Raw genomic sequence first — 54,962 nt, forward strand, 5'->3', positions numbered from 1 at the left:
ATAGTATTGATCATTGTAAGAATGTCTCATTCAAAGAATAAAAAGAAGAATTTCTCATTCATACCAAACAGGAAGCGTATAAAAAGCACTCAGCAACAGCCAGATAGAAGACACTATCAAGACAATATAAGAAAGAGCATTCAGAAGATTCTGGCCACATTAAAGTAAATGAAAATACGTTGATCAGGCAGGGTAGAGAGCACCGCTCACAGACATCCCATGAACCCAGCATTTTCCGGTGCTTTCTGCATAAGCCTTCAGTGAGGCCAGCTTGCCGACTGCGCGGTGAAAACGATTATGCCAGCGCATAGTCTCCAGCCATTCTTTTGGGTCAATACCCAAGCGCTCCAGGATAGGTGGTACATCGTCAGTTATACGACCAAGTTTGCCTTTTCGGACAATTCGGCCAGACCAGTCAACCAGTTCAAAGTAGCTAATGAGTGGGTATGGAATCGCCTGTTCCGGGTTTTGACCCTGAGCTTTTAACGGTTTCAAGTGTGTCTTTTGTTTTTTTCCGTTTGCGCTGTCGTATGACTCAATGCGCTCTTTAATAGAAGTATGTTCTGAGGTTTCCAGCGTTGCGGCAATTTTTGCCCGGATGGGGTTCAAGTCGACATAGGCCATGCAAGTCAGCAATGCTGCCTCATCTAACAAAGCCTGACTTTTGTAACGACCTTCCCAAAAGCGCCCTTTGCACTCATCCTCTTTATTGGCCAGCCGGGCTAAATATTCGTTGAGACAGCGCATGAACCAGCTGATATCCATTAACCGACCTCGGTACTTCTGGGCATATGCTTCGACACGCAGCAGCTCTGCTTTGCCCAGCTGATCGCCGACAAGAAAACGCTGAACCAGGTGCGGGCCTGAAAAAAGCTGCGTCCAGCGTTGTAAGACTGCTTTGGTGTCCCATTTTTTGGCTTGCTGACTATTGATATGGAGCACCACATGATAATGATTCGACATCACCGCATAAGCACAGACTTCCAAGGCAAAAATACCGGAAAGTGCTTTCAACCGATCAACCACCCATTGCCTGCGATGCTCATAGTTTTTGCCTGAGAAATTATCTTTGCCGCATAGGAAGGCCCTGCGAACGCAGCGTGCCATACAGTGGTAGTAGGGCGTACTGGCTGGATCTATGAGGTTTTTTCGGGCGGTCGTCATGTCATTTTTTTTGGTTACTGGGTAGATTTCCTTAATACCCTTAAGAGGTTCCAGAAGAAAAACAGACGGTGTGGCCGATTAATCAAATTTTTGGGTGTCTTTTATTTCACCCCAAGTCGTCGGTAACAGCGTGATGGCGCAGTCTGTCAGCACTGTCACCGGGGGCAGCATGCCACTCATCTTCAGCAGCTGCTCTTCAGTCAGTTCAGATTTGCCCGTCACCTGACAGTGTCGCCAGCATCATATTTACCTCTTTCAGGCATTCGTGAAGTTCTATTGCAGCACATGCTGGGCTCGACGGCCAACGTTCCTTTGTCAGCCTTAAAGTTGACTCTGCTCTCATGTTCTGTAGCAGTGTTAAGGCAAGCTTAGGTTTTTTCATAAGCTGCCATTGCCGAACCATAGCAATATCAGCATGATAATTATCTGAAGGCTCACACATTGCCTTCTCATCGGCATGGAGGCTTTTTCTTCTCAGAGTCAGGAGCCGAGCCTCAGCCTGAATGGGCAATCCAAGTTCTTGTTCGCATCGGCTCAGGGTTATATCCAGGTCAGGAATGATCGAAGCCCCGGATGTAGTGCACCATTCAGAACCCCTGAGAACTTGCAGATGATGCTGGGCTTCCGTCAGTTTCTTGTAGGTGTTTTGCTCTACTAGTGACCTTGCAAGCCCTACCAGTGACCTATGGTATTCCAATTCGTCCAGATCCTCTTCCAAGTAGACGCCCCGGAATAACCTTTCCGCATTGCTGAAATTTTGTTTATCCAGTTCTTCGAAGGCGTAATTGATTCTGCCTACGAAGGTATTTAGACCTGGTTTGCGGTTAACCGCATCACTGGTATCTTCATCGGAAGCAACTGCTCTGGAAGAAACCCCAATCTCTTTTTGCCCTGTTGCGGAATCTGCTGTGAAATCTAAATTTACGTGATTAACTGCAGATGGTTCACCGCTGACAGGACTGACGATCCTTCCGAAGACAGTGTTATGCTCCGCTTTAGCCATTTCTGAAGCTTCAGCATAGGGGGCAAAATAATTTCCCCCCTGATTGCATGAGGTTTTAAATAATGGGTCCATGTTTTTTCTCCTATCTTTAATTGTACTTGAGCATGTTGAAAGTCAGTCCTCAAAGGTTATTCATATTCATCAGAGTCTTAAATTAAAAGAAAGTTCCAAAACAGAAGCGAGGGTCAGGTCTTGATTCTTGAATAAAGTCAAGGAAAACGAAAAGCCAGGGTCAGGCCTTTGCATTTGAACACATTCAAGATTCAAGACACTGTTTCTCCCCTAACACCCATGTCAGTGAATCAAACCACAGATATTAATAAACTAAAGCTCATCAAAAACCGTTATCCGTTTTCATATACCAACAAGGAGGTTGAATTATGAACAATCCGATACTGCCCTCAAGCGCTTCCTGGCAGGATTTTTCCAGCTTGCCTGCTCCGGCCATGGAGGAAAACAGCAAGCGTTCCTTATTGTCAAAAGTCGGCAGGGCTGCTGGCAAGGCTGTTGTCATACCATCCCGACTTGCCTCAACGGTGCTTAATGGCGGTATTTTTGCTGCCTATTATGTGACCGCCCTGGCTGCTACCGGGCTTGCGCCGGAGGCACTGTCTTTGGCATGGCCAAAATTGCTGTAGATGTTGCCAGTGGAAAACCACATAAAAGCCTTCATGAATATACCATCACCGCTGGCAGAGAGACCTTCAACTATCTCTCCCGTCCTTACTACACACTGCCAAAACGTGGATCTGAAGCCATATTCGTCGGTGTTGCCATCGTTGCGGTAACTATCCTGGTATTCCTCGCAGGAGGAGGAGGAGCTAATATTGGTGTTGTGCACTTAGATGACAATTCTGACAGCACTGACTATAACCCTTCAGGCATCAAAGCAGCACTGCATCCATACAGACCTTCTATTCTCCTTGGGCGTAAAATCATGGAGAAAACTACCGGGGTCTTGAATCGTGGCAAGGTTATTGACTAACAAAAACCGGGGGCAAAAAACCTGTGTCATCTATGCCCCCGGTTCTCCGTGAGATTCGTTAAAACACCGCAACCGCCGCTACCAAAGCACTCAGGCAGTGCCTGTAACCCAGTCATCACCGGTTGCCCGCCAGTGAGGACAAGCAGTCTTAAAGCACACCATCACCTCAACATTCAGTGTTTGTCCTGTTTTTGAATAGCAATCCATTGAAGGATTTTGAAGACGCACTGAATGAACGCTCACACTGCTAATGACATTGATCAATGATCTGATAATGCAAATGTGCCCACCACGGTCGATATAGTCCGTCATGCACTAAAAGAGAAAAAGAAAAATCATGGAAAAAAACAACCTGATTGGCAGCATTTTTTTGGTCACGGGAACCACTGTTGGAGCCGGGATGATCGCGCTGCCGGTAACCACAGGCACTTACGGGTTTGCAGCGACCCTCTTTATGTTTATCACCGTCTGGCTTGCTTCACTGGTCATCGCCTTCGCTATGCTGGAAGCTAACCTCCAGCACAAAGAGGGTGCCAACCTGATCACGATGATCTCGGTCACTCTGGGGCGACCCGGAGAGATAATAGGGTGGGGAAGCTGCCTATTATTTCTATATTGCATTCTTGCTGCTTATTTGTCTGGCCTGGGGGAGTTAACAGGCTACTCCTTGTCATATATTCTTCCTCTTGACGTCAACAAGACTACATCCGTTGTCGTGATTACGGCTATTGCCTCTGGCTTAATATATTCAGGCATAAGAATGTCAGAAAACATCAATCGCGTTTTTGTGATGGGTATTTTGCTGATATTTATCTCTCTTGCCTTCATTTCCATGCCCTATGTGGAGGCTGACAGGCTGGAAATAACAACATTCAACCCACCATTCTTAGCATTGCCGGTTATTTTTGCCTCTTTTGGCTATCTGGTCATAGTGCCCACTTTGCGAAGCTATCTACACAGTGACGTGAGAAAAATAAAGATTGCCTGTGTGGTTGGTAGCCTTATACCACTGATCATGTACATTTTATGGGCAACGATTGTCATTGGTGTAATACCTGTTAATGGTGACAACGGTATAGAAAGCATTCTGCACTCTGGTGACCCATCAACAGGCATTTTACGGGCCATGGCAGAGTTCACAGACAATAACAATGTTGTATTGATATTCAAGGCATTCTTTTTTTTAGCCATTGCCACGTCATTAATTGGTGTATCCCTGGGAACATTTGATCTTATTTCGGATGGTTTGCAGGCCAACAATATCAAACCCGGCAAGTTTACCCTGACTTTACTGACTTTTGTGCCACCTGCTCTGATAGTCATATTGCTGGATACTGTATTTTTAACGGCACTTGGTTATGCCGCAATATTTTCTGCTGTTGTCTTTGGCATCATTCCGGCCGTACTGCCCTGGGCCGGAAGAAACAAGGGTATCAAAAGCAGTTATCAGTTACCTGGCGGAAAAATAGCTTTCACTTTAATTATTCTCTTTTCCATTGCGGTGATAGTCGCTGAGCTATAAGTAGTTAACCAAATGAAATCATATATTTCTGACTAAGTTGTCAGTCACTCTGCGGCGTTGCAACTGCCCACTTAGCCAGAAATATACGATTCCATTTGGCCAACTACTTACAGCATGAATGATGCATAATTTCAAAAGGATATGAATATGAAAAATAATGTTATTAAAGACCTGGTAAAAATTTGCAAGTACGCCGGTGGCCGCTTCGACCTTGTTCAGGCTGGCGGGGGGAATGCCGGGGCTAAAGTGGATACAGGCAAACTGCTGGTCTCTCAGGGAGTGGGTTGCGTCCTTTCAGAAACGGAATTGAATCATGGTTATGTAACCGTTGACAGTAAAAAAATACTGGACGTTTTAGATAACGAAGACCTGTTGAAAAAATACAGCCTGAAAGAGAGTGTTAAAATAGCCAATCAAGCGATCAGGGAAGCTAATGAATTGCCGGATATAAAACCCACCGCCGAAGTCTTTCTTCATGCCCTCCTCCCTTTTAAATACACCCTGCATTTGCATCCTGTCCTTATCAATGCCCTGTTGATAAACCGTGATGCCCAAAAAATCATATCAAACCTATACCCGGATGCCGGTTTTGTCGGGTATGCCGCCCCCGGGCTGGAAGTGTCCATTCTTTTCGCCCAGTACATGCAAAGCCTCACAGAGAAGCCGCATCTCTACTTTATGAAAAATCATGGCATTATGGTTGGTTATGATACTGTCGAAGGCTTAATGGCCATTGTTGAAAACATGATGGCTATTGCTGAAAAATACTTTGCAGTTGATTACAGCCACATGAAAAATGCGACAAAAATTGCTGAACTCTATAGCGCAATAACTGGCATTCAGTGCATAGTTCACTGTTGCAACGACCAAACCATCAACCAGGTATACCGTGATGACAAAGAGGCCTTTTTCTTTACTCCCTGTTATCCTGATCAATATGTGTATAATGCGGTTCTGCCGGTGGAGTTGAACGAGTTATCGGCTCAGGAGATTGTGGATTTTAAAATCCATAATAATAATTTTCTGCCAGGTGTCGTGGTGTACCAGGATAACATCTACTTTGTATCTACCAATTTAAAAATCACCCATGAGATGGAAGAAGTTTTCAGATCTCACCTGTTAATTGTTACCCTGAACAAACAAAACAGAAAAAAAATAGATACATTAGACAACAGCTTACACAATATTCTATTTTCGGTTAATCCGTTAAACCGATATCATTAGTGCAACTGATTCTCGATGAACCAGTAAGAGACTGTTGCAATGTTTCTTCCCAAGGAAGATATTAAGGAATTCATCACAGAAAACCGGTAACTATACTCCGCTGTCATTCCGTACAGGCGACTGCATGGATGCAGAGTAAGCCGGTGGATTTTTCGCTGCTAATGCCCTTGACGTCTACCGTAAGAGGCTGCCCTACTGCGGCGGTACCGAAAAAAAGAACGGTAACCGCCTTGGGGCTACCTGGCCCGGAATAATTTTTACAAGATACCCGGAAGCACTGGATTTAATGGGTCCACTTTCTGCTTATCTACCCATTGTCTCAGGCCTTCGCTGGTTTCGATGCCCGGCAAACTGGTGACGGTCTGCACCCAGATAAGGCCACCAACCCATGCAAAAGCTTCCGTTGGTGCCCCATCATTTACAAACGTATATTCTCTTTCCGTTGTGCATGCCAGGGGATTAATACCACTGGTAATCGGTTCGTTGGCCTCAGGCTCAACTCCATCAGTCTGCGTGGAGAACCCCCTGGTGGTTCTTCCAGTTGCCGGAGGGTAGTCGAATTCGTCGTAGGCAGGCACGTCAGCTGATTCGCCTCCACGGAAGTTGCCGCCACGAAAGGTGCCTCCACGAAAGGTGCCTCCACGAGAGTTGGCCCCACCAAACAAGCTTCCGAAATCAAACATTTCTCTGGACCCCAACATATTTTTTGACACCTTTGCTTCTCGCACCAAAGCATCCTCTGACTGTTTCAACAAGGTAAATCCGAAGGGAATGGCCAGTCCGGCCTCCCTGGACATGGCCGTTTTGCGGTCAACCCCCATGGCTTCCAGTATGGGTGCCACTTGTTGAATGCCAATGTTGTGCCTTTCTGAATCATTGCGCCCTTGTCCATGGGAAAAAAGCGCTCTCGAAGACGATGGCCGTTCCCCTCCAAACCGCGATACCTCGTGAAGGGCAAAGCCGACATGATGAAAGTCAGCACCTTGATGCAGCCCTTTGGGCATACGCAGCGCCACACTGAGGGGAATCAGTTTATCCATGCCCCGGGGCGAGAACTTCGACAGATACCTCGCTCTGATTGTGCTGTGCAGATCCACAGTGAATTCAGAACCTTCCAGTGCCTTTTCACTACTGGCGCACAGATACACCTGAACGATGGGTATATTCGTATCATCTTTTTTGCCATGATCCCCGATACCCGCAAGCTGCAAACGTTCCTGAACTTCAACAGGAAATTTATCCAGCGTTAGCCATGAAACGTTGACAACAGGCTGAATGTCCTGATTGTTACCGACAACACTCACGCCAATATCGGCCGTTGATACGGAATCGTTGCGAAATACGTTTACTGAAGTCATCCGGACCTGCTCAGCGAGGGAAGTTAACCGCTCCCCACTGGCCACTGTAGTCGTCTTCGGCTGTGTGCACTGGCCACTCATACGCGTCAGGATTTGAGCCATGTTGTTCATGGCAGTCCCGGTTCCGGAAGGGTCCAGGGAGTAATGCTCAAGCTGACGGGTAAACAAATCAAGGCCTTTATTACATCGCTGCTGTTCAGGGAGTTCACTTGCCCGGCTCCCCGCCATCGCATCGTCATAGGCAGGGGGCGCTGATGGGGCTGGATTTTCCGGTGGATAATGAAGGGCTTGTTGTTCCCTGGGGAGCTGCTGAAAAACATCAGGATTCATTGCCTGGCCGGTGGTACCACCATCACCAGAAGGAAATCCCTCACTTGAAGGAAGACCAGCGGACATGCCGGGTAAACCATGCTCACCGGCTTCCTGCTCCCGCTTATGCACATTGATTTCATCGATCAGGCAATCAATTCCCATGCTCAAGCAGCTGTTAGGTTCCCGGATAAGCTTACAAAATTTTGTCGCTTCAGGCCCTTCAACGCCCTCCCCAAGATTCAGGAATTCCTTTTGGAGGTGCTGGAGCAGCCCGGTAATAAGCTGGCGCTTTTCGCCGCCAGGACAACTGGACTTATCAATATTGGCAAACCCTGAAACCCTGAGCTGCTCTCTCAGTGCTTTAATTTTGAAGCCAGGATCCGGATCCGCTGCCGTGCAGAGTTTTCTAGCGATCTCTTGGACCTCCATTACTTTCCTGTTTTGCAGGAATTTAGCAAGATCCATGTGCGTTATGTTACTGCGCTCAATTCGCCTGACTGCCTGGCTGCCAACGGGTTGTGGTAGCAATGGATTTTGGGGAATGAATTGAAGGTTTGATTTGGTAATATTCATAATCGATCAGCTCTAAATACAAATTTTCCTTATTAGATTGCCTGGTTGGCTAAAAGTTCAATTGATAATGATTGGCTATTGAAACATTTGGGGAAATGCGGAACTTTTATCAGAAAAAAGTGATTAGTCAGTTATAGTTTCACAATTCAACAAACCAACAGGTTAATTTTCAAATGGACAGAGTTCTTGCAGACTCAAAAGCAGCACTCTGCGCTAATCAACCTTGCCAACAGGTTCTTTCAGAAAATTCCATACCTACTGAAGATTCGAGTCTGCAGCCACGACTGCTGGCTATTTTGCACAAATACCCACTTCAGCCCGTGAAAACTACCTGAAGCAGGAAGTAACTAACCAGAAGACACCATCTCCCCCCCTTTCAATCGATGATTTTTCAATATCCAATTCACCAGCTACTACTAAAGAGTTACGACTTCCTCAGGCAACTGATCTTCTGTCTCTGGTGAGTCTGAAAACGTTACGCTTGAAAAGGTGCGCGTTAAGTTTAAAAAAGATTTGCGCATTTCCCCAACACTCAGGGAGATCGAAGCCAGATTCCACCAAACCGAAAAAGGCAAGGCATGGGAAGCCGACAAAAAAGCATTTAAAAAGTCCTTTATAATCGATGTATAAGGAAATGAAGGAGAAGAAGAGTCGGCAGCTAACCCAGACAAAATCGAATCATCTCCCCCCGGACATGCCTTGAATGGAACCTGATAATCCCGATAAGGTCAAACGTCGGCATTTACAGTCCATAGTTCTATTGTGACAAGGTCTCTGATCCAGAGTAAAGGTCGCTGGGAACAACTTTGGTCAAACGTATTGTCAGGCAAGGTTTAATTGACGAATGAGTCAGTTATCAAATCGAGAGAGCACCCTTCTTGTTACCCACTGATTCTAATAGCAGAAAAGAAAGTCAGTCATGCCTTTTCAGGCCAGTTAAAAAGTCGAACATCGCGTATGTTATAACAACTTGCTACTCGGTTAGTGATTTTGCATATGCATGTGTTTTTTAATTATATTCCATATGTTTTATTTTTTAAGATTGAGCAATGAATATGATTCCAATTAATGACTTTAATAAATGTAAAACTACCCAAAGTGTTTTTAAAACTGTTGAATTGATCAGCACTGGCTTTAAAAGTCGATATATCAGAGTTTGTGAGAATGAATCAATGGTTCGACTTATCATAAAACCGGATAATCTTACTCTTAATAGCTATCAAAAAGAATTGTTAATTTATCGGCACATTCAGAGTGTTTGTTTAGAGAAGCGAATAGAGTGGCCGACTTACATCCCGAAATTCTACGGTGAATGCTACGTAAGAATGGTTGGAGAGTCTGAGGATAGCGATGTGGTTCTTGATTTTATAGAGGAGGGTAAAGATCTGCATTCTGAGCAGAAAACAGACCGCCATGATTTACAGAGGGCGATTGCGATTGAGTATTTCCCACCTCCCTATAAGTCTCTTGCAAGCTTGAGTGATGTTGAAAGGCAGGCCCTTGATGAATATGTTGCGATAGATGCGGCTATGTCATTGAGGGATTTTCATAACACATACAATACTTGCATTGATCTGGATCTCCATATTCATAATGTTTTATTCAACCCACAAGAAAGGTCAATCGTATTTATTGACTTTGAGCATTCCAAAATTTGCCTTGACGAGGATAAATTGACTGATGGTGATATTGAATTAATGGCTAGAAGCTTTTTTAGTAATATGGAAGCAGCTTATATTCCTCTTACCGAACATCAGTCTTATTTTCATGACTATAGATTAGCCCTTGCATGTATTAGTGGAAAATATGGAACAGACTATGAGCTAAGAACTATTGAGAGCCGTCACCCCATATTTGATTCTATAAAGGAAGGAAATCTGGATGCTTTGAAAAGTTGTGTCACCACTGAGTTGTTAAATACTTTACGATCATCTCAACATGACAAAACTCCCTTGATGGAAGCTGTGTTCCGAGGAAATATTGATATCGCAGAGTATCTGATAGATTGCGGTGCTGAGGTTAACTCAAAATCGGGTATTTATCATTCAACACCAATATGGAGGGCCGTTTTTGATGGAGATCTACCAATGGTTAAATTACTTGTAAAGTATGGGGCAGATGTCAGCGAACCTAATAAAGATAGCCAAACTCCACTGGATACTGCTTATATTAAAGGGTGTGATAGCATTATTGAAACATTATTAATGCATGATGCAAAGAGAGGTGATGAATTAACGCAGTTAAAGATCTAAACATGATTGGGTGAAAGTCTCATACTGACTGTCTTTTCAGAGTTTGCGCTCCACGGAATGCCCCATAGCAACAAATTTCGCCCGGCCTGGTATAGGGTAACGGCCAAACACCGGTATGATGCTTACTGGAATACGACACCGTTCCAGTGAGAGGCAGGTTAGCCATAAAGGGCAAGAGTTCCTTGCGGTTAAGTTTCTTTTTGAGAGCCACATGACCTTTGGCATCAACACCATGTAACTGGAAACTCTTTTACTCAGATCAATTCCGAAAAAAGCTACCTGACCTTTTTATTAGTTCCTGATTTGTTACGCTTGCCCATGGTTCGCTCCGTTTCTTATTCTGAATGATGTTCCGTAAAACTCATTCTATCTTGGCTCATTTGAAGCCGTTTTGGGAGCGGGGCGGACCATTCCATTAGGTCTTTAATTATGAGTGACAGCTGTTGCTTATACTAATAAGAAAAGACATTTGCACAATGCAAGACCGGCCCCCTGCTTTTCTTCAATCCACTATCAGAGCATGAAGTGGTGGTCCTGAGCCGTACCAAGAATGGCGACATTACCAATATCACGCTACAAATTTGGGAAATAAGAGATGCTGGCACCCCGAATTGCAGACAACACGTATTTTGAAAACATTCACAACCTGATGATCAAACTCACTCTTTATGATAGTGCCTATTGGAAGCTGCCCGGAAACTTCCCGGCCTTTGGCCTGTCCATTAAGACATGAAACTAATGATCATGCCGGTAATCACTGGCCAAGACAGGAATGGTACAAGCCAGTGAGCAACCCTCTCTATGCAACCGCTGCCGGCCTTTCCAAGGTGCCGGATTGCCCTGTAAATCCGCCTGCTAAAACCATACGCTCCAAATCCCCGCCCACTGTCGCATGCCCGGAGGTCTGCCCGCAAACACAACCGTTGTGGCAAAGAACGATTACCAAACTTCCTCCTGAACTTTTAGTCATGATTTTTGACTACCTGGAATTCGATGATATTCGGCATGTCAATGCAACCTGTCTGGCATTTCGGGATGTGGTCATAGAATACAAATACATCCAGGAACTGTCTTATTTTGCCCGACTTCCCCTGAGCTTTCGGGAACAGTACCAGCCAACGGCCCGGTGGCAGAAAAAATCCCTGCCCTTTCATCCATTTGATCATTCAGCACCGCTGAACGCCAGGAGGATATGGTTCAGGGACAGGATAATAAACAACCTGCCTCAGATGTCGGCATTACTGTGCCTTACCACCCTGGGGAAGATGGAACCGTGCCCGGCTTATCGTATGGTTCCGCGATTTAAAGTCACTCTCCCCACGTCTGAAGCAGTGCAACAAGATTCTGACGATCCTGATCTTGTTCGCTTCAGCCCGTCCAGTCGTCATCTGTTGTTTTATGGTCGTTGTTTTAATGACGCTCGAATTCTGGCCAAGGATGACCGGGGGCAATGGGCACAACAGCCCCTGAATTGGTCCGATAACCGCGGCAGTCGGGTGATTACCGCGGCAAATTTCAGTGCTTGCACAAATCGCCTGTTAACCTGCAGCAGTGCGGGCTACATTAATACCTTGCACCCGGCGCACCGCTGTTGGGAAGAGGTTGGCGAAGAAATAATGCTGTCCAATCAGGTCGTCCAATTCAGCCCTTCAGGGAACTATATGGCGACCTACAGCAGGTCCAACCCTCTGAGAATCTGGCGCATGGAAGGAAATAACCAGTGGCAGGAAATGGAGGTGTGCGGCTTCTGCCCTGGAGTAAGCATTGTTGAAATCCTGTTCAGTCCATCGGAGCAGCATCTGTTACCGAAAGGTTTGTATGAATTAACCATATTATCTCTGAATGATCGTGGAGCCTGGTCAGCGCAGATAATATTAGAAACATCCTGTACTTGCATAGAGTATATGGATTATTCCAGATTCAGCCCAGTGGCGGATCAGCTTCTGGTCGGTTACTACAGTACTTTACCCAAAACTGGAAGGGTCTCTATTTTCAGCCCGGAACCCTCGGGAGAATGGCAAGAGACGATTATTTCCCCGGACTTCAAACTGCTTGAATTCAGCTCTACCGGTAAATACTTGTTCAAGAAATACCCCTGTGGCCCTAATTTGCAGCTATGGCCCAGACCGGAAAAATTGTCGGACTGGTGGCTGAATCCTCCTCTCTTGCCGCACCCGGATGCCCCATCAACAGCGATGCATGACTCAGTAATAGTGCTCAAACATGAATCTCGTTTAGATAAGGCGCAGTTCAGTCCGTCTGACAGCCACTTACTGGTCAGTTGTAAAACCGGTACGATCTATATCTGGGGGAAGAATCAGGCAGGCGAATGGTCAATACAAGCCATCAACAGGGACTGCAATCCAACCGCTAACCCCTGCTTCAGTCTGTCTGGCCTGCATGTGCTGACTAGCAACCTTACAATGGTAGGCATCCTGGGGCGCAGTCAGCAAAAGGACTGGCCGCTCAAGGGGATTATCAGGCAAGACGATATCCTGAAAGCCTACTTCAATCCACTATCAGAGCATGAAGTGATGGTCCTGAGCCGTCATACGGATGGTGACATTACCAATATCACTCTACAAATCTGGGAAACAAGAGATGCTGACAAGCTGGATTAAAGGCACTGGTCTGCGTGGTATGAGCAATGCAGACTCATCTTATTCAGAAGAGAACATCTATATGACTGATCAATCTCTACCAGAGACACCAACTGGCGTCCTCATGGGTAGAGAGGTCACAGTCTTGAAAAAGAGTAAACCTTCATCGCTCAATTTTCCCCCGGTAGCAGATAAAGCAAAATCAACTACAATCGTGGAAGAATCACAACATATTAAGAGAACCTTAGAGGAAACTTCCTGCGCATTTGCAAGATGTGTTTCACTTCATAATGAGATTAAGGTAGATAGTAGATTGTTATCCAACGTTGCTTCTGAAAAACAGGATATAGATAAAGAATACTTGCCTGAAAAACCTCTCATAAAAGCAAGTGACTCATTTTCATCTGCATTAGAATTGAGTATTAATGAACTAAACAATGAGGATGCATGCCACACGACGGTATCAGTTCTTGAAAAAAACTTCTCTAAAGAAGAGTACTCGAGACCTTATATTTTTTTCCCTTATGATCAGCAGATATATAAGACGTACATCAATAGTGACCCAGAACATAATTATATTTTTATACATAAGATTTATTATTTACTTCCTAATGTTAAAGTATATTCTCATGATTTCGTTATTCTCAGAAAAAATAACCTTTTCGAAATCTTACAGTCGATGGTAGGTGCATTCAGTCTTGATCAATGGCTCACTGGCGATCCTTCAACAATAATCGCAAACAAAAAAAATTATCAACGTGCCAATGATTTAAATCTGTTTTCCCGGGACAACGAATCTCCACCATTTTTTACTAAAGAGAAGAAGGATAAAATAAAAAGATTGGGAGAAGAATTAAAAAAAACTGAACAACCATTTTATAAAGCAATAAAAACAAGAAAAAATAAACCTTGCTCTAAAGCTGTTTTTAACCAGAAAATTTTACCCACATTGTTTTCAGCTTTAAGTAATTCAGATGATCACCCCTACTTCAGAATGTTCGCAGTTTCAAGAAGATACTTAAACATAAGACCAGAATATCAACTGCTTTTAGAGGTATACAATGCACAAATATAAGTGGCCCACCCACCTTGCCCATTGTGGCCTATTCCGATCGAGCTTTGCCGTGAAAGAAAATTGCCACGGAGGCACAGAGACACGGAGAACAGAAAAACGCTTTTCCTCTGCGTCTCCGTGATTCTGTGGCTAAAGCTTTCATGACAGAGGGTGACAAACCATCGTCATGAACATTTGTACCCTTCGTGGCACCATTTTAACTTCCCGAAGCCGGGAGCAGGCGCTCAATGTCTACCTTGAGAATGGAACCTGATAATCATATTGAGGTCAAACATTGGCATTTACCGTCCTGGGGTTTATTTTGCAAGCGACAGCATCAAATCCCCCCCATCCAAAGCCTGCCTACCGGGCTGGCCAACAAGCCATCCCAGGCAGATTTACTGGCCGGTCCAGAAGTACATTTATCGGTAAAAGAATATCAAATCATCAATTGCACAGAAGAAGAACCAGTACCCCGGATGATGGCCAATGTATTGAAGATGCCTTTTGGAAAAGTAAACCATTACACGGACGTCAAATCACCTCAGGTGTCGTGCTAAGGGCCTATAGAAATGACAGGACATCTCTGAGAGCTGGCTTCTTCCTGCAAAAACTTTGCTTACAGAACATTCTGCATGACAATAAAAGAAAAATTACCCCGGATCAGGTCATTCAGGAATTCAACCGGAAGCCAAATCGAAACAATAAGCAGACATTGGCAATAGCACGTTTCAAAGCGGAATGTTGCCTGAGGAACCTGCTGTTGAATGGCCAGCGGGTCACATCGGATGAAGTGGTTGAAGGTTATCAGGCAGCCACAGCCACACTGGAGTTAGCCCGTTTCAAGGAAGAGTGTTGCCTGAGACACCTGTCGTTGAATGGCAAGGCAGTCACACCGGATGAGGTGCTTGGGGATTTCCCGGATAGTCCGGAAGGCAGACTGGGGATGGCACGCTTCCAGGCGGAGTGTTGCCTGAGAAGTCTTTGGTTGCATGGCCAGCAGGTCTCACCGGATTCCGTAGTTGAGGGTTTTCAGGCCGTCAGGGCAACACTGGCGCTGGCGCGCTTCAAAGCGGAATGTTGCCTTAGAGGCCTGTTATTGAATGGCCAGCAGGTCTCACCGGATTCCGTGGTGGAGGATTATCAGGCCGCCAGTGCAACGCTGGAGCTGGCACGCTTCAAAGCGGAATGTTGCCTGAGAGGTCTCTCGTTGAATGGCCAGCAGGTCTCGCCGGATTCCGTGGTTAAGGATTACCTGGCAGCCAAAGCAACACTGGAGTTGGCGCGATTTAAGGAACACTGTTGTCTGAGGAGTCTGCCGTTGAATGGCCAGCCAGTCACACCAGATGCAGTAGTCAAGGGTTATCAGGCCACCAAAGCAACACTGGAGCTGGCACGATTCAAAGCGGAATGCTGCCTGAGGAGCCTGCCGTTGAATGGCCAGCCGGTCACACCAGATGCGGTGATTGAGGATTTCCCGGATAGCCCGGAAGGCCAGCTTGGGATAGCGCGCTTCAAACAGGAATGTTACCTGAGGGGGCTTTTTGTGGATGGCCAACAGATAACAGCGGATGCAGTGGTTAATAATTTCCCGGATAGTCCGGAAGGCAGACTGGGGATAGCGCGCTTCAAACAGGAATGTTGCCTGAAGGGCTTGGCGTTGAACGGCCAGCAGGTCATACCCGATCAGGTGGTTAAGGATTATCGGGCCGCCAAAGCAACACTGGAGCTGGCACGCTTCAAAGCGGAATGTTGCCTGAGGGGCCTGTCGGTGAATGGTCAGCAGCTCACAGCGGACGACGTGGTTAAGGATTTTCAGGCCGCCAATGCAACGCTGGAGCTGGCACGCTTCAAACAGGAATGCTGCCTGAGGGGCCTCCCGTTGAATGGCCAGCCACTCACACCCGGTGAGGTGGTTAAGAGTTATCAGACCGCCAATGCCTCTCTCGAGCTGGCGCGCTTCAAAGCGGAATGCTGCCTGAGGGGTATGCCGTTGAATGGCCAGCAGCTTACACCCGGTGAGGTGGTCAAGGATTTTCAGGCCGCCAATGCAACTCTCGAGCTGGCGCGTTTCAAAGCGGACTGTTGCCTGAAGGGCCTGGCATTGAATGGCCAGCCGGTCACACCGGATGAGGTGGTTAAAGATTATCAGGTCACCAGGGCAACACTGGCACTGGCACGCTTCAAACAGGAGTGCTGCCTGAGGGGCCTGGCATTGAATGGACAACCAGTCACACCAGATGAGGTGGTCAAGGATTTCCCGGATAGTCCGGAAGGCAAACTGGGAATATCGTGTTTAAAAGCGGAATGCAGCCTCAGGGGCCTGCCATTGAATGGCCAGCTGATCTCGCCGAATACGGTGATAAAGGATTATCACGCACTCAAAGCGAAACTTGAATTATCGTACTTTAAAGCAGCATGTTACCTGGGGAACCTGCCATTAAATGACCAGTCGGTCACACCGGATGAGCTGGTCAAGGATTTCCCGGACAGTCCGGATGGTAAACTGGGGATTGCCCGTTTCAAAACGCAATGTTGCCTGAGGGACTTGCCGTTAAATGGTCAGCTGGTCACACCGGATGCAGTGGTTAAGGATTATCAGGCCACCGAGGCAACACGGGAATTGGCACACTTCAAAGCCGAATGTTACCAGAGGGGTTTGGCGTTGAATGGCCAACCGGTCACCCCGGATACGGTGATTAAGGAATATGAACGGTGTGGTTGGTTACGCGATAGAGATTTTTTTTATTCTCATCTGCCATTGAAGGCAAGATCTCAGTTAAGTTTAAGTATTTCCTGATCCCCAGCAATGTGGGCACACCACCGGTCGATTGCTGCTTTGGCATCCACTCCATGTAACTGGAAACTCTTTTTGCTCAGATCAATTCCGAGAATAACAACCTGATTTCAAAAAGCAATGCCCTCGAAACCTGCGTGGTGACGCTGAATGGGCATACCGGCTGGGTGAGCTCAGTCGCGACATTGCCCGATGGGCGGCTGGCTTCGTGCTCTGAAGACACGACCGTAAAGGTGTTGGATCTGAGCAAACCACTGCGCAAAGAGCCAAAGGTGATGACGAACAATAGACACACGGGCGGGGCGAACTCAGTCACGACAGCGACCGATGGACGACAGGCTTCTGGTTCTCCTCCTCTGAAGAGAAGAAAAACCACTGAATAAGGTAAAAAATACCAATGGTATCGATTCTGAAAATTTCCAGCACAAGGAGTCAGAAATATATAATTTCATATGGTTAGCTGTTTACGGCCGGGTCTGGAAAAACAGACGCCTCCCATCAATGATTCGATGTAATGGGCGGATTACCACGCCGATCCTTGCCAATGGGCAGCCATCAATTAACGTCAGATTTATTGCATTGTCGGACAGGAACTTTAGCGCTGCTCACCGGTCAAAGGCACCATGCCTAATAATGCCGTTGATAATGCTTCCACTCTTCCCCCCCGGGATACAACTCCGTCTGGTAATCCGCCGGGAGAAAAGAACACAGAGGGGGTTTCGGTGGTTCCTCTTAAACAAGTGTCGCCTTTACTGGCATTACCCGATGAAATGCTGACTCAAATTGCTGACAGCCTGACGTTCGTCGAATTTCATCGCCTGGCTTCAACAAGCAGCCGCTTGCTTACCCTGTTCAATACCGAAGAAAAATTGAAAAAACTGTCCGCTCAATATTACGGCCCTGCTTCTGACGCATACAGAAAAACAATTGAAAACAGGGATATACCTGCGGTTCCTGACCATGACATTGAGGACCCTCTATTACGGCTGGCTTACCTTCGATATGTCAGCAATAACTACCTGATTGCACAAAGCAATTCCCTGAACACCTGCATGGCGACCTTGAGGGGGCATACCCACGGGGTGGTCTCAGTCACGGCATTGCCCGGCGGGCGGCTGGCTTCCTGCTCTAATGACGGGAACATAAAGGTGTGGGATCTGAGCAGGCCCAAGGGGCAGGAATGCGTGGTGACGCTAAAAGAGCATAAGACCTTTGTGAATGCTCTCACGGTATTGCCCGATGGTCGGCTGGCTTCCTGTTCTTCTGACCGGACCGTAAAGGTGTGGGATCTGAGCAGGCCCAAGGGGAAGGAATGCGTGGCGACGCTGAGAGGGCATACCAGCGGGGTGATCTCAGTCATGGTATTGCCCGACGGGCGGCTGGTTTCCTGCTCTGAAGACAAGACCATAAAGGTGTGGGATCTGAGCAAGCCCAAGGGGCAGGAATGCGTGGCGACGCTGAATGAGCATACTCACTACGTGATTTCTGTCGTGGTATTACCCGACGGGCGGCTGGCTTCCTGCTCTGTTGACCAGAGCATAAAGGTATGGGATCTGAGCAAGCCCAAGGGGCAGGAATGCGTGGCAACGCTGAATGGGCATACCGGCTGTGTGAAATCGGTCAAGGTATTGCCCAATGGCCAACTGGCTTCCTGCTCTGATGACCAGACCATAAAGGTGTGGGATGTGAGCAAGCCCGACGGGCAGCAATGCGTGGCGACACTGAATGTGCATGCCAACTGTGTGAGATTCACGGTATTGCCCGATGGGCGGCTGGCTTCCTCCTCTGCTGCCGGGACCATAGAGGTGTGGGATCCGAGCAAGCCCGACGGACAGCAATGCGTATTGACGCTCAGAGGGAATACCGGTTGGCAGCTCTCAGTCACGGTATTGCCAGATGGGCGGCTGGTTTCCTGCGCTAATAAGGGGTTCGTAAACGTTTGGGATCCGAGCAAGCCCGACGGAGAGCAATGTGTGGCGACGCTGAAGGTCCATGCCGGGAGAGTGTCATCAGTCACGGTGTTGCCCGATGGGCGGCTGGCTTCCTGCTCTGACGACAAGACCGTCCAGGTGTTGGATCTGAGCAAACCACTGCGCAAGAAGCGAAGGGTGCTGATGAGGAATAGGCGCACGGACGGGGTGAACTCAGTCACGACAACGACCAATAGACGGCAGGCTTCTGGTTCTCCCCCTCTGAAGAGAAGAAAAATCACTGAATAAGGTAAAAATGCGAAGAAGCGAGGATCAGGTCTTGATTCCTGAATAAAGTCAAGAAAAACGAAAAGCTAGGGGAAGGCCTTTGTATTTGAACACATTCAAAATTCAAGACCTGACAATGTTTATTTAAAATATCTAGCTGTGTTTAGTGCCTTGCATATTAAGAATATTCTGTATCCTGGAATCCAGTTTCTGTTTTAATTCCTGATAATCTTTATTACCTTGTGTCACGAAAAGTACATTGTCGAGAACTTCGTGGCCATCGTTTATAATCTTTTGTAATTTTTTGGCCGAAGTAATGACTGTATTCTCAGCATTTGAAATACATTCCGTGACTTGATAAGCAGTGATATTTGTTCTGATGTCAGGCAGCAGCCGGGCAGCGCCATCATGGGTAGAACTCAGAATATACCCTGCATCCTGTTTGCGTTCCAGTATGCGTTCCAGTTTGTCGAATCTGGGTCTGAATTGCTTCAGGGCCTGTGCTGCTGATTCATCAGTAATCGTTTGTGATGAGTCCATAATGCTGTCAAAGCCAAATTTCAATTCCTTACTCCAGGTTCTCAGATCGCTGATGATTTGTTTTGCAGAGAGGGTTTTCTCGCCGTTCTCAATAGCCGCTAGTTCCAGGCCTATAAAAACAGCAGCCATTGGAATATCACTTACCTCACGGACGATATCGACATACTCTGTTGCCAAATTTGCAAGTTCTTTCATATTCTCCTGCAATTGACCCAGCCTTTGTTGTTCTGCCAACCTATGTTGTTCTGATAGCTGGCCTGTGTTGACCTCCGACTGTGAGTTTGACCGGCCTGCTTCCTGAGCTACGGGTGTCCGAGTGTCCTTTGGGTCAGGCCGTGGCTTTGTAGTCTGAGCACGCAAGTCGCCAGCAGGACTAAGAGTCACCTTCCTGCTGTCAATTTTTCTGTTTAGAGCTTGTGTTAGCCCGGATTCAGGAAAGGTGTTGATGTAACTCTCAGCCTCGACGACTGAGATGGTCCTTGAATGGCCAGAGAAACAGAAAACAGCGAACAGGGCGCTCCACAATCCTTCGGTTTGGTAATTGTATTGAATGTTTTCAAGCCAGCTCAGCTGGACTGAGGTAGATGGCGTCATACGGTACTTTCCAGGGTCAGTTATTTTTTTGAAGGCTTTAGTACAAATTTGACCAGTAAGACCTGAGCAAGTTCATTTTTAATGGCAGATCCTATGAACAATATTCTGATCATTTCGGTTCCCTGGAATTTTTGTTATGTATACTTACTCCTGATCTTTAGAATCTTTGCCGAAAAGATTCTCAAAACCTGTGAGTGTTTTGAAATATTCATTGAACTCTCTAGCAAACTTATCATGCGTTTTATCAGATTTGCCATAAATAATGCTGGTGTTTTCAGGTAATGCACGGGCTACCTTCCGGTGGCTGACAGCCTCATCAGATGAAACAGCACCACCGTTTTCAAATCTGGAGGTGTTATTATACAGAACAGTATCAGTTGTCACTTTACCTGCTTGAGATAAATCAATGGAAGCGTGATGTGGGGATATATCTGCACCGGAGGGAAAATCAACTTTCTTGCCTTCAGTATCTTTAGAATCTTTTCTGAAAAAATCCTTAAAACCTGTGAGTCTTTCGAATAATTCATCGGGTTTTTCAGGTGACTTTAAACGCTTCTTTTTGGATTGGTCAAAAATACCGCTGGTGTTTGCAGGTAATGCATGGGGTAACTTCAGGTGGCAGACGGCCTCATCAGATGAAATAGCAGCAATGTTTTTACTTATAAGGTCGCGATACTCCCTGGCATAATCAGTTGCCGCCCCAGCTGCTTGAGACAAATGAATGGGAGCCCGAGCGGGGGATATACCTACGCTAAAGGGACCAAAATTGGCTTGCCCGCTTGCAATATCTTGCCCGCTCTCAGTAGGTTGAGGACCTGTACTGAAACAATTAGTAGGATCAGCGCAGAGGCTGATATTATTGAAATCCATTACAACTATCCTGAAAATTAATCGTTATTCTAAAAACCATGACTCTGCATGACGATGCCAGGAGTGTGACATAGCTGGTAGCACACCCAACTTTATTGCGTCCATATCTGCCTTTCCTTATCAGTATTTACGTTGTTAAGGTTATCTGATATCAGATTCTGTATGAAATTCTGAATCATAGATATTTCCACTGATAGTTAGAGCACTAAAGTTCTTAATAGTTTCCCTCTTTTATAAATTTTCATTAAGAGATTACACAGATAAAAAAGGACAGCTCTCAAGAGAACTGGCCTTTCTGTAACATTAGCTGTTAAATCATAGGTTTAGCCACCAAAATCATCCAGCAGGATGTTTTCAGGCTCTACGCCCTATTTCATAAACTGCCCCGAATCTCGCGCACGACCACATGGATGGAGGAAATAGAGCAATCCTGTGAACTTGATACCCGCAAACAACAGCAAGTGTATCAAGGCATGTCTGGTCAGGTGCTGAACTCTCCTTTTCCTGTTTACAATAGTCAATCATATATACACCAAAATGAAACAGGCATTCTTAAATCGTTGAGTGAATACAACATTGTATCTCTGGCAGACTTCAATGCAGAAAACTCTTTTGGAACGGATATTCCTGAGATACCAAAATCAGCTCTTGATAAATATGTGCCCTGAAATTCTGATGATGAAGTCATTAATAATGGGATATCATCAATATCAAATTTCCCCTTTGATCAGAAGGGATGCTTATCGGTTAGTGAGCCTGACCCAATACCTTTCAGGCATTTGTGTCCAGATGGTCAGTTAACTCATCCTCATGCCGTTCTGTTTAACCGACAGGATTTATCACCTGTTACTTTTGTTAACCCAATAAACCTGGACCAAACAAAAAGTGATACGCAAACGATCCCACGGAAAGAAGTTGCTGATAGTTTTCTTTTTAAGCACCAAAGAAAGCGAATGCAAGACGCCGAAAAAAGAAAAATGATAAATCAGCGAAAAAGGGAACGTTATAGAGAAATGATGAAAGATCCTGAAAAAAGAGAGTTGACAAAGCAACGCCAAAGGAACGAATGCAAGACCCCGAAAAAAGAAAACTGAAAAATCAGCGCCAAAAATGGCGGTTTAGAGAAATAATGAATGATCCCGAAAAAAGAAATCTGAGAAATCAGCGCCAAAGGGAGCGGTATAGAGAAGAGATGAAAGATCCTGAAAAAAGGAAGCTGGTAAGTCAGCGAAGAAGGGAGCGGTATAATAAAATGATGAAAAATCCTGAAAAAAGGAATCTGGGAAATTAACGCCAAAGGGGGCGAAGGCATGACCTCAAAAAAAGAAAACTGAATGCCAAAGAGTATCCCAGGACAGAGATCACTGTGTTGTATCTGAAACGCGGGCACTCCTTCCCTGAAATAACCTGGTCTTTATTTGTTCAATACATCGCTTTATTGAACCTTGGTTCAAAAGCTGGTTAACCGGGATTTCAATGACCTCAAATCCTGCTTTTTGCAGCAGTGCGATTTTAAGCAGAGTCGAACCATCTCTGGTTTTGAAATCACCACCCACGTAATGTGACGGTCCCTGAACTTCAATCACAATGTTGTGATCTGGCAGTAGCAGGTCAACCGGAGGCAGTGAGTTCAGACTTTGTTCTTCTTCAATCTTCAAAGAGGGAATGCATGATTGCAGTTGATTGCGGACGATGATTTGAGGCTTTGAAATGATTATCTGGTAATGGGGGACCACCGGACACGCTCTCCCAAGCCAACTTGCGGCCATGGTAATGATGGATTGTTCCTCTTCATTGTCTGGAGGGGAGGTATTTTCCAGGCGAGTAAACAGGTCATCCATGTGCGTTTCAAGCACACTATTTTTATTGGCATTGCATTCCAGAGACAACCTGGCACAGCATACCATTACTCCCCAGAGAGACATTGATATCTCTTGATGAGAGAGCTGAGGGTGTTTACTGGTTCGGCAGACAAGGGATTCAAACGTGGATGTAACCACGTTCAACTCCACAAATTCCCCCAGTTTCGCCGTGGCCCACAGCAGATTGGCGAGACCCAGGGCATTAAATTGGTCTTTCTGTGCGTTCACCCGGGGCAACAGCGCGGCCACGGCCTCATTGAGCCCTGGTATCAGCTCCTGTCCATTATCCAACAGTTTCGCCATGGCCCACAGCAGGTTGGCTATGCCCTGGGAGTTAAATTGGTCTTTCTGTGTGTTCACATGGGGCAACAGTGCGGCCACGGCCTCGTTGAACTCCGGTGTCCGCTTATGCCCATTGTCCACCAGTTTCGCCATGGTCCACAGCAGGTTGGCGATATTTTGAGGAATAAATTGGTCATTCTGCGCGCTCACGAGGGGCAACAGTGCGGCCACGGCCTCGTTGAACTCCGGTGTCTGCTCCTGCCCGTTGTCTACCAGTTTCGCCATGGCCCACATCAGGTTGGCGATACCCTGGGCATTGAATTGGTCTTTCTGTGTGTTCACCCGGGGCAATAGCGCAGCCAAGGCCTCTTTGCGTTCTGGTGTCCGCTCCTGCCCGTTGTCCACCAGCTTCGCCAGGGCCCACAGCAGGTTGGTAATACTCTGGGCATTAAACTGGTCATTATGTGCGTTCACGGAGGGCAACAGCGTGGCTTCAGCCTCGTTGAGTTCTGGTGTCCGCTCCTGACCGATGTCCACCAGTTTCGCCATGGCCCACAGCAGGTTGGCGATACCCTGAGCACTAAATTGGCCTTTCTGTGCGCTCACGTAGGGCAAAAGCGCGGCCACGGCATCGTTGAGCCCTGGTGTCCGCTCCTGCCCGTTGTCCACCAGTTTCGCCATAGCCCACAGCAAGTTGGCAATTTCCTGCCGTGTAAAGTGAGCTTTCTGTGCGTTGATGGTGGGCAAAAGCGCGGCCACGGCATCGTTGAGCCCTGGTGTCCGCTCCTGCCCGTTGTCCACCAGTTTTGCCATGGCCCACAGCAGGTTGGCGATATGCTGAGGAATAAATTGGTCTTTCTGTGCGTTTACCAGGGGCAACAGCGCGGCCACGGCATCGTTGAGCCCTGGTGTCCGCTCCTGCCCGTCAGACACCAGTTTCGCCAGGGCCCACAGCAGGTTGGCAATCTGCTGAGGAGTCAATTGGTCTTTCTGTGCGTTCACGTGGGGCAGCAGCACGGCTACGGCCTCATTTAGCTCCGTTGTCTGTTCCTGCCCGTTGTTCACCAGCTTCGCCATGGCCCACAGCAGGTTGGCGATCTGCTGAGGAATAAATTGGTCTTTCTGTGCATTCACGCGGAGCAACAGCCCGGCCACGGCCTCCCTGATATCTGGTGTCTGCTTCTGCCCGTTGTCCACCAGCTTCGCCATGGCCCACAGCAGGTTGGCGATACCCTGTGGTTTAAAGTTGGCTTTCTGTGCGTTCACGAAGGGCAATAGCGCGGCCACAGCCTCGTTGAGTTCTGGTGTTCGCTTCTGTCCGTTGTCCACCAGTTTCGCCAGGGCCCACAGCAGGTTGGCAATTTCCTGTGATTTAAAGTTAGCTGTCTGTGCGTTCACGTTGGGCAACAGTGCGGCCAAAGCTTTGTTGAGCGCTGGTGTCAGCTCCTGCCCGTTTTCCACCAGTTTCGCCAGGGCCCACACCAGGTTGGCGATACCCTGGGCATTGAATTGGTCTTTCTGTGTGTTCACGTGGGGCAATAGCGCGGCCACGGCCTCTTTGAGCCTTGGTGCCCGCTTCTGACCGTTGTTCACCAGTTTCGCCATGGACCACAGCAGGTTGGCGATATCCTGCGCATTAAATTGGTCTTTCTGTACCTTCACGCAGGGCAACAGCGCAGCCACGGCCCCTTTGAGCTCTGGTGTCTGCTCCTGTCCGTTGTCCACCAGTTTTGCCATGGACCACAGCAGGTTGGCGATACCCTGTGGCTTAAAGTTAGCTTTCTGTGCCGTCACGCAGGGCAACAGCGCGGCCACGGCCTCTTTGAGCCTTGGTGCTTGCTCCTGCCCGTTTTCCACCAGTTTCGCCATGGTCCACAGCAGGCTGGAAATTTCCTGTGGTTTGAAGTTAGCTGTCTGTGCGTTCACGAGGGGCAACAGCGCGGCAACGACCCGTTTGATCTCTGATGCCCACTCCTGCCCGTTGTTCTCCAGTTTCACCATGGCCCACAGCAGGTTGGCGATACCCTGAGGTTTAAAGTTAGCTTCCTGTGTCACGTGGGGCAGCAGCGCGGCCACGGCCTCTTTAAACTCTGGTGTTCGCTTCAGCCCGTTGTCCAGCAGTTTCACCATCGCCCACAGTATGTTGGCGATATTCTGAGGAATAAATTGGTCATTCTGTGCGCTCACGTGGGGCAACAGCGCGGTAACAGCCTGTTTGAGCTCTGGTGTCAGCTCCTGCCCATTGTCCACCAGTTTCGCCATGGCCCACACCAGGTTGGCGATTCCACGGGCATCAATATCCCTGGCTTCAGGTTTTTGGTTGCACTTGAATATTACTACATCAAGTAGCGCTGACAATAAGACAGCTTGAGTACGTTTAAAACGCTCATCCATGGGTTTATGAGGGGTAAAAACACCTGCTGAGGTCAATGAATGAAATGTTGTCGTCAGGCTCAGCCAATTCCAGCTCCGCGTTACTGTAAAATTTTGCAGCAGACGTATCAGCTGGCTTTGTTCATCCCGATTTAAAGGTCTTTTAACAACTGACGTGTATTTTTTAATTGAACTGGCGTATCGACCATGATTTCTCCCGTCATAACGATGACCGAAATGATCAGATTTACTCACCAGATCAGCCATTATTTCCTGTTTGATGAGGGCATTAAAATCTTGAGCAGGGTTTACCGAACGGCACTGTAGATGTTGAGAAGAGCGTACACCAGAAGAATGGCAAAATTCATTACGCCCCGTGCGGGGGGGATTATTCCATTGTCTGACTGTGGCATGTCTATATCGCCCATGCCTTGAAGAAGCGGCATGGCCATCCGGTCGGTTGTAATCATTGTTTGATCTTGCACATTTACCACTGATACCACCAGAACTTCTATCCATAATTATATTTCATTAATTCATGAAAATATAAAAAGCAGACTGTTGTGCGGTTCATAAGTTCATTTTGCTGAAGTGTTTATCAGCTACCCTGGCAACGGTCCTGCCACATAGGCAGGTGTCGAATCAGCGTTTTTTTCTTTTTTTCCCAGGCTTGGGACCAAGCGGGTCTGGCAAAAGATCATATTCTTTTTTCAGGTATTCTTGCAGCTGAGTCCGGTGATGATCCTTCGCCCGATTTATCAGGGGAATGTAGTCACCACGGGTTCGGATGTAACCGCCCTCCTGGAGCAATTCCTGAACCAGTTTGATGCTTCCGCCCATGGCAGCTGCCGAGATGAGGGTTTCATGCTTTGTGCTGTTTTTTTCAAAGGTTGCCCCTGCACGGCGCAAGTCATTGACCAACTCGTAGTGACCGGCCGAGGCCGCTGCCCAGATCGGGGTAAGGCTGCCGACACTGTTGGCATTCACATCCGCACCCAGTTCGAGCAAGTACTTGACCAGATTGCGGTCACCGGCCAGGGCCGCAGCAAGAATCGGGGTCCCATAGCCGGTACTGTTGGCATTCAGATCCGCACCCTGTTCGAGCAAGTACTTAACCAGCTCATGGTCTCCAGCTCGGGCCGCAACCCAGATCGGAGTATCGTATCCTGAACTGAATGCATTGACGTTAGCACCCTTTGCAACCAGAAAACTCACAATATCAGGGTGGCCTTTTTTGGCCGCAATCCAGATCGGGGTGTTACGGCCTGTTTTGCAACCGTCAAGGTCAGCACCGTTCTCAACCAGTAATGCCACTATATCAAGGTGTTTCGAACTGGCTGCCAGGTAAAGGGGAATGTTAAAGCTTTTCATAGAGCCGTTGACGTTTACACCGTGTTCAATAAAGTACTTCACTACGTCAATGTGCCCCCCAACGATGGCTGCATCGATCGGGGTGTCGCAGTTTATGCAGATATCTTCACTGACGCCTGCCTGATGCAGGTAACTTACAACGTCAACATGGCCATATTTGGCTGCTTCCATGATCGGTGATGCAAAAAGCTTGTCGGTCCTTGCGCCTTTCTCATGGAGGTAGCGCACCAGCTCAAGATGACCCTCCCCGGCTGCTGCGGCAATGGGACATTCATGTACCTTCCAGTTCATATTGATATCCGCGCCCTGATCAAGCAATGCTTCCACGGCCTCCTTGTTGCCAGTTCGGGCCGCCTCAACCAGTTGCTTGCTCAGCTTTTTCTGTTGCTCGCTCAACGCTTTGGAGGTGGTCAGGGTGGACGACATCATGGGCTCGACAATTTTTTCCGGTACGATCATCTTTCTTGTTTTTTTACCCGTTGCGGGCTGGCTGGAATGTTCAACCGGGTGTGGTGTTTCGCGTTTTGCTGCCGTTTTTTTGCGTTTGTTTTTTTTGTCATTGGCTTGAGCAGGTGCCGGAGATGAAGAGCTGGCAGCAGTAGTGTGTTCACCTCTGATATTCATGGTCTTGAAACCTCTGTTTGTATTTACTTACACAAGACAATCAAATTTTGTTTTTTATCCCGGTCAAGCAAAAAAAAGCCTGTCGCTCGGCAGATCCCAAGGATTTATTGAAGAGTGATCTTTGTTAAGACATAGCTCATGGAGGTAACCCTAATCATAAATCTTGAATCGCTTCAAAAGATAAAACCAAGCCAGTTTCGGCTTCCCTTGTTTTGCGTTAAGAACAAAGACCCCAGCTTTCATTTTGCCTTACTTCTTGAAGACCAGGCTACATAGGGTTTACCGGGTTCGTAATATTTACCTTTTTCCCAAACTCCATCCCATACCTTATAGACCTTGGGCAGCTGGTATTTCATTTCCTCATAATTACTGAACAACTTCAGAAAACGTTCCAGTTCCTCTGTCTTGTAAGTGCGCAAAAGATGGGCTATTGATCTTCCACTTTCAACGGATTCAGCGATGTGCTCTGGTAATGGTTTGTCAGGATGGACTGACAGATGCTCAGGAAAGTAAGCCAGTGTCGCTTGATCATCCAAATATTGCAGTGCCTGATAGAGATGTCCTGTTTCCAGTCCTCTCTCGGATTGAGCCAGTATCCGGGACAACTCAGAAGCAGCAAGACTGAGTTCATTTGCCGATACCCTGAAGTCTACTTTGGTTTTTTTGCCAATATGACTTAGCTCATCCGGTGACAATCCCATGGTAAGACCAATCAAATACCAGTTGTGGCTCAATGGCAAACACCTCAAAAAATCCAGCGTCAGCGGTTTCGAACCGGTCATCTCCGGGTCTGTGCCATCATTGTGCACATCCTGCCAGAAGAGCGGTTTGAGGACGGGAGGCTTTTCAGGACTGGAGACGCAAAACCAGGGATAACGTTTTATTTTTCCAGCGATCAAATCCTCTAATCTCTCAACACAGTTGCTGGACTTAACAGCTTGCGACGAAGCATACGCAACATGTTCCGAAGTAAGTTGGGGCAGACAACGGAATGCTGCATGCAGTAATTTTGTGATATACAGGTAGCCGGGTTCTTTTTTACAAATTCTATAGAGAATTTTCTGGATTATGTGCAGCGGCAACCCAAGTGCACGACCGAAAGATTCAGCATCCACTCCTATCATTCCAAGATCATAGGCATAATGGTGAATCTGATTTCTCAAACTCAAACTGTGTTGTTCAGAAAAATTAAAACGAGGTGGAAACCCTTTCAGGGATTCAATTAACTGGTGTGCAGTATTGATGGCCATAATTTCAGGATTGCTCAATATTTTTACCAGCTCATTTACGGTCATTCGCCCCTCTTTGGTATCCAGAATTTTTTTCAGTAGCAGGGGGGTTGACAGACACTTGTCAACAATAATGGAGCGTTGTCGCAAATCCTTATCCTTCATCAGTTCCGGGTATCCAGCGCAATAAGCCACGGTTGCGGTCGGGACAGAGCGGAGGTATTCATCACCAATGAAGATTTTGTGCAACTTGAAAAAATCCAGTTCATGATTCAGTGCAGCATTGTCGTCAACAGCCCGGACACCGGCAGGCCATTCACCGCAGAACTGTCTTTGATCAACGGCAATACCAAAGATGTCACAGTACCGTGCAACCAGATCGGGCCTTGAGATCCCCCCCAGCATGGTCAGCAATTTGCCATGGGGTATGGTAAGTTTTTCCCGGGCCAGTCCATGCTGCTGTGAATACCAGGACAAATAATCAAATTTTTGTGTTGAGTGCTCAAGGTTGTGTTGTATATTTTTTTTATTGATTTCCGCTATGGGTAAGCCCAGATATATAGCAAACAGAAGGTGATGACAGGGTGTTAGTTCCTGCTTGATTTGCGGCGGCAACTGAGACCAGGAAACAAGATCATCAAGGTGTGGTTCAGGTAATGAGGCAGGTTCAGAAGTGGGTTTTACACTCCTTGCCAATATTGCCATATCTATTACGGTCGATGTCGACTCCGGTCTCATATCTATATCTATCACAGTTGATGCCAACTCCGGGGCTATATCTGTTACGGTTGATCCCGACACCGGGGCTGGGTGGGTAGCTTCGGCAAGAGTGACCGGCTTTCCGTTAAAAGCAGACTCAGGATCTTTAGTGGTTACATCCTTTTTTGGTTGATGAACTTGTGCGAGACAGACGGGCTTATCAAGTTGGGGAGGCCGTTGATTATTGGTTAAATTGATCATCTTTTAGCTCCTCTGATAATAATGTTTTAACGTTGCTTTGCTCTGCCCCGGCTAATGGATGGACAGATTAAAGACTGATGCAATCAGCAGGCATGAAAACTGGTGGGCAATTGAAGTCTAATAACCAGAACCAGCTGAACAAGCATGAATTAAGACAAAAAAAGTGACAAACCGTTCATTAATTGCTCACAGCTCCGGACTTGAAGGCCTCCCTTATCCGGCTCTTCCTATCCAACCGCTGACACAGCCCGGTCTTTCCCTGGCGATAATCCCTGCAAGCCAAAATATCTCTGCTACGCTTCTCTTGCCTTCCCATGGTCATCCACCATTAGTCAGGAGATCTGATGAATACTGCTATTTCGCCAGCCCCTGCCGTCCCTTTCGTTTTAAATAATTCCTGCCCCGTGTGCCAGCAGACATTTGCTGATCAACAAGAAATCACCGTTGCCACTTGTCAGCATCGATATCATGAACAGTGCATCACTCCCTGGCTGAACAACTCTAAAGGGATTGCCCAGCGCAGTGTCGATGTTGTGCAGCAGGTACCTGGCCATGGCAGTGCAGCTGAACCACTGCTTGACCAGGCCGCTGTTCTCGATGAACCCCTGCAATGCTGTCGTTCCGGGGATATGGAGGCGTTGTCTGGCTGGCTGGATCGGGAGCCGATGCTGGCCCGTCAGAGCTTTTACTCAGCATTTTACGGCGGCCATGTCACGCTGCTGCACATTGCTGCCCAGACGGGCAATGAGGCGTGTGTACAGATGCTTGTTAACCATAATTCCAATGTCAATGCCGTCTCCTCTGTCGGCGTGACACCCCTGCACTTTGCCGCAGGATATGGCCACGAGCAGTGTGTCAAAACATTGATCAATAATGGTGCCAATATGAATATCCGGGACAGTATGGGCAGAAGCCCCCTGCACAGTGCTGCCCTGCATGGTCAAGTGACGTGTGTGGAGCGTTTTCTTGAATTCAGGGCGGCTGGCAATGAAATTGACCTGTTTGACACTACCCCCCTGCATCTCGCAGCTATGATGGGGCATGATGCCTGTGTGGCAGCCATACTCTTCACCGGGCGCAGAGAGAAGCACGGTGAGAGGAGTGAGAGGAGTTGGGTGAAGTATGAAGAGAATATAGATGCCACCTGTGATCACCATCATACGGCACTGCACCTTGCCGTTCTTAATGGTCATGGCAAGTGTGCACAAATCCTGCTCGATCATGGTGCCAATGTGAACGCCATTCTGGACAAGGGCAAGACACTCCTGCATGTTCTCACCCGCAGTGGCCCCATCGATTTCTTGCAAGTGCTCCTTGATCAAGGGCTGGATGTCAATGCCAAAGACGACAATGGGCAGACAGCCCTGCACATTGCCGCCCTTGGTGGCGGTGTGAATTTTATGGAACTGTTGCTCAATCGCAATGTCAGCCTGCTTGACGCCAGGGACAACGACGGCTCTACTCCCCTGCACCTGGCAGCCCTGGCTGGCAAGGCCCGGTGCGTGGAATTACTGCTGAACCGGCAGGCAAACGTCAACTGCCGCAACAACAGGAACCTGTCACCCCTGAGCAACGCTGCCCATCAAGGGTATCCAGAGTGTATAAAACTTTTACTGGCTCATGGTGCCGGGTTTCTTGAAGCCAGCACCATCCTTGGCTGGTCGCCACTGCACAGCGCCGCCGACCATGGACACGTTGAATGTGTGGAGCTTTTGCTTGGTGCCGGGCACAACGTCAATGCGGTCAACCGTGACGGTATAACCGCTCTGCACCGGGCCACCCAGACTCCCCAGCGGAATTCTGTGGACATCCTGATCAGGCATGGTGCCAATATCCATGCCCTCACAGAGGGCCACAATACCCCCCTCCATAATACGACCCTGTTCGACAGTGTGGAGTATCTGCAGACCTTGATCAGGCTGGGGGCTGATATCAATGCCAGGACTCTTTATGGCTTGACGCCTCTGCATATTGCTGCCCGGGAAGGGAGTGTGAAATGTATGAAAGTCTTGCTTGAGCATCAGGCGCTGATCATAAGCTCCCAACGCGGTGGGGGATGGACGCCCCAGCATTTTGCCAGCAAACATGGTCACAGCGAATGCCTTCGGTTGCTGTTGATGGACAAAAGGGCGAGCATTAATCCAAAGGATGGGATGGGCCATACCCCCCTGCACATCGCTGCCCAGTTTGGCAGGATTTCCTGTATGACTGTGCTGTTGAATCACAAAGACTCGGTGTATATCAATGCCAGGAGTAATAAGAAATTGAGCCCCTTGCATATAGCCGCACAGTTGGGCCAGTTGGAAAGTGTCGAGCTTCTTTTGGCTTACAAAGCGGATATCAACTTCAAGAATAAACGTGGCCAGACTCCCCTGCACCTGGCCACCATAAGCGATCAGAGGCAGTGTGTGCAGGTTCTGGTCGACAACAATGCCGATATCACTACCTTGGATGACAACAACTACTCCCCCCTATGCCACGCTGTCCGCCTTGGTTATACCGCATGCATGGAGCTGTTGCTTGATGCGATGGAAAAGACTGGAATTTCCCTCAATCAGTTGCAGGGAGGGATATCTCTTTTGCATATCGCTGCCCAGTGTGGCCAGATCGACTGTGCCCAGATCCTGGTTAACAAAGGGATAGATGTTAATAACAGGTCGGCTGCAGGCTTTACGCCCCTGCACATGGCCATAAAGAAAGACAAGGTAGAAAGTGCACAATTCCTGCTCTGTAACGGGGCAAATATCCATGCGACCACCAGCACAGACGAGACGGTGCTGCATGTTGCGGTTAAGGGAAATGCCGTTGGGTCTTTGCCCGTTCTGATCGATAGCGGCGCTGATATCCATGCCAGGGATTGCCATGGCCAGACACCCCTGGAACTGGCCAGGAAGAAACAACGTAAGCAGCTGATCTTGATGCTCGAAAAGGCAGAACAATCCCTGGGCCGAAATCCTGACCATGATGAATGGCAATTGTCGTGCATTGCTGATTGCTCGCGCTCCCGGGAATCCGTTGTGGATGAAGTGCTTTCAGGCCATTCCCAACCACAAGGCCATCAGCCGGATGACTTCTGTCAGTTCTGGTTGACTGAGTGAGCCGATGGTTTTGCCGATTCTGTCTGCTTTTATAGTGGTGATTTTATCAATCATCACTTGAGAGGTTTTGTTGAGCCCGTTTTCTTTACTTTCAAACAGGGTGTAGAGAAATAGGGGCACATCCCTCAACTCTCCTGTGATTGGCAAAAGAGTGACCGAAGGGTGTTCTGGAAACAGGTTGGATTGGATGATTAAGGCTGGCCTGGGTTTGCCATCGTCTCCCTTGATTGAGACGGTAACGATGTCGCCGCGCTTCATGCCCAGCCCTCATCGTCGCTGGTTTGTTCAATCCAGTCCATGGTGTCGCGTTCCAGTTTATCGGACTTGAGCATAGCAGATTGTCGCTGACACTCCAGACCGAAGCCCTTGATCCGTGTATCAGGAACCCGGATCTGTAAAGGGCGCAAACCAGCCTGACGCAATGTTTCTCTGTGACTTTCTACACGTTTCCAGGTGGTTTTGGACTGGTTAATATTGGTAGACATAATGCCTCCGTGGCTAAGTTTTCATAATGGTGGTTATGTCACATGCAACGTAGCAGGCAGGGCATTAAGGTCAAGTTACTGAAAAAGACGAACCACCGAAACGTCCGGATCACGGCTGGCACCGGCATCCCTCAGAGCCTGCAGGTACTCATCCCACATCGCTTCTTTGTTATGACACAGCTCATGGAGGTAACCCCAGTCATAAATCCCACTGTTATGCCCATCATCAAACACCAGCTTGATGGCATATTGGCCAACCATTTCCACGCCGGTGATGGCCACATTCAGTTTACCGGTCTGCAAAACAGGGTTGCCATGACCACGAACCTCGGCAGATGGGCTTAATACCCGGAGAAACTCCGCTTCCAGCTGGAACGTGTCATGACCAAACTGAATCTCCAGGGTTTTGGAGCGCTTATGCAGTTTAATGGCGGAAGGAATTGGGGTAGTCATTTCGGGCGGGGGTTCCACTCATAGAAAAGAGTAAGAGAGTGAAAGGAGTGACCAACTGACCACTCCCTATCAAACATCAGAGGATATAACGACTCAGGTCTTCATCCTGAACCAGTTCACCCAGGTGTTTATCAACATAAGCCGCATCAATCTTCAGTGGCGCGCCATCCTGGGCTGAGGCCAGATCTGCTGCACCAAAGGAGACTTCTTCCAGCAGACGCTCCATCACTGTATGGAGACGGCGGGCACCGATATTCTCAGTACGCTCATTCACCTGCCAGGAAACCTCCGCCAGGCGGCGAATGGCATCCTCGGCAAACTCGATATTGAGCGACTCTGTGGCCATCAGCGCCTGGTATTGTTCCGTCAGAGATGCATCCGGCTCGGTCAGAATGCGCATAAAGTCTTCAGAAGAGAGCGCTTTCAGTTCAACACGGATGGGCAGACGTCCTTGCAGCTCCGGAATCAGATCAGAAGGCTTGGCCAGGTGGAACGCACCGGAGGCAATAAACAGAATGTGATCTGTCTTCACCATGCCGTATTTGGTAGAAACGGTACAACCTTCGATCAATGGCAGCAGGTCACGCTGCACACCTTCACGGGAGACATCGGCATTGGAAGCCCCGGAGCGCCTGGCCACTTTGTCAATTTCGTCAATAAAGACGATACCGTTCTGCTCAACAGCGTCAACCGCCTTGGTCTTGAGCTCGTCTTCATTAACCAGCTTGGCCGCTTCCTCTTCCTGAACCAGACGCATGGCATCCTTGACTTTCAGCTTCCGCTTTTTGGATTTGCCGGTATTCAGGTTCGAGAACATGTTCTGCAGCTGGCTGGTCATCTCTTCCATGCCCGGAGGAGCCATGATTTCAACACCCATGGCCGCTTCACGCACATCAATCTCAATCTCTTTATCGTCCAGGTCACCTTCACGGAGTTTTTTGCGGAACACCTGACGGGTTGAGTTGTCCTGAGGCTGAGACGACTCTTCACCAAAAGAACGGGGAGGCGGCAGCAGGGCATCCAGAATGCGCTCTTCAGCGGCATCCAGCGCACGGTGACGAACGCGCTCCATCTCCATCTCACGGAGCATTTTGATGGCAGCATCCATCAGGTCACGGACAATGGACTCGACATCGCGGCCCACATAACCCACTTCGGTAAACTTGGTGGCTTCCACCTTGATAAACGGTGCATTGGCCAGTTTGGCCAGACGCCGGGCAATCTCGGTTTTACCAACGCCGGTGGGGCCGATCATCAAAATATTTTTCGGGCTGATCTCGTTACGCAGATCTTCATTCAACTGCATTCTGCGCCAGCGGTTCCGAAGGGCAATCGCTACAGCGCGTTTGGCCTCGTCCTGGCCAATAATATGTTTGTCCAGCTCATGGACAATTTCACGGGGTGTCATATCTGACATATCAGAAACTCGTTAGATCGCTATTGTTTCAAGCTGCAGGAAGCTCTTCGATGACTTGGTTTGAGTTGGTGTAGACACAGATATCTGCGGCGATACCCAGACTCTTTTCAACGATATCCCGGGCACCCATTTCTGTGTTATGAAACAGTGCCTTGGCAGCTGCCTGGGCATAAAAACCACCGGAACCGATGGCCAGGATGCCATCTTCCGTCTCCATGACATCGCCATTACCGGTGATGATCAGGGAGGCCGTGGCATCAGCAACAATCAGCATGGCTTCCAGACGTTGCAGGGCCCGCTCGGTTCGCCACTCTTTGGCCAGCTCAACCGCTGATTTGGTCAGTCGTCCCTGGTGTTTTTCCAGCTGGGCTTCAAAACGCTCAAACAGGGTGAAGGCATCAGCGGTACCACCGGCAAACCCGGCAATCACTTTACCTTTATACAGTCGGCGTACTTTGTGGGCGTTGCCCTTGATTACGGCATCACCCAGCGAAACCTGGCCATCACCACCGATCACCACACTGCCGCCACGACGTACCGACAGAATAGTTGTGCCACGATACTGTTCCAAGGCTCGCTCCTTAATAAAAAACGGATAACAGGGCCTTATATGGGGCAGGGAAATAAATTATCAAGAGGGGCGGAAGAGAAAACCCGCCCGCAATGGTGCTTTTTCTATTTCAACTGTAACAAAAGACTATCAATGTTTTTGCTGGCCAGCACTTCCTGGGCATTGTGCAGTGAGGCCCGGTCGGCAAATGGTCCCAGCTGCACCCGATGCCAGGTTTCCCCTGTGCCAACACTGACTTTCTCGACTTTGGGACTCAAACCTTCCAGCAGCAATTGCACCCTGAGTCGCTCGGCATCCTTGTCGCTGCGGAAGGAACCGGCCTGCAGCAGATATTTTTTAGCGCTGGCGGCCGGTTTCTGATCCGGCTTACTCTCTGGTTTTCTGGCAGAGACTGGTTCCGGTTTCAGTTCCGGCTCCGCAATGGATACCGTCACTTCCGACTCAGGCAGCAGGGTATAAAAATCAAACACCGGCTGATTATCTTTTTTCTGTTCATCCCCGGACGATGACTGGACCTGCCCGGCGACGCTGCGCACATCTTTGGCAGAGGGCGTCAGCCCTGCCAGAAAAGCAGCAAACACACCAATAACCAGACCTGCCAGCAACCAGGCCCAGTTGGGCAGAGACACACCGGCAGATTTACCGGCATTGGTCGATTTACTGGCTCCCCGCCTGCTATTGTTTGATCTGGATGTCATATCTCTCAACTTATCTATTGTCAGGTCTGTGTTTGTCCGGCTGTTTATGAACACACCCGGATAAAGATACCATTATCTCCAGCCTTACTGGTATAAGTTCAAGCACAGCGATTGCTTCTATTGAGACACATGGCCTTTTTCGATAGCATTCCCGCCATTTAAATTCCAGCGAGTTTTAACCAAGGACTCATGCATGAATATTCTCAAGCTGCTTGAAGACAAAGTCATCAAAGCGCTTATTGCTGCGGGTGCTCCAGAGGGGACCCCGGCCATGGTTCGTCCCGGCGCACGGGCGAACTTTGGTGATTACCAGTGCAACGCCGTGATGGCTGCGGCCAAAAAAATGGGGATGAACCCACGGGAACTGGCACAAAAAGTGATCGACAATCTGGATCTTGATGGCATTGCCAGCAAGGTTGACATTGCCGGACCCGGTTTCATCAACATTCATCTCGCCCCCCAGTGGCTGGCCAGCAGTCTTCAGTCTGCCGTCCACGATCCCCGGGCTGGAGTTGCACAGACCGACAACAGGCAAACCGTGGTGGTTGATTACTCAGCGCCGAACGTTGCCAAAGAGATGCACGTTGGCCACCTGCGCTCCACCATTATCGGTGACTCAACCGCCAGAACCCTGGAGTTTCTCGGACACAAGGTAATCCGCCAGAACCACCTGGGGGACTGGGGTACGCAATTTGGCATGCTGATCGCCCACCTGGAAGAACTGGAGAAAGAGAACCAGGAAGCCATGAGCATGGAGCTTTCTGACCTGGAAACGTTCTATCGCGAAGCCAAGAAGCATTTTGATGACAACCCGGACTTCGCCACCCGCGCCAGAAGCTATGTGGTTCGCCTGCAGGCCGGCGACGAGTACTGCCTGAAACTGTGGAAAAAACTGGTGGATACCACCCTGTCACACAACCAGGATACCTACGACCGCCTGAATGTCTCACTGACCACTGCTGATGTGATGGGGGAAAGCGCCTATAACGACAGCCTGCCCGTGATCATTCAGCTGCTGGATGAACAGGGACTGTTGAGCGAAGACAGCGGTGCCAGGGTTGTCTTTCTGGATGAGTTCAAAAACAAGGATGGCGACCCAATGGGCGTCATCGTCGAGAAGTCCGGAGGTGGTTTCCTTTACACGACCACCGACCTGGCGGCGATCCGTCACCGCTGCCATACCCTGAACGCCGATCGCGTTCTCTATTACGTAGATGCACGCCAGGGACAGCATTTCGACCAGGTATTCACCATTGCCCGCAAGGCAGGATTTGCGTCTGACCACGCGTCACTGGAACACCACGCCTTTGGCATGATGCTGGGCAAAGATGGCAAACCGTTCAAGACCCGAGCCGGCACCACCATCAAGCTGGCAGACCTTCTGGACGAGGCGGAAGAACGCGCAGCCGCCCTGATTGCCAGCAAATCCGACGACCTTTCAGAAGAGCAGAAGGTAAATGTGATCCGCTCTGTGGCCATTGGCTCGGTAAAATATGCGGACCTTTCCAAAAACCGGACCAGCGACTACGTTTTTGACTGGGATAACATGCTGGCCTTTGAGGGCAATACCGCACCTTACCTGCTCTATGCCTACACCCGGATCATGAGCATCTTCCGCAAGGCCGGTATCAGCGAGTCTGACCTCACTGGTGATATCCTGATTGAGAACGATGCTGAACGGGAGCTGGCCCTGCTGCTGTGCCGCTTCAGCGAAACCATTGAATCCGTTGCCAGAGAAGGCCTGCCACATCAGCTGTGCGCCTATCTGTACGACATCTCCGGTGCCTTTATGAAGTTCTATGAAGCATGCCCGGTGAACAAGGAAGGCGTTTCTGAAGACCTGCGCAACAGCCGCCTGCAGATCTGCGCCCTGACCGCCAGAACCCTGAAGCTGGGTCTTGGCCTGCTGGGCATTGAAACCGTCGAGCAGATGTAATAATACCCGCCTGACACCCAATGTCAGGCCCTCTATCGCCTTATTTGCAATTATTTTGCCCAATTAGCCAACATTGGCGGAACTTTTCCGAAACCTCATAGTCTAGAACAATAGTTCAAAAGAATTTTAATAAGGAGGTTAACCATGATTGGTTCTGCCATACCAGGTGGAATAGCCCGATTAACCAAGAGGTTTATCAGTTATTCCGAGCCCGTGTCTCGACCTTTAGCCATGTTCGTAGCTGGACGTATTGGCGGAGGTATAACTGTACAGTTTGGCCCCAGGGCTGTTAAAGCTGTTGTCGACTATACAGTTACTGGCTATTTTGCAAAGCAGCTTTGCTGTCTAACAGCAAATGCGTTTTTTGGCCCATACTATTACCCTGCCGGCCAGGTGATATTTTCCGGCCTTGCAGCAGTAAGCCCGGGGCCTGTAGCGATTGCCGATAAAATTACTCCATACTTCTACCATCAGCGTTATCTGGCCGAGCTTGACAAAAGCGACTTTGACCCGACGCGATTGGAAGCTGAAGATGTGGAACTTGAAGGAGTGGAAGAGGGCTATGTAAATTACACCTACGAGCCACTCCCTGTTGATGAGTCTACTTACTGTTTCTTCAACAAGGAAGATGCTGAAGGCATGCCACCCTTGCTTCCCCTCAATGGCAAGCCTGAGTTTGAAATGGAGGTATTCAAAACGGTCGAAACAGATGCTGCCGAGGATGATAATGCTGCACTGTAGCCAAAATATGGATCATCAGCCTATTACCAGGCTTGATGATCCATTCCGTTTTTCGGTATTTGACGCTAAGACTCCAGCAGAAACGTCACCGGCCCATCATTGAGCAGAGAGACTTTCATATCTGCACCAAAGCGGCCGGTGGCAACATTGTGATGCAGAGCTTCAGCCCGCTCAACAAAGTAGTGATATAGCTTTTCTCCCTGCTCAGGAGAGGCCCCGGCGCTGAAACCCGGGCGCAATCCTTTACGGGTATCCGCAACCAGAGTGAACTGGGAAACAATAAGCAGGCCGCCCCTCACATCGCGCAAACCAAGGTTCATCCTGCCCTGATCATCACTGAAAATTCGATATTTCAACACTTTTTCCAGCAGTTTATCCGCCAGAGCCAGGTCATCTCCTTTTTCGACACCCAGCAACAGAAGAATGCCGGAACCGATTTCTCCGACCGTTTCCCCATCTACCACCACGCTGGCATGACTGACCCGCTGAATCAAACCTTTCATCGATGCATCTCGAGTTGTTTTTCCAATACGCTCTGCTTTTATGGAGCCAATCTTCGGGCAAAATCATCCGTTGCCCTAACCAGTGCATCCACAATACCCGGCTCACAGGAAGCGTGACCCGCATCCCGGATAATCTGCAAATCTGCCTGCGACCAGTGATCCACAAGCGCCTGCGCATTATCCAGCGGACAGATCATGTCATAACGCCCATGCACGATCACGCCGGGAATGGCTGATATCAGATTCATCTTCTCTATAATCTGATTCGGGTTAATGAAGGACTTATGTTTAAAGTAATGACACTCTATCCGCGAAAGAGATAAGGCCAGGTGTGGATCAGCAAAATGATCCACCAGTTCATGGTTGGGTCGCAGGGTTGCCGTATTACCCTCCCACAAAGACCAGTGCTTGGCAGCATTCATTCTGGCCAGTTCATCCTCGCCAAACAGCCGCTGATAGTAAGCTTCCAGAAGATCGCCTCGTTCACCTTCCGGTATCAGCTCAAGGAAGTGTGCCCAATGATCCGGAAATACTCTGCTGGCTCCCTCTTTATAAAGCCAGTCAAGATCCTGTTGCCGGGAAAGAAAAACTCCCCTGAGAACCAGTCCTGACACACGCTTCGGGTGCGCCTGGGCATACAGCAACGAAAGTGTTGAGCCCCAGGAGCCGCCAAATACCAGCCACCGCTCAACTCCCAGGTTTTCACGAATCAACTCCATGTCTTCAATCAGTGCAGTGGTATTATTGTGCTCCAGTTCAGCATGGGGTCTGGAGCGGCCACTCCCCCTCTGATCAAAAAGAATAATCCGATACTTTTCCGGATCAAAAAAACAGCGATCCTGCTCTGTACAACCGGCACCCGGTCCACCATGCACGAAAAGAACCGGTAGCCCATCCTGAGAACCACACTCTTCAATGTATATCTCATGAATATCATCAACTTGCAGGTGCCGGTTAGCGTAGGGTTTGATGGCAGGATACAGGGTGCGCATGGAAAATCCTTTCAGGAAAACACCAGAACAATGCTTAACCTTAACCTTAAACGGTTATTGCGGCAAAGGGCACGTCGTCACTTTTAAAAACATCACTTGAACTAATTCGGCGGCAACCTGTCTGAGACTTAGAACATAAACATCCTCTACTGATAACACCACGCCATTCAGCTACGTACACCGACCTCTCTGGAGAGGGTAATAAAACAGCAACAGCCCGAAGAATATGAAATACCAACCTGGAAAAGTAATTAAAACAATTGTGGTCTTTTTGATCATCCTAATGGCAATTCCCGCCAGAGCATCCCGGTACTTCTCTGATGATGATCAAATAATGATTCAGCAATGGGTAGCCAGGACGGGCTTTAAGATTTACTCAACCAATCCTGAAACCCAACAGAATGATCGCAGGCAATATACCCTGACGGCTTTACAAGCCCTGCATACCTGTCGACCCGAACAATTTTATCGCTATCTTTCACAACTGCTTATTTCGGCAGGCAGAACGGCAGATGGTGAGCTGCACCAACTGCTTCAGCCAGCATTGAATCTAAATAAAAAAGAGAAAAACGTCTTTGAAACGTTCATCCTTGAGCAGAGCAAAGATGACCTTGCGGCCTGGTTAAGCCATCACACGGAACTGGATAAGCATCTCGCCCGTGATGACGAACTCTATAACAACCTGTTTGAACTATTAACCAGAACCACCATTAGCAACACCAGGGTTTGCCCAGAAATGTTAATGCTGGAGAACTTCAAGGGGGTTAAGGAGAAGCGGCATGCGGTTTTGCAATGCATCGCCCTGTCAGCGAATCTGTATATTGTTGATATCGATATCAGCCACAACCGAATAGCCACCAGCAAAATACTGGGTACAGGGCCCGTCAGCACCGATCTGACGTCCTCGCCAGCAGTGGTTCTGGACAATAGTGAAGACCTGTTTGCAACCATTCCTGAACTCTACGACAACCCGCACATCAACCCGGTCATATTACTCACCTCACCGTTGGAATACGGTTTTCTGGTCTCTCACCGACTGAGCCAGAAAAGCAACAGGCCCCCGGTATCTCCCCTGACAACGGCCGACATTGAACAAATGCGACAGCGCTACAAGGCAGATAAAAACAAACGGGTTAAACATGAAAAGAAAAGACACTTTTTAGCGGAGGGAAAACGTAACCCTCACTTTCTGGAAGGCTGGATAGCATCACCGGGTTATACCTTTGTGGCATGCCTTGTTATTGCAGCAATTATAACTCAGCTAACGACCACGGTCCCATACCCCGGCAACCCCTGGTTAGGGCCATAAAAAAACCCCACACTAAGTGGGGCTTTGCATACAGTATTTCAGTTATTCGCCAGTATTACTTCGAACGACTTGCGCGCTTACGCTCATGTTCCTTCAGGAACTTTTTGCGAATACGGATGTAGTTGGGCGTCACCTCAACCAGCTCATCATCATCAATAAACTCCAGAGCCTGCTCCAGAGAGTGACGAACCGGTGGCGTCAGAATGATATTCTCATCGGTACCCGCGGCACGAACGTTAGTCAGCTGTTTGGCTTTGGTTGGGTTTACCGTCAAATCATTATCGCGACTGTGCAGACCGATAATCTGGCCTTCATAGACATCAACGTTAGGGTTAATGAACAGACGGCCACGCTCCTGCAAGCTGAACAACGCATAGGCCAACACCTTGCCATTCACCATGGAGATAAGAACACCGTTGTTGCGCTGGCCGACTTCCCCACCCTTGACTTCACCATAATGATCAAAAATGGAGGTCAGGATACCGCTGCCTGACGTCATGGTCAGGAACTGGGAACGGAAACCGATCAAGCCACGAGCCGGCATAATGAAGTCAAGACGCACACGTCCTTTACCATCCGGTACCATATCCTTCAGTTCAGCACGACGCAGGCCAAGCTCTTCCATGACTGGTCCCTGGTGCTGTTCTTCAATGTCCACCACCACGTGCTCAAAGGGCTCCTGCTTAACGCCGTCAATTTCCTTGACCACTACCTGTGGACGGGAAACCGCCAGCTCAAACCCTTCCCGACGCATGGTTTCAATCAGAACAGACAGGTGCAGTTCACCACGGCCAGACACCTTGAACTTATCCGCATCATCGCCCTGCTCAACACGCAACGCTACGTTGGAGATCAGTTCGCGATCAAGACGCTCACGGATATTACGGGAGGTAACGAATTTGCCATCCTGACCAGCAAACGGAGAGTCATTCACCTGGAAGGTCATGCTGACTGTTGGCTCATCAACCGTCAGCGGTGGCAGCATTTCCGGACGTTCAGGATCACAGATCGTGTCAGAAATGTTCAGCTTATCAATACCGGTAATACAGACAATGTCACCGGCACGGGCTTTGGCCACTTCAACACGCTCAAGCCCCAGATGCCCCATGACCTGCTGCACTTTGGCCTTACGCTGCTTGTTGTCACGATCCACCAGCACAATCTGCTGACCAGGCTTCAGTACACCACGGGTAATACGGCCAATACCGATAACACCAACATAGCTGTTGTAATCCAGGGCACTGATCTGCATCTGTAAAGGACCGTCAACATTGACCGGTGGCGCAGGCACACGCTCAGTAATCATCTCAAACAGCGGTGTCATATCTTCAGCCAGATTGTCCGGGTCATGACCGGCAACACCGTTCAGTGCGGAGGCGTAAATCACCGGGAAGTCCAGCTGCTCATCCGTAGCGCCCAGACGATCAAACAGATCAAATACCTGATCCATAACCCAGTCAGGGCGAGCACCCGGACGATCAACCTTGTTGATAACCACAATCGGTCTCAGGCCCTGCTCAAAGGCCTTCTGGGTAACAAAGCGGGTCTGTGGCATCGGACCATCAACGGCATCCACCAGCAGCAGAACCGAGTCAACCATGGAGAGCACCCGCTCAACTTCACCACCGAAGTCAGCGTGTCCCGGGGTATCAACGATATTGATATGGAAATCTTGCCACTCAATCGCGGTGTTCTTGGCCAGGATGGTAATACCACGCTCTTTTTCCTGGTCATTGGAGTCCATGATACGCTCAGCGCCCTGGTCCTTACGACCCAGAGTACCTGACTGCTGCAGCAGCTTATCCACCAGCGTAGTCTTGCCGTGGTCTACGTGGGCGATAATGGCAACGTTTCTTAACTTATTAATTTCCAAAACTTATTCCGCCTTTCAAAATCTTTAAATTTTTTTCGTACACATATTTGTACACACTTTTAAATCTGTCTGCTCCAGGAGGCCGAGCAACTAAAATGGCGGCAATCCTACCACTCCGCCACTCATACGCAAGTTTTATACACCCTTATATCTGCCCGCCTTACCGGCATTTAAGTGCACGGGTATACGTATATGACCAGATATAACCGAGTTACCACGTTGACATTGCGACGGAAACCAGCCGAAGGGATTTGCTAACGCTCAAAGCCATAAAGTCGTTGATCGTGAGATGCCTGATCCGTTTCCTATACTTCAGGAGATACCCAACAGCGCACATGGATGAAGCCAATGAGTAAGGTCGATGAGAGCACCCCAAGTCAGCCAGCCATCCCACCAAACAACAACAATCCTAAGAAGACTCAAAACACCAGTACAGGCCGAATTTCCCAAATAGCAGATGCTGAGCCAACAATTGGCAAAGCTGGACATGCATTATCCAATGAGCGGACAGATTTTGGTCTGGAGAAACGCCAAATCACCCTGTCTTCACCCCATAAGATCACTGACCTCAAACAGAATAAACAAGAGAAGGATCAGCTTATAATTCTCGAGGAGAAAATCCAGACCTCAACTAAAAAGCTCACCGACACGACCCACAATAGTTCAGAGCAGTGTCAGCAAATCAAGGCCCTCATCAACGCCTATATGGATGAACTCGAGATGCTGGACGATCCACCCTGCACGACCCGGCAACTGGCTTTGTTTCGAGACTACCTGCAAGAGCAATTGGTTCTCATGCCCAATGTCTACAAAGGCATTCTCCTCTCCAGCCCAAATACCAACAAGCGCTTTCTCAGTGAAATGGCGACCAAAATCAACGATAAGATTATTGCTACTATGCAGGCTCCAGACCATATTTTTGAGGATCTGGCCATACCGGCTGAGATTGAAAGAGAGGTGCGAATCCCCAGTGACAGTTGCCATGAAAGCGATATGCTCGCCATGAAAGCCGATTTAGATATACAAGGTCAACTTGTCATCCCCAACCAGATCGGTGTCGATTTGATCAGAAACACTGTACGTATTCACAACAACAATGGAGTCAACTTTGACAATAGTGCTCTATGCGCTGAATACCGCCATAAGATGGATCATAATGAGACGGATGCCGCCAACGAAGTTCGTCAGGCGTTAGAAGGCAAGATTATCAGTAGCCTTGATGGGCTACCGATCGAAACAAAGATGCAGATACTCAGCCACATCAACCAGACCGAGCTTAATCATATGCTCTACTGTCTCCAGGGTACTCTGTTTAACATGATGCCCGATTGGGGGCTGCTAACCCAACAAAACCCAGAGCTGGCTATCGATGTGATACGTAACGACAACAGCACTGACATCACCTACCGCATGAACGCTATTCCAACCCTTGCGGGGGGGGCAGGAACTACTGATGGAGAGCCTCTCAAATATGACAGTCAATCTCGCATCTCGCTCAGTCGTACTGCCACTATCGATAATGATGGCCATGTTGATTATGGAAAAATTGAGGTGCGGTTCTATCTCCATAAGGTGAAAGAGGAATCCAGTGCCAAGTCTTGAATCTTGCATGTGCTCCAAAAGGGAAACCAGCAAAAAGAAAGCCCCTGGCTTTCCCACTTGAACTTCCCCGCCAGACTTTCGCAGGACTGAACTTAAACCTTTCAGCTCAAACAACTTCCATCAGGCAAACGCTCCAACCACTCCTGACCACTAATGGGCAACTAAACCGGGACAACACTTCGCAATCTCTTCCGGAAACTTCTCTGCGCTTGCCCTGCACCTCGAGCATTTTCATTGTGCAGGGTGACGCAAAAATTCAGATTACAAACCCTCAACACCATCTATGCTGGTCATGAGAATTTGTGGAGACCCTGTTCTTTAAAGGGAGCAAAGACTGCCGATGCAAAACATTGATAGTTTCGCTCGCAACGGGATGAGCTGGGGAAGCCTGCATACTATGGCCAAAAAAATTACCACAAATACACCAACTCAATATCCAGCTCAAGAAAATAAACCCAGGCCGGCCAACGATAACACTCGAGGGGTGTTTGCCAATACCCGGCAGGTTTCCCCGATCACTGAGCGCAGTGATACCCATATTGGCAAGGGTGTTAACAGTGACAGAACTGCGAGCCGACTGGATAAAGATTCACAAAAAAGCCTCAGTAACTCATTGATCACTCTGGCTGACCCTGTGCAGGAACATACTTCCCGGGACAAAGTAATCACCGGCCTGCAACGGGTTGCAGCACACTCCCTCCAGGGCATCCCCTATGATCTTCTGAGCCAGCTGAAAGAGGCCGCTGATAACCGCGGCGCAGCACTGTTTACCCGACCTGTGGAGCCAGTCTGTCGCACCTTGATTGATGAAGGGTGGCCCACCAAACATTTCAGAATCAAAGCAAAAAGCAGTAATTGGGGGGCTCAGGCAGGTACCATTCCGGTGCTTCAGCAGTACAGCAAACTGGCCCTGGACAGGGACAGTAAAATAGAAAAATACAGCAAGCAGGCAGAAAAGTGCCTGAAAGGGGTAGATCGCCACGGCAATCCGTACGCCGAGGCTGTGCCATTAAGAATCAGCCAGAACCGCCTTGAGGAGCTTGAACGCAATGGCTATCTGTATCAGCGAAATGAGCAGGTCAATGAACACGGTGATCCGTGTCTCTATTTCAAGACACGGGCCTGCAATCGCAGTGACGGGCCTGAACATACCCAGCTATTGATAAGAGAACCCGATGGCCAATGGGCTGTGTACGACGCTGATCATATATCCCCAGCACCTGTTATGGTGATTGCGCAGCCGGCAACAGAGCCAGGCGACACGGCACAGCCCATGACCGCAGATATTGATCCACTGATGGAGGTTTTTCCCCTGGAGAAACTGGATCTGGAGCGTTTAGACCGATTACCCATACCTTTAGTCTCAGACCAGGTTGTCACCCGGCAGGTTGACAAGTATCGAGCGAGACTGAAGAAATCCTTTGCTGCCGGGGAAATATCCAAAGAGGTGTTGCAGGAGAAACTGGCTGGCTATGATCAGTTGGAAAAAAAACTGCAGAACGATTTTTATTCGGTAAAAGATGAATCCGGGCAAACCCTCTTCAGGGAGGACTCGGATATGGGCAATGTGTCAAACCGAACCCGGAATATGGTTAGCTATTACGAACGGGCATTGGGCAGAAAACACCGGGTTATTCACCATAATGTTGATGTTCACAGTCTGGCCACTGATGAGCAGGCCAATTATCCCATTACCGCTTTTCTGCCAGCCTCATTAAATATGGCAGAAGGGATTTGCATGATTTTCAATGAGGAGCAGTTTCACTCTGTGCTGGGTGAGCTGATGAATCGAGGTTATGCAGTCCAGCAAAATCCACTCTGGAAAACCCGTCCGAAAAATCACAATTTTCTCAATGCCAAGGCCCGTGTGGCAGCCAGTATGAAAGCTTCGTTAATCGACCCTGAAGAGTTTGTCAGGGGTCTTGAGCAAATGGCCCGGGCAGATGATCTCGATGAAGATTACCGGGCAGCGCTGATCTCTGAACAGGAGGACTATCTGAAAGGTGACGCTCATGAGCGCCGTGATTCCGCTATCAGCTTCAATAGCAGTCTCGACTCCGTTGACCAGGGATCAGAGGGGGACTCATCAACAGCGGATCTTTCCGATTTCAGCGACAGTGATTCTGAAGATGATGATTCCGGCTTTGGTCCTTAGGACCTGCACCTCCCGGCGATCACTGCGGCCAGAGCAGGCTGAACTCAGGCAACCTTGAAGCCTTGCGGTCAAAGGTCAGGGTTGTTACACATTGTTGTTTGTTATGATGCCCGATCATGGCATCCGCAAAATCATAACCCTGTTGATAATCATCAAGAGCTTTCAGGGTTTCCGGACAATGATCAGTTACGCACTTTTGCAGGTGCAAAACAGCTCTGAGTTTCTGACATTGCTGTTCGGGGTCTACCCTGTAAAAATGACTGAGCACCCACACAGTTTCTATCAACACCAGAGGGCTGATGTAAAACTTCTGGCAACCGGTGAGGAAGTTGAGAACCTGTTGATACTGAGGCTCGTCATCTCGAACCAGATAGCGAATAAGGATATTCGTGTCAATACCGTCCATTACTACTTGCCTTTGTGCTGGTCATGTTGATTGATCCAGGTTTCAGAAGCACCCGCCTTAATGGCTTTTTCCATATCGTCCAGCGATGCCCTGCGACCATTGGTGTGCTGGGCCAGGCAACCACCAAGGGCTTCAATATCGTCAGACATGGGGGTCAGGATGATGACTCCGTCTTTTTCTTGAAAGAGCACTTTATCACCGGGTTGCAACTGATATTTTTCCCGAATAGCACTGGGAATGGTGACCTGCCCTTTGCTGGTGATTGAGCTGGTTGACATGGCTGAGGTCTCTGGTTCGAGTATTACAAAAGGTAATACCTGATCAGCAGCTTGTCAAAACGGACGGGTTAAGTCGTACATTCCGGTTTTAAGCCCGTCCTTTTTCCGCAACCGAATAAGCAAACCTGCTATTTTTCCTGAAGCGCTTCCGCAAACGCCTGGTAAAAAGGCTTTTTAAATGGCTGATATCGCTGTTATGCTCGCCGGTTCATTTTTATTTTAATGAAAATGCCGCCAGAACGTGCTTCCCAGCCAAACTTTTCTTTTAATCGGAAGCGGCACTTACGCTCATGGCAACGTCTGTCCAGAGCCGGAAATGATCCAATACCATGTCAGAACAGAACCCTAATCCTGGCAGTCTGCAGATTTACCTTCGACTGCTGACTTACGTAAAACCCTACATCGGCTATTTTGCCCTGAGTCTCCTTGGCCTGGCTATCTTTGCCCTGACCCAGCCCGGTTTCGCCAAGCTGCTTGAATACTTTGTCCAGGCGCTGGAAGGCGAAGAGGTCACCCTGCTGCAAAACCAGGCATGGCTGCCCAACTCAGCCATTTCATCACTCTGGCTGATCCCGTCACTGATGGTCATTATCGCCATCGTTCGGGGCATCGGCTCTTATCTGGGTAATTACTACATCTCCAAGGTCGCGAACTTTGTTATCCATGACCTGAGAACCGAGATGTTCGAACGCATGATCAACCTGCCCAATGCATTCTTTGATAACAACAACTCCGGCCACCTGATTGCCCGTATTACCTATAACGTCAGCCTGGTGACTGCCGCGGCTACCGATGCCATTCGTGTTGCCGTCCGGGAAGGCCTGACCGTTGTCTTCCTGCTCAGTTTCCTGTTTTACACCAGCTGGAAGATGACCCTGATCTTTATTGCCGCACTGCCAATCATCGCCATGGTGGTTGCCTATGCCAGCAAACGTTTCCGCAGGATCAGCAGAAATATGCAAAATTCCATGGGAGACCTGACCCATGTCACCTCGGAAACCATTAATGGCTATCGGGAGGTCAGGGGGTTTGGTGGTGAAGGTTATGAATGTGATCGCTTCCGGTCTTCCAGTGCCGCCAATACCCGCCAGAACCTTAAGCTGGCCAAAGCGGGCTCCGTCCATACGCCGGTTCTGCAATTTATTGTCTCCATAGCCCTTGCCCTTTTGCTGTTTATGGTTCTGTTTGTCAAAGGTGACTCAACTACAGCAATCCTGGTGGGTTATGTAACAGCGGCCGCCCTGCTGCCCAAGCCGATCCGCCAGCTCAGCGAAGTGAACGCCAGTATCCAGAAGGGCATCGCGGCGGCAGAAAGTATTTTCGCCATGGTGGATGAAACACCAGAAGCCAATCATGGCCAGTACACCTGCGACCGGGTAACCGGTTGCGTTGAATTCAGGCAGATTGGTTTTGCTTATCCAGGCGCGGAATCACCCGCACTGCAAGACATCAGCTTCACCATTCAACCCGGACAAACCTACGCCCTGGTGGGGCGATCCGGTTCCGGCAAAAGCACCCTCGCCAATATTGTTCCCAGGTTCTATAACCATACCGAAGGCGATATCCTGATTGACGGTGTTCCCCTGAATGACTTTGAATTGAAAAACCTGCGCAGCCATATTGCCCTGGTCAGCCAGAACATCACCCTGTTCAATGATACCGTTGCCAGAAATATTGCCTACGGTGCCTTGGCGGATACCGCCGATCAGGAAGATATCCGCCTGGCTGCAGAAGCGGCCCATGCCACAGAGTTCATCAAAGACATGTCGGACGGTATGCACACAATTGTTGGCGAAGACGGCGTTCTCCTGTCCGGCGGCCAGCGTCAGCGTCTGGCCATTGCCCGTGCGGTGCTTAAAGATGCGCCCATCCTGATTCTGGATGAAGCAACCTCAGCCCTGGACACAGAATCCGAGCGCCACATTCAGGCAGCCCTGGACAGCATCATGAAAGGCCGTACCACCCTGGTGATTGCTCATCGCCTGTCAACCATTGAGAATGCCGATTGCATCCTGGTAATGGAGCATGGCCGAATTATTGAACGAGGAACCCATACTGAACTGCTGGCGAAAGGTGAACATTACGCCAAACTGCACAAGATGCAGTTTCAGGATGAACCGCCTGTTACCGTAGAACAAGTTTAAATATTACACAGTAGGAAAATGGAGCTTTTGCTCTCTTTTTCAATCTTACGTAGTACATAATTTCAATAAGTTTGATGCGTAAAATCTCCGTTCACCCCGGGCACCGTTCGGCTCAGCTCAGGATGAACGGAGCCTGGGAGTTATTGATAGAAGGAATTCATCAATTACATTGAAACCATGTACTGGTCGTATCTTGAGCTTAAACGGGCATTTCCAATGGAAACACATCGAAGCACTAACCCGGCCGACGTTTCGGCAGCACTTTCCACCAATCAGTTGACTCAGCCTTTAGCATCCGCTGCTAATAGCTCCAAATGCGTTTTTTCTTCTCAACGAACTGTTGCAAAATGTCAGACTCATACATCCAGTCAGTCAGGCTCAAATGACATAACATCTACCAAGACCACTAACATTGAAGCAAGAGCTGTGCTTCCCAGTCGTGCGTACACGACAATACTTGCATCTTCAGGCTCTGGTTCTTCTATACCGCTAAAAGGCACTCAAAATAATGACATTACGGAAAGCTCTCTGCCCGTTGAATTGCAAGAGTGTATTCAGGAATGGCAAAAGATCTCGACTAAATACCCGCAAAATTTAATATTTCAGGAACTCATCGATTTCATTACCAAATGCAGGAAAGCGTTGATACTCCGATCAATTCAACTGGGCAGGTTTGACAAGGAAAACCCGGCACACATTGCCGAGGCTTTTTTGTCAGGTACGTTGAATATGGCATCCCGCAGAGTCTCCAACATACCAAAGTATGTTTTAAAGGCAGAATTTTCACCTGATAAGACGGATGCCAAAAAAATGTTCCGGGAACATGATGTATTTCAAATATCGCGCATTCTCGATCCTGATTCAGGAAAAGGTATAGTTACTGAGACCATCTCCCACCAGGGTGTTACGTTTTTTATACCTGACGACCCTTTTAAAACAGCTTCCACCGCTACAAATTTCATTGGGGCATTGCTTTCTACAATTTCTACTTTTTATGATCATTCTGCGCCCCCGAAGCGTGCTCAGGCTCAAACCGAAAGTACAGTTACTGACTCAATATCCAATTCACCCAAAGGCGCTGACTCAACCTGCCCTGATACCAGTGACGATAATATTTGTGACCTTGCCATACTGTTCAAAACGCTGGGATTATGGAAAATCCGGGATAAAACGCTTATTGTTCCCCGTGGCAAAACACAATCCGGTCACATCCCACCCTTCAAATTAATCACCTCATTCTCAAAGTCCATAGCTGAAAGCCACCCCTACCATGGGTTGCTCAAAAGGGCTCAGCTGGACCCGGCAGGGGTAACTTATTTCCCAAGAACAAGTGAAGTCCAATCAGAAAACCTGACCAAATTTCAAAACAGTGTCTTAAATCTTCTGGAAAAGATGTTGCTGTTGCGCGCGAAAGAGGCAAGATCTTCAAAACCCAAAGAACCCCCACCATCTGAATTAGCTCAACCATCACCAACAGTAGCCCCAGAAAGCTCTTATAAACTTGAAAACCCCTTGGAAAGCACACAATCCCTTGCCAAAGAAATCGCTTTGCTGATCCAGCGTAATGATACAGCCAGCCTTAAAATACTACTTGAACAAAACCCTCAATACGCTACTGAACTTAAAGACTCCCAAAATAATAAACTTCAAAAATACCTGTCTAAATGCCAGGGTATCTAAGCTGAAGACGATGATATTGGTGTCGAGGAGCACGACCACCATCTGACGACACAGGATTAATATTCTTTCTCACTTACGCAGCAGAAAACATCTATGGTAAAGTTGCCAATTTACCGTAAAACAGCTGTACTGCTCCCGGAAACGCGAAACAAGAGGCATAAGGTGTACCAGCATACGCTGCACAGCCTTTGCCAAAATACCCGTCAACTGACTTTAAGGTGCATATCGCACGGCTGTGGTATGGTAAGCAACTGCCATTAAGCTGACTGGACCTCATTGATGAAATTGACGATTCCCCGTTTTGATCTGGCCAAAGTCCTGGTAATTGGCGATATCATGCTGGATCGATACTGGCATGGTGCCACCTCCCGGATATCACCGGAAGCTCCGGTGCCTGTAGTCAAAGTCGGACAAATAGAAGACCGTCCGGGCGGAGCGGGCAACGTTGCCCTTAACATTGCCACACTGGGCGCACCGGCATGGGTTATCGCGGCAACTGGTGACGATGAATCCGCCGACGTCCTTCAGACCCGACTGGAGGCCGCTGGCATTTACTGCTGCTTTGCCCGAATCCCCGGTGCGCCAACCATTACCAAATTACGGGTCATTTCCCAGCATCAACAATTGATTCGCCTGGATCATGAAGAAAGCTTTGATGGTCTGAGTCCCGATGTGATTGAAGAAAAGGCCGCCCAGCTTATCCATAACCTGAGCGCCATTGTCCTTTCTGATTACGGCAAGGGAACTCTGCAGGGCTGTCAGCAACTGATTCGCCTGGCCCGATCCCATAATATTCCCGTTCTCGTGGACCCCAAAGGCAGCAGCTTTGAGCGTTACCGTGGTGCCACGGTGATAACGCCCAATCTGAAAGAGTTTGAGACAATTGCTGGCCCCTGCCGCAGCGAAGAAGAGCTGGTCAGCAAAGGTCAACAACTGTTAAAAGACCTTGAGCTGGGAGCACTGCTTATTACCCGCAGTGAACACGGCATGACCCTGATCCGGGAAAATGAGCCTGAAGTTCACTTCCCGGCAAGGGCAAGAGAAGTTTTCGATGTAACAGGTGCAGGCGACACGGTTATCTCGGTACTGGCCGCCTCCCTGGCCGCTGGCTGTGACATGCCCCAGGCTGCCGGTCTGGCCAATATTGCCGCCGGCATTGTTGTGGCCAAGCTAGGCACCGCCAGCGTCTCCATGCCCGAACTGAGACGTGAAGTGAACCGGGAGCTGGGTGCTGAAAGAGGTGCGGTATCTGCCGAGCAATTGATGGTTGCGGTTGAAGATGCCCGGGCTCACGGCGAAAAGATCGTTTTTACCAACGGTTGTTTTGATATCCTCCATGCTGGCCATGTTGGCTACCTGGAGCAGGCACGCAAGCAGGGGGACAGGCTGATTCTTGCCATTAATGGCGATAATTCTGTCACCCGCCTGAAAGGTGAAGGACGCCCGATTAACCCGGTGGACCGCCGAATGGCAGTACTTGCTGGCCTGGAAGCGGTGGACTGGGTTGTCAGTTTTGATGAAGATACCCCGGAAAATCTGATTCAGGCAATCAAGCCGGATGTACTGGTAAAAGGTGGCGACTACTCACTGGATGAAGTGGTCGGTGCTCCGATTGTTCATGAATACGGTGGTGAAGTGAAAGTGCTGGCCTTCCTGGAGAACTGCTCAACCACTGCCATTGTCGATAAAATCCGCGATGAAAAAGAAGCACAACCTGCCTGATGATTGCCTGGCCATAACCGCTGTGGCCAGCCCCTGATCTGAATTATCTGCCGGGCATCAACCGGCAGAGTAGTAGCCTGTCGGACTTAACAACATCTACAGGTTATGACAGATCAAATAACACGTACTCATTAACCAGACCTATCAAGGGCCGATATATTGATCAGGCCCATGCTTGACACATTTACCGTGACTCCTTGATAACATTGGTGAGAAAACACTGATGAATTAAATCGCTTCCACCTCTTCCCACAATTTCCGCAGTCGTTTGTCCGATACCGGAAAACGAGTGCCCAGCTGCTGGGCAAACAGGGAAACCCGGTACTCTTCAATCATCCAATAGAATTGCTGAAGATTTGGATCGATCACCTTATGCTGATAATGAGCCTCTCGGCGTTTATCATATTTCTGCTGCAGAGCGGTCAGCTCTTCCGTCCAGGCGCGATCACGGTTTACCTTGGCTGGCAATTTCTCCAACCTGACCTCAATCGCCTTGAAATAACGAGGATAATGGCTAAGCCACTCCATACCCGCTGACGTCATAAACCCCGGCTGTAACAGTCTTTGCACATGCTGCTTGATATCTGCCAGGGCCAGGGCCCGGTCAAAACTGATCTTACCTTTCAGTTGTCGGCTAATCCCCTGGGCAATACGAAAGATCTCATTAAGAATGGGATCAATCTTCTCGGCAAAAGGCACAATGTCGCCTTTGGGCTGCTCCAGCAATGCCATGAATGATTCACGTTTTTTGGGCAGCTCACTGTCCTTATTCAGATAGACGCCGCTGATAATCAAACTCTGCAAATCATCTTCAAGCTGGTTCTGCTTCATCAGATTAGTGGCCAGCAACCTGGTTTCTTTCAATCTGGCCACTTTACTCAAGGCAAACTTAAGCTGGGTGGACAGCCTGATCCTGAGCAATCGCGTCAACCCTTTGCGGTTTTCAAAGTCGGCCATCGCCGGACTTTCAAACGTAAGGTGGTGCAAATCAGGCTTCTGTCGTTCAGCCCCCTTGCACCACTTCCCACAGCCCGCACCGTTACAGATATCCGCAGGAATCAGGGCATCGTAAGTAGTTAACCAACTACTTAACCCGGATATTTTATAAACGTGCTCGCGCTCTCGCTTGTCCTTTGCCGCTCTATGGAATTG

The 54,962-nt window shown here is 48.7% G+C and carries 42 protein-coding genes; 21 read left to right on the forward strand and 21 right to left on the reverse strand.

The genetic code is table 11. The annotated features are described in order from the left end of the window. Nucleotides 1-183 precede the first annotated feature (183 nt). Complete coding sequence (locus ACO6V1_RS05070) at nt 184-1,164, reverse strand: transposase (RefSeq protein ID WP_422446384.1); 981 nt, start codon at nt 1,162-1,164, stop codon at nt 184-186. A gap of 205 nt (nt 1,165-1,369) precedes the next feature. After that, the gene (locus tag ACO6V1_RS05075) at nt 1,370-2,239 is read right to left on the reverse strand and encodes a hypothetical protein (RefSeq protein ID WP_422446388.1); all 870 of its coding nucleotides are present in this window, start codon (nt 2,237-2,239) and stop codon (nt 1,370-1,372) included. A 308-nt stretch (nt 2,240-2,547) separates the two neighbouring features. On the opposite strand from ACO6V1_RS05075, the gene ACO6V1_RS05080 reads away from it, so the two are divergent. The 4 genes from ACO6V1_RS05080 to ACO6V1_RS05095 all read left to right on the forward strand — a co-directional run bounded on the left by ACO6V1_RS05080 (nt 2,548) and on the right by ACO6V1_RS05095 (nt 5,898). Then, nucleotides 2,548-2,805, forward strand: a complete 258-nt coding sequence (locus ACO6V1_RS05080) for a hypothetical protein (protein ID WP_422446390.1) — start codon at nt 2,548-2,550, stop codon at nt 2,803-2,805. Further along, complete coding sequence (locus tag ACO6V1_RS05085; protein ID WP_422446392.1) at nt 2,787-3,152, forward strand: hypothetical protein; 366 nt, start codon at nt 2,787-2,789, stop codon at nt 3,150-3,152. Before ACO6V1_RS05080 ends, ACO6V1_RS05085 begins: the two co-directional genes overlap by 19 nt. 337 nt (nt 3,153-3,489) lie before the next feature. Next, entirely contained in the window at nt 3,490-4,674 is a 1,185-nt protein-coding gene (locus ACO6V1_RS05090) for an amino acid permease (RefSeq protein WP_422446394.1), read from the forward strand. Nucleotides 4,675-4,821: 147 nt separating this feature from the next. Further along, on the forward strand, nt 4,822-5,898 hold the full coding sequence (locus tag ACO6V1_RS05095) for a class II aldolase/adducin family protein (protein ID WP_422446396.1): 1,077 nt from the start codon (nt 4,822-4,824) through the stop codon (nt 5,896-5,898). A 257-nt stretch (nt 5,899-6,155) separates the two neighbouring features. Here the strand turns inward: ACO6V1_RS05095 and ACO6V1_RS05100 are convergent, their stop codons facing one another. Together ACO6V1_RS05100 and ACO6V1_RS05105 are read right to left on the reverse strand one after the other, a co-directional pair. Continuing rightward, the gene (locus ACO6V1_RS05100; RefSeq protein ID WP_422446398.1) at nt 6,156-8,141 is read right to left on the reverse strand and encodes a hypothetical protein; all 1,986 of its coding nucleotides are present in this window, start codon (nt 8,139-8,141) and stop codon (nt 6,156-6,158) included. Nucleotides 8,142-8,557: 416 nt separating this feature from the next. Then, entirely contained in the window at nt 8,558-8,812 is a 255-nt protein-coding gene (locus ACO6V1_RS05105; RefSeq protein ID WP_422446400.1) for a hypothetical protein, read from the reverse strand. Nucleotides 8,813-9,196: 384 nt separating this feature from the next. Between ACO6V1_RS05105 and ACO6V1_RS05110 the strand changes: the two genes are divergently transcribed. The 6 genes from ACO6V1_RS05110 to ACO6V1_RS05135 all read left to right on the forward strand — a co-directional run bounded on the left by ACO6V1_RS05110 (nt 9,197) and on the right by ACO6V1_RS05135 (nt 19,063). Further along, nucleotides 9,197-10,393 carry an ankyrin repeat and protein kinase domain-containing protein gene (locus tag ACO6V1_RS05110; RefSeq protein WP_422461073.1) on the forward strand — a complete coding sequence of 399 codons (1,197 nt, stop codon included), beginning with the start codon at nt 9,197-9,199 and terminating at the stop codon, nt 10,391-10,393. 785 nt (nt 10,394-11,178) lie between these two features. Next, the gene (locus ACO6V1_RS05115; RefSeq protein ID WP_422446404.1) at nt 11,179-13,014 is read left to right on the forward strand and encodes an F-box protein; all 1,836 of its coding nucleotides are present in this window, start codon (nt 11,179-11,181) and stop codon (nt 13,012-13,014) included. Beyond that, nucleotides 12,995-14,068, forward strand: a complete 1,074-nt coding sequence (locus tag ACO6V1_RS05120; protein ID WP_422461069.1) for a hypothetical protein — start codon at nt 12,995-12,997, stop codon at nt 14,066-14,068. Before ACO6V1_RS05115 ends, ACO6V1_RS05120 begins: the two co-directional genes overlap by 20 nt. A 430-nt stretch (nt 14,069-14,498) precedes the next feature. Further along, complete coding sequence (locus ACO6V1_RS05125; RefSeq protein ID WP_422466070.1) at nt 14,499-16,847, forward strand: hypothetical protein; 2,349 nt, start codon at nt 14,499-14,501, stop codon at nt 16,845-16,847. A 137-nt stretch (nt 16,848-16,984) separates the two neighbouring features. Continuing rightward, nucleotides 16,985-17,227 (forward strand): WD40 repeat domain-containing protein, encoded by a 243-nt coding sequence (locus tag ACO6V1_RS05130; protein ID WP_422447899.1) that lies wholly within the window; start codon nt 16,985-16,987, stop codon nt 17,225-17,227. Nucleotides 17,228-17,467: 240 nt separating this feature from the next. Then, on the forward strand, nt 17,468-19,063 hold the full coding sequence (locus ACO6V1_RS05135; RefSeq protein WP_422461063.1) for a WD40 repeat domain-containing protein: 1,596 nt from the start codon (nt 17,468-17,470) through the stop codon (nt 19,061-19,063). 132 nt (nt 19,064-19,195) lie between these two features. On the opposite strand, the gene ACO6V1_RS05140 is transcribed toward ACO6V1_RS05135, so the two are convergent. Together ACO6V1_RS05140 and ACO6V1_RS05145 are read right to left on the reverse strand one after the other, a co-directional pair. Beyond that, entirely contained in the window at nt 19,196-19,777 is a 582-nt protein-coding gene (locus ACO6V1_RS05140) for a hypothetical protein (protein ID WP_422461061.1), read from the reverse strand. A 543-nt stretch (nt 19,778-20,320) separates the two neighbouring features. After that, nucleotides 20,321-21,046: a hypothetical protein gene (locus tag ACO6V1_RS05145; RefSeq protein ID WP_422446416.1), complete on the reverse strand. Its 726-nt coding sequence runs from the start codon at nt 21,044-21,046 to the stop codon at nt 20,321-20,323. A 410-nt stretch (nt 21,047-21,456) separates the two neighbouring features. On the opposite strand from ACO6V1_RS05145, the gene ACO6V1_RS05150 reads away from it, so the two are divergent. Together ACO6V1_RS05150 and ACO6V1_RS05155 are read left to right on the forward strand one after the other, a co-directional pair. Then, nucleotides 21,457-21,714: a hypothetical protein gene (locus ACO6V1_RS05150; RefSeq protein WP_422459444.1), complete on the forward strand. Its 258-nt coding sequence runs from the start codon at nt 21,457-21,459 to the stop codon at nt 21,712-21,714. Nucleotides 21,715-22,112: 398 nt separating this feature from the next. Beyond that, entirely contained in the window at nt 22,113-22,337 is a 225-nt protein-coding gene (locus ACO6V1_RS05155; protein ID WP_422466071.1) for a hypothetical protein, read from the forward strand. 70 nt (nt 22,338-22,407) lie between these two features. Here ACO6V1_RS05155 and ACO6V1_RS05160 read toward each other — a convergent pair whose 3' ends face one another. From ACO6V1_RS05160 to ACO6V1_RS05170, 3 genes are all read right to left on the reverse strand, one after another. Continuing rightward, entirely contained in the window at nt 22,408-26,082 is a 3,675-nt protein-coding gene (locus tag ACO6V1_RS05160; RefSeq protein WP_422466073.1) for a DUF1601 domain-containing protein, read from the reverse strand. Between the two features lie 123 nt (nt 26,083-26,205). Further along, a complete protein-coding gene (locus ACO6V1_RS05165) occupies nt 26,206-27,558 on the reverse strand; it encodes an ankyrin repeat domain-containing protein (protein ID WP_422459450.1) in 1,353 nt (450 codons plus the stop codon). 239 nt (nt 27,559-27,797) lie between these two features. Next, the gene (locus ACO6V1_RS05170) at nt 27,798-29,747 is read right to left on the reverse strand and encodes a hypothetical protein (protein ID WP_422466075.1); all 1,950 of its coding nucleotides are present in this window, start codon (nt 29,745-29,747) and stop codon (nt 27,798-27,800) included. Between the two features lie 344 nt (nt 29,748-30,091). On the opposite strand from ACO6V1_RS05170, the gene ACO6V1_RS05175 reads away from it, so the two are divergent. Then, complete coding sequence (locus ACO6V1_RS05175) at nt 30,092-32,845, forward strand: ankyrin repeat domain-containing protein (RefSeq protein WP_422446430.1); 2,754 nt, start codon at nt 30,092-30,094, stop codon at nt 32,843-32,845. On the opposite strand, the gene ACO6V1_RS05180 is transcribed toward ACO6V1_RS05175, so the two are convergent. The 6 genes from ACO6V1_RS05180 to ACO6V1_RS05205 all read right to left on the reverse strand — a co-directional run bounded on the left by ACO6V1_RS05180 (nt 32,780) and on the right by ACO6V1_RS05205 (nt 36,469). After that, complete coding sequence (locus tag ACO6V1_RS05180; protein WP_422466077.1) at nt 32,780-33,103, reverse strand: type II toxin-antitoxin system PemK/MazF family toxin; 324 nt, start codon at nt 33,101-33,103, stop codon at nt 32,780-32,782. The genes ACO6V1_RS05175 and ACO6V1_RS05180 overlap by 66 nt on opposite strands. Beyond that, entirely contained in the window at nt 33,100-33,330 is a 231-nt protein-coding gene (locus ACO6V1_RS05185; RefSeq protein ID WP_422446434.1) for an antitoxin MazE family protein, read from the reverse strand. Before ACO6V1_RS05185 ends, ACO6V1_RS05180 begins: the two co-directional genes overlap by 4 nt. A gap of 75 nt (nt 33,331-33,405) precedes the next feature. After that, the gene (locus ACO6V1_RS05190; protein ID WP_269673216.1) at nt 33,406-33,783 is read right to left on the reverse strand and encodes a DUF971 domain-containing protein; all 378 of its coding nucleotides are present in this window, start codon (nt 33,781-33,783) and stop codon (nt 33,406-33,408) included. Between the two features lie 76 nt (nt 33,784-33,859). After that, on the reverse strand, nt 33,860-35,200 hold the full coding sequence (gene hslU / locus ACO6V1_RS05195; RefSeq protein ID WP_422446437.1) for an HslU--HslV peptidase ATPase subunit: 1,341 nt from the start codon (nt 35,198-35,200) through the stop codon (nt 33,860-33,862). A 28-nt stretch (nt 35,201-35,228) separates the two neighbouring features. Then, on the reverse strand, nt 35,229-35,771 hold the full coding sequence (gene hslV / locus ACO6V1_RS05200) for an ATP-dependent protease subunit HslV (protein ID WP_422446439.1): 543 nt from the start codon (nt 35,769-35,771) through the stop codon (nt 35,229-35,231). A 104-nt stretch (nt 35,772-35,875) separates the two neighbouring features. Beyond that, nucleotides 35,876-36,469, reverse strand: a complete 594-nt coding sequence (locus ACO6V1_RS05205) for an SPOR domain-containing protein (RefSeq protein ID WP_422446441.1) — start codon at nt 36,467-36,469, stop codon at nt 35,876-35,878. A 193-nt stretch (nt 36,470-36,662) separates the two neighbouring features. On the opposite strand from ACO6V1_RS05205, the gene argS reads away from it, so the two are divergent. After that, complete coding sequence (gene argS / locus ACO6V1_RS05210) at nt 36,663-38,405, forward strand: arginine--tRNA ligase (protein WP_422446443.1); 1,743 nt, start codon at nt 36,663-36,665, stop codon at nt 38,403-38,405. 144 nt (nt 38,406-38,549) lie between these two features. Continuing rightward, nucleotides 38,550-39,146: a hypothetical protein gene (locus ACO6V1_RS05215; RefSeq protein ID WP_422446445.1), complete on the forward strand. Its 597-nt coding sequence runs from the start codon at nt 38,550-38,552 to the stop codon at nt 39,144-39,146. Between the two features lie 65 nt (nt 39,147-39,211). Here ACO6V1_RS05215 and dtd read toward each other — a convergent pair whose 3' ends face one another. Further along, complete coding sequence (gene dtd, locus ACO6V1_RS05220; RefSeq protein ID WP_422446447.1) at nt 39,212-39,649, reverse strand: D-aminoacyl-tRNA deacylase; 438 nt, start codon at nt 39,647-39,649, stop codon at nt 39,212-39,214. 38 nt (nt 39,650-39,687) lie between these two features. After that, nucleotides 39,688-40,641, reverse strand: a complete 954-nt coding sequence (gene pip / locus ACO6V1_RS05225; protein WP_422466079.1) for a prolyl aminopeptidase — start codon at nt 40,639-40,641, stop codon at nt 39,688-39,690. Nucleotides 40,642-40,975: 334 nt separating this feature from the next. On the opposite strand from pip, the gene ACO6V1_RS05230 reads away from it, so the two are divergent. After that, nucleotides 40,976-41,950, forward strand: coding sequence for a hypothetical protein (locus ACO6V1_RS05230; protein WP_422466081.1), 975 nt, complete (start codon nt 40,976-40,978; stop codon nt 41,948-41,950). A gap of 55 nt (nt 41,951-42,005) precedes the next feature. Here ACO6V1_RS05230 and typA read toward each other — a convergent pair whose 3' ends face one another. Continuing rightward, the gene (typA, locus tag ACO6V1_RS05235) at nt 42,006-43,823 is read right to left on the reverse strand and encodes a translational GTPase TypA (protein ID WP_422466083.1); all 1,818 of its coding nucleotides are present in this window, start codon (nt 43,821-43,823) and stop codon (nt 42,006-42,008) included. 348 nt (nt 43,824-44,171) lie between these two features. Between typA and ACO6V1_RS05240 the strand changes: the two genes are divergently transcribed. Together ACO6V1_RS05240 and ACO6V1_RS05245 are read left to right on the forward strand one after the other, a co-directional pair. Next, nucleotides 44,172-45,425 (forward strand): hypothetical protein, encoded by a 1,254-nt coding sequence (locus ACO6V1_RS05240; RefSeq protein WP_422459466.1) that lies wholly within the window; start codon nt 44,172-44,174, stop codon nt 45,423-45,425. 340 nt (nt 45,426-45,765) lie between these two features. Then, nucleotides 45,766-47,580, forward strand: coding sequence for an anthrax toxin-like adenylyl cyclase domain-containing protein (locus ACO6V1_RS05245; RefSeq protein WP_422466085.1), 1,815 nt, complete (start codon nt 45,766-45,768; stop codon nt 47,578-47,580). 19 nt (nt 47,581-47,599) lie between these two features. On the opposite strand, the gene ACO6V1_RS05250 is transcribed toward ACO6V1_RS05245, so the two are convergent. Together ACO6V1_RS05250 and ACO6V1_RS05255 are read right to left on the reverse strand one after the other, a co-directional pair. After that, nucleotides 47,600-47,986, reverse strand: a complete 387-nt coding sequence (locus ACO6V1_RS05250) for a PIN domain-containing protein (RefSeq protein WP_269673177.1) — start codon at nt 47,984-47,986, stop codon at nt 47,600-47,602. A gap of 2 nt (nt 47,987-47,988) precedes the next feature. Then, entirely contained in the window at nt 47,989-48,264 is a 276-nt protein-coding gene (locus ACO6V1_RS05255) for an AbrB/MazE/SpoVT family DNA-binding domain-containing protein (RefSeq protein WP_422446459.1), read from the reverse strand. A 329-nt stretch (nt 48,265-48,593) separates the two neighbouring features. Here ACO6V1_RS05255 and msbA point away from each other — a divergent pair, with 329 nt between their 5' ends. The 3 genes from msbA to hldE all read left to right on the forward strand — a co-directional run bounded on the left by msbA (nt 48,594) and on the right by hldE (nt 53,810). Next, complete coding sequence (gene msbA, locus ACO6V1_RS05260; protein ID WP_422466087.1) at nt 48,594-50,408, forward strand: lipid A export permease/ATP-binding protein MsbA; 1,815 nt, start codon at nt 48,594-48,596, stop codon at nt 50,406-50,408. A gap of 216 nt (nt 50,409-50,624) precedes the next feature. Beyond that, nucleotides 50,625-52,088: a hypothetical protein gene (locus ACO6V1_RS05265; RefSeq protein WP_422466089.1), complete on the forward strand. Its 1,464-nt coding sequence runs from the start codon at nt 50,625-50,627 to the stop codon at nt 52,086-52,088. A gap of 279 nt (nt 52,089-52,367) precedes the next feature. Beyond that, nucleotides 52,368-53,810, forward strand: coding sequence for a bifunctional D-glycero-beta-D-manno-heptose-7-phosphate kinase/D-glycero-beta-D-manno-heptose 1-phosphate adenylyltransferase HldE (gene hldE, locus ACO6V1_RS05270; RefSeq protein WP_422466090.1), 1,443 nt, complete (start codon nt 52,368-52,370; stop codon nt 53,808-53,810). Nucleotides 53,811-54,038: 228 nt separating this feature from the next. Here the strand turns inward: hldE and ACO6V1_RS05275 are convergent. Further along, nucleotides 54,039-54,962: DUF3418 domain-containing protein (locus tag ACO6V1_RS05275; protein ID WP_422466092.1), on the reverse strand; the 924-nt coding region annotated here is incomplete at its 5' end.

Origin of the sequence: Endozoicomonas sp. ALC013 (genome assembly GCF_049310205.1) — a bacterium.
Taxonomy (GTDB): domain Bacteria; phylum Pseudomonadota; class Gammaproteobacteria; order Pseudomonadales; family Endozoicomonadaceae; genus Endozoicomonas.

Bases quoted from the DNA above. Each gene is read 5' to 3' on its own strand.
- ACO6V1_RS05070 (WP_422446384.1), bottom strand. From the start codon at position 1,164: ATGACGACCGCCCGAAAAAACCTCATAGATCCAGCCAGTACGCCCTAC.
- ACO6V1_RS05075 (WP_422446388.1), bottom strand. From the start codon at position 2,239: ATGGACCCATTATTTAAAACCTCATGCAATCAGGGGGGAAATTATTTT.
- ACO6V1_RS05080 (WP_422446390.1), top strand. From the start codon at position 2,548: ATGAACAATCCGATACTGCCCTCAAGCGCTTCCTGGCAGGATTTTTCC.
- ACO6V1_RS05085 (WP_422446392.1), top strand. From the start codon at position 2,787: ATGGCCAAAATTGCTGTAGATGTTGCCAGTGGAAAACCACATAAAAGC.
- ACO6V1_RS05090 (WP_422446394.1), top strand. From the start codon at position 3,490: ATGGAAAAAAACAACCTGATTGGCAGCATTTTTTTGGTCACGGGAACC.
- ACO6V1_RS05095 (WP_422446396.1), top strand. From the start codon at position 4,822: ATGAAAAATAATGTTATTAAAGACCTGGTAAAAATTTGCAAGTACGCC.
- ACO6V1_RS05100 (WP_422446398.1), bottom strand. From the start codon at position 8,141: ATGAATATTACCAAATCAAACCTTCAATTCATTCCCCAAAATCCATTG.
- ACO6V1_RS05110 (WP_422461073.1), top strand. From the start codon at position 9,197: ATGATTCCAATTAATGACTTTAATAAATGTAAAACTACCCAAAGTGTT.
- ACO6V1_RS05120 (WP_422461069.1), top strand. From the start codon at position 12,995: ATGCTGACAAGCTGGATTAAAGGCACTGGTCTGCGTGGTATGAGCAAT.
- ACO6V1_RS05135 (WP_422461063.1), top strand. From the start codon at position 17,468: ATGCCTAATAATGCCGTTGATAATGCTTCCACTCTTCCCCCCCGGGAT.
- ACO6V1_RS05140 (WP_422461061.1), bottom strand. From the start codon at position 19,777: ATGAAAGAACTTGCAAATTTGGCAACAGAGTATGTCGATATCGTCCGT.
- ACO6V1_RS05145 (WP_422446416.1), bottom strand. From the start codon at position 21,046: ATGGATTTCAATAATATCAGCCTCTGCGCTGATCCTACTAATTGTTTC.
- ACO6V1_RS05150 (WP_422459444.1), top strand. From the start codon at position 21,457: ATGGAGGAAATAGAGCAATCCTGTGAACTTGATACCCGCAAACAACAG.
- ACO6V1_RS05155 (WP_422466071.1), top strand. From the start codon at position 22,113: ATGCAAGACCCCGAAAAAAGAAAACTGAAAAATCAGCGCCAAAAATGG.
- ACO6V1_RS05160 (WP_422466073.1), bottom strand. From the start codon at position 26,082: ATGGATAGAAGTTCTGGTGGTATCAGTGGTAAATGTGCAAGATCAAAC.
- ACO6V1_RS05165 (WP_422459450.1), bottom strand. From the start codon at position 27,558: ATGAATATCAGAGGTGAACACACTACTGCTGCCAGCTCTTCATCTCCG.
- ACO6V1_RS05170 (WP_422466075.1), bottom strand. From the start codon at position 29,747: ATGATCAATTTAACCAATAATCAACGGCCTCCCCAACTTGATAAGCCC.
- ACO6V1_RS05175 (WP_422446430.1), top strand. From the start codon at position 30,092: ATGAATACTGCTATTTCGCCAGCCCCTGCCGTCCCTTTCGTTTTAAAT.
- ACO6V1_RS05180 (WP_422466077.1), bottom strand. From the start codon at position 33,103: ATGAAGCGCGGCGACATCGTTACCGTCTCAATCAAGGGAGACGATGGC.
- ACO6V1_RS05185 (WP_422446434.1), bottom strand. From the start codon at position 33,330: ATGTCTACCAATATTAACCAGTCCAAAACCACCTGGAAACGTGTAGAA.
- ACO6V1_RS05190 (WP_269673216.1), bottom strand. From the start codon at position 33,783: ATGACTACCCCAATTCCTTCCGCCATTAAACTGCATAAGCGCTCCAAA.
- hslU (WP_422446437.1), bottom strand. From the start codon at position 35,200: ATGTCAGATATGACACCCCGTGAAATTGTCCATGAGCTGGACAAACAT.
- ACO6V1_RS05205 (WP_422446441.1), bottom strand. From the start codon at position 36,469: ATGACATCCAGATCAAACAATAGCAGGCGGGGAGCCAGTAAATCGACC.
- argS (WP_422446443.1), top strand. From the start codon at position 36,663: ATGAATATTCTCAAGCTGCTTGAAGACAAAGTCATCAAAGCGCTTATT.
- ACO6V1_RS05215 (WP_422446445.1), top strand. From the start codon at position 38,550: ATGATTGGTTCTGCCATACCAGGTGGAATAGCCCGATTAACCAAGAGG.
- dtd (WP_422446447.1), bottom strand. From the start codon at position 39,649: ATGAAAGGTTTGATTCAGCGGGTCAGTCATGCCAGCGTGGTGGTAGAT.
- pip (WP_422466079.1), bottom strand. From the start codon at position 40,641: ATGCGCACCCTGTATCCTGCCATCAAACCCTACGCTAACCGGCACCTG.
- ACO6V1_RS05230 (WP_422466081.1), top strand. From the start codon at position 40,976: ATGATTCAGCAATGGGTAGCCAGGACGGGCTTTAAGATTTACTCAACC.
- ACO6V1_RS05240 (WP_422459466.1), top strand. From the start codon at position 44,172: ATGAGTAAGGTCGATGAGAGCACCCCAAGTCAGCCAGCCATCCCACCA.
- ACO6V1_RS05245 (WP_422466085.1), top strand. From the start codon at position 45,766: ATGCAAAACATTGATAGTTTCGCTCGCAACGGGATGAGCTGGGGAAGC.
- ACO6V1_RS05250 (WP_269673177.1), bottom strand. From the start codon at position 47,986: ATGGACGGTATTGACACGAATATCCTTATTCGCTATCTGGTTCGAGAT.
- ACO6V1_RS05255 (WP_422446459.1), bottom strand. From the start codon at position 48,264: ATGTCAACCAGCTCAATCACCAGCAAAGGGCAGGTCACCATTCCCAGT.
- msbA (WP_422466087.1), top strand. From the start codon at position 48,594: ATGTCAGAACAGAACCCTAATCCTGGCAGTCTGCAGATTTACCTTCGA.
- ACO6V1_RS05265 (WP_422466089.1), top strand. From the start codon at position 50,625: ATGGAAACACATCGAAGCACTAACCCGGCCGACGTTTCGGCAGCACTT.
- hldE (WP_422466090.1), top strand. From the start codon at position 52,368: ATGAAATTGACGATTCCCCGTTTTGATCTGGCCAAAGTCCTGGTAATT.